Raw genomic sequence first — 56,346 nt, forward strand, 5'->3', positions numbered from 1 at the left:
TTTCATCTCACTTCACATACTTGCCAGACGCGGGGGGGAAAAAATTTTACCTCTCCAGGCGCCAGTAGCGGCGAAAAACGCCGTACTTCATCCACTTTTTCCGCTTGTTTTGCGCTGAACGAGCGGATCGAGATCGCAATCCCGTCGTTTCATATGAATTCATGTTTCAATATGAAACGATAAAATGTGCACCCTGTTTCATATCGGGACAAAAAGGGGAAACATTTTTTTGCCTGCGGCTCGCTCTACAGTGATGACATCGCTCAGGTAGCGCTTTTGTTCCCGCTTTTAATACCAGGCCGGACGGGGAAATACCGGGGCACATCGTGTCAAAACATGCACTTATTTGAGGGTGAACGGAATGCTAAAAGTTATTCAATCTCCAGCCAAATATCTCCAGGGACCGGATGCATCCACGTTGTTTGGCGAATACGCTAAAAACCTGGCGGGCAGCTTTTTCGTGATTGCCGATGACTTCGTGATGAAGCTGGCGGGTGAGAAAGTGTTGAACGGTTTGCATAGCCACAATATCAGCTGCCATGCGGAGCGCTTCAACGGCGAGTGCAGCCACGTTGAGATCAATCGCCTGATCGCCATTCTGAAGCAGCACGGCTGCCGCGGCGTGGTGGGCATCGGCGGCGGCAAGACGCTCGATACGGCGAAAGCGATAGGCTATTACCAGAAGCTGCCGGTGGTGGTGATCCCGACGATTGCCTCCACCGATGCGCCAACCAGCGCGTTGTCGGTTATTTATACCGAAGCCGGTGAATTTGAAGAGTATCTTATTTACCCGAAAAATCCGGACATGGTGGTGATGGATACGGCGATTATCGCTAAAGCCCCGGTACGCCTGCTGGTGGCCGGGATGGGCGATGCGCTTTCAACCTGGTTTGAAGCCAGGGCCTGCTATGACGCCAGAGCCACCAGCATGGCCGGCGGCCAGTCGACGGCGGCGGCGCTGAGCCTGGCGCGCCTGTGCTATGATACGCTGCTGGCGGAAGGCGAAAAGGCCCGCCTTGCCGCTCAGGCCGGAGTGGTGACCGATGCGCTCGAACGCATCGTTGAAGCGAATACCTACCTTAGCGGAATCGGCTTTGAAAGCAGCGGCCTGGCCGCCGCGCACGCCATTCACAATGGTTTCACCATCCTCGAAGAGTGCCACCACCTGTACCATGGCGAGAAAGTCGCGTTTGGTACCCTGGCGCAGCTGGTGCTACAAAATAGCCCGATGGAAGAGATCGAAACGGTGCTGAACTTCTGCCATACCGTCGGCCTGCCGGTCACGCTGGCGCAAATGGGCGTTAAAGAGGGCATCGACGAGAAAATTCAGGCGGTAGCAAAAGCGACCTGTGCGGAAGGCGAAACCATCCATAACATGCCGTTCCCGGTCAGCGCGCAGAGCGTGCATGCGGCAATTCTGACCGCCGACCTGCTTGGACAGCAGTGGCTGGCGCGTTAATTTAGCGTCGTCCTGTCCCGCCTCGTTAATGAGAAGGGGCGTTTTATCCCCCTCTGGCGGTTACCGCCGGAGGGGTTGTCGTTTAAGTAACAGCGGAAATGGATATGACTGCGCAGACTCAGAGCTTTCCCCTGGTGATAACCCAGTCGTGGCATCGTTGCAGTAAGTTTATGCAGCGGGAAACCTGGCAGACGCCGCATCAGGCGCAGGGGCTGACCTTCGAATCGATTTGTCGGCGTAAGACCGCGCTGCTGACGATTGGCCAGGCGGCGCTGGAAGATGCCTGGGAGTATATGGATAACCGCCCCTGCGCATTGTTTATCCTTGATGAGTCCGCCTGTATTCTCAGCCGCTGCGGCGATCCGCAGACCCTTGACCAGCTGGCGGCGCTGGGGTTTCGTGACGGTAGCTATTGCGCGGAAAGCATCATCGGCAGCTGCGCGCTCTCGCTGGCCTCCATGCTCGGGCAGCCGGTCAAAACGACGGGCGAGCAGCATTTTAAACATGCGCTGCACGGATGGTCGTTTAGCTCTACGCCGGTGTTTGATAACCACGGGCGCCTGTTCGGTTCCATTTCTTTGTGCTGCCTGACGGAAGAACAGGCTTCGCCGGACCTCTCCCTGACCCTGGCTATCGCCAGGGAAGTGGGCAACTCGCTGCTCACCGATAGCCTGCTGGCCGAGTCGAATCGCCACCTTAACCAGATGTACGGTCTGCTGGAGAGCATGGATGACGGGGTGATGGCGTGGAACGAGCAGGGCATTTTGCAGTTTCTGAACGTGCAGGCCGCGACGCTGCTACACCTTGATGCCCAGGCCAGCCAGGGGAAAAACATCAATGAACTGGTGACGCTGCCGGCTCTGTTGCGCCGGGCGATCAAGCACGCGCGCGGGCTGAACCATGTGGAAGTCACCTTCGAGAGCCAGCATCAGTTCGTTGATGCCGTTATCACGCTCAAGCCGATCGTCGAAGAGCAGGGCAACAGTTTCATCTTGCTGCTGCATCCGGTCGAGCAGATGCGTCAGCTGATGACCAGCCAGCTTGGCAAAGTGAGCCATACCTTTGAGCAGATGTCGGCTGACGATCCTGAAACCCGGCGGTTAATTCACTTTGGCCGTCAGGCGGCGCGCGGCGCTTTTCCAGTGCTGCTGTGCGGTGAGGAAGGGGTGGGTAAAGAGCTGCTCAGCCAGGCGATTCACAATGAGAGCGAGCGGGGTGGCGGACCGTATATCGCGGTTAACTGCCAGCTGTATGCCGACAGCGTCCTTGGGCAGGATTTTATGGGCAGCGCGCCGACGGACGAGGAAAACGGGCGTCTTAGCCGTCTCGAGCTGGCCAACGGCGGGACGCTGTTTCTGGAAAAAATCGAATATCTGGCGCCGGAGCTGCAGTCCGCGCTGTTGCAGGTGATCAAGCAGGGGGTATTAACCCGTCTGGATGCCCGGCGTTTGATCCCGGTGGACGTTAAAGTCATCGCCACCACTACCGTCGATCTTGCCAACCTGGTGGAACAAAACCGCTTTAGTCGCCAGCTTTACTACGCGCTGCACTCTTTTGAAATCGTTATTCCGCCGCTGCGGGCGCGGCGTAACAGTATTCCTTCGCTGGTCCACAATCGTCTTAAGAGTCTGGAGAAGCGTTTTTCCTCGCGGTTGAAGATGGATGACGATGCGCTGGCGCAGCTGGTGGCCTACTCCTGGCCGGGTAATGATTTTGAGCTGAACAGCGTGATTGAAAATATCGCCATTAGCAGCGAGAACGGCCATATCCGTTTGAGTAATCTGCCGGAATATCTCTTTGCCGAGCGGCCCGGCGCCGACGCGGGTTCCTCGCTGCTGCCCGCCAGCCTGACCTTCAGCGCCATTGAAAAAGAGGCCATCATCCATGCCGCCCGCGTGACCAGCGGACGGGTACAAGAGATGGCGCAGCTGCTGAATATTGGCCGCACCACGCTGTGGCGAAAAATGAAACAGTACGATATCGATGCCGGCCAGTTTAAGCATAAAAATCAGGAGTAACCGGGCACCCAGCCTGACGCCGCGATGGTACTTGTTCGCGGCGTTAGCGATCGCTCTATCAGAAAGCCTGGCGGAAGATAGCGACAATCTCTTTCTCGTTACCCTTGCGCGGATTTGAGAAGGCGTTGCCGTCTTTCAAGGCCATCTCCGCCATATAGGGGAAGTCAGCCTCTTTAACTCCCAGCTCGCTCAGATGCTGCGGAATGCCGATATCGGAAGAGAGGCGGGCGATGGCGCAAATGGCCGACTCGGCGGCGTCCATGGTTGAAAGTCCGTGGATGTTTTCTCCCATAAATTCGGCGATGTCGGCAAACTTTTCCGGATTGGCGATCAGGTTGTAGCGCGCAACGTGCGGCAACAGAACCGCGTTCGCCACGCCGTGCGGCATATCGTACAGGCCGCCAAGCTGATGGGCCATGGCGTGAACGTAACCGAGGTTGGCGTTATTGAAAGCCATTCCCGCCAGCAGGGAAGCGTAGGCCATGTTTTCGCGGGCTTGCAGGTTGCTGCCCAGCGCGACGGCCTGGCGCAAGTTCCGGGCGATCAGGCGGATGGCCTGGATCGCGGCGGCATCGGTGACCGGGTTGGCATCTTTGGAAATATAGGCCTCCACGGCGTGGGTTAACGCATCCATGCCGGTTGCGGCGGTCAGCGGGGCCGGTTTGCCAAGCATGAGCAGCGGGTCATTGATGGAGACCGAGGGCAGGTTACGCCAGCTGACGATAACGAACTTCACTTTTGTTTGGGTGTTGGTCAGTACGCAGTGGCGGGTCACTTCGCTGGCGGTACCGGCGGTGGTATTCACCGCGACGATCGGCGGCAGTGGGTTAGTCAGGGTGTCTATGCCGGCATAGCGGTAAAGATCCCCTTCGTGGGTAGCCGCGATACCAATCCCTTTACCGCAGTCATGAGGGCTACCGCCGCCGACGGTGACGATAATATCGCACTGTTCTTGACGAAAGACCGCCAGGCCATCGCGCACGTTGGTGTCTTTTGGATTTGGCTCGACGCCATCAAAAACCACCACCTCAATACCGGCTTCCTGCAGATAGCCGAGAGTTTTATCCACCGCGCCGTCTTTGATGGCCCGCAGACCTTTATCGGTGACCAGCAGCGCTTTTTTACCGCCCAGCAGCTTACAGCGTTCGCCGACGACAGAAACAGCATTGGGACCAAAAAAGTTCACGTTTGGCACCAGATAATCAAACATACGATAGCTCATAATATATCTTCCTGGTTGGATTTATTATTTAGAGAAACCCTTCAGAGCCGTTTCGGCTAATAACATGTCCTGTTCGACGGTACCGCCGCTCACGCCAACGGCGCCGATGACTTCCTCGTTAAAAATAACTGGCAGGCCGCCGCCAAAAGGAATGATTCGCTGCTGGTTGGTGAGTTGTAATCCATATAGCGGTGCGCCCGGTTGGACTAACGCTGTAATTTGATGAGTGCCTTTTTGCAGGCCGCATGCCGTATAGGCTTTATTGAGCGCAATATCGCAGCTGGTTATAAATGCCTCATCCATACGCTGCATCAGGAGCATATTTCCGCCGCGGTCAACAACGGCAAAGACCACCGGCACGTTCATTTCAAAGGCTTTCGCCTCAACGGCAGTAGCCATTTCTTTTGCAGCCGCCAGCGTGATAGTGGCGATGTGTTTGATCTTATCCATAATCTCTCCTGTTAATATCCAGGGCTGGAACGCGATAATTATCGCAGGCACATATTTCAACTGCTGTTTGCGGGCTTATTCTCTCGCCGCAGGTTATTAAGTCAATAGCGAGAAAAATACTATCTAATTGAGTTTTTTATTACCGCAGGCTGTTTTTTGATAACGATCGTTTAGCTGTATCACAGTTTGTTATTAATCTTCTTTTGCATGTTTCATCATGGAACTTCTTTTTTTTAATCTGTGCCAGACTGGAACGAAATTAATTTGCTTAACTTACGGCTTTACATCTCTTTTTGCTGATTAACGGCGAGAAGAAGGCGAGTTTATCGATAAGCCGTCGCGCAGGGTGAAGTTTTTCTGCCTTTTTACTCAGCGGGCATCGCACCGTGATGCGAGCGCGCGGCGTGGAGGGGAGCAAAACGCCGCATTAGTCGAGCAGAAAAGCGCCACGCAAGCGTTTAGCTGGGGCCTGAATCAAAGAAAGGCAACGATCTCTTTGATATCCCGACGGAGTTGGGTCCATATTATAAACATGTTCATTACGTGGTTAATTTTAAGGATAAGAGCATGCCAACAGCAATCGATAAAGCCCTGGATTTTATTGGTGGTATGAACACATCGTTACCGGTGCCGAATACTATGGATGAAAGTACCGCTAAGGGGATCCTGAAGTATTTGCATGAACTAGGCGTACCGGCCAGCGCTGCGCAGGTCACGGCCCGTGGTGAGAAGGAGGGGTGGAGTGCCGGGTTCACGCAAAAAGTAGCCGGATGGGCGGACAAAATTGCCTCTGGCAACCGCATTATTATCAAAAACCCAGAATACTTTACTGCTTATATGCGCGAACAGCTGCAGGCGCTGGCGTAAGCCGCCTGTCGCCATATTCACCATAAGACGTGGCGCTATACAGGAGCCGCAAAACGCAAAAAGGGCTGACGATTTCTCGCCAGCCCTTGCTGTATCTGGTGGCCCCTGCTGGACTTGAACCAGCGACCAAGCGATTATGAGTCGCCTGCTCTAACCACTGAGCTAAGGGGCCGTGGCGAAGGATTATAAAGTAACTGTTGCCCGCAATCCAGCCTAAAACGCACGCCTGCTGTTTTTATAAACAACGCATTTTCAATCCTTTATAATTACCTTTTAGGTATTGAGCTGGGGAAAACATGATCAACGATATTCTGGCGCCGGACCTGCGGGTGGTCTTTTGCGGTATCAATCCGGGGAAGTCTTCCGCCCATACCGGTTTTCATTTCGCCCATCCGGGAAATCGCTTCTGGAAGGTGATTCATCAGGCCGGGTTTACCGACCGTCTTCTGAAACCCGAAGAGGAGCTGCAGCTGCTGGATACCCGCTGCGGGATTACCATGCTAGTCGAGCGCCCGACGGTACAGGCCAGCGAGGTCGCGCTGCTGGAGCTCCGCGATGGCGGAAGAGAGCTGGTGAGGAAAATGGAAGAGTATCAGCCGCGCGCGCTGGCGATCCTCGGTAAACAGGCTTTCGAGAAAGCGTTTCAGGTACGCGGCGTAAAATGGGGCAAACAGCAGGTGACCATAGGCGCGACGGAAGTATGGGTGTTGCCAAATCCCAGCGGGCTCAACCGGGCGACGCTGGATAAGCTGGTGGAGGCCTACCGGGAGCTTGACGAGGCGCTGGCAACGCGAGGGCTTTAATTCGCCCCGGGCGGTTCCAGGCGGGTAAATTCGCCGATAGGACGGCGAATTCTATTATTTTCGCCATAGTCGTCAACGTAGCCTGCGCGAAGGATCATTTGCGGCGGCTGGCTTAAGCCTAAGGTTTCCGCCAGCTGTTTACGGAACGCTTTATCCTCCAGCATCTGGCTCACCGGCTGAACAGAGATGCCGTAGCGGACGGCATCCAGCCAGAAGGCCTGCAGATTCATGCCGCTGCGCAACATCAGCGGAAAGGTTTCTTCTCCGCCGATGATAAAAAATCCGGCGCTTTGCGCTACGCTGCTGGCCGTTTTACTGATGCTTTCCGCGGCGAAGGATTCTCCCTGGGCTTTTTGCCGATCGAAAAATGAGTAATAGAGCAGTTTTTTTATCCCGGTGATGCCTAACTGTTCTGCGGGCAGGCCGTCTTTCAACCGGCGGGCCTCTTCGTTGGAAAAGCGCAGCCAGTGAGCGAACTCCGCTCTTTTGGCCGCATCGAGCGCCTGAGCCTTTGCTGCCTGGATGGCAAAACTCTCAAGCTTATTAAACCCGGCGCTGCCGCGTGGATAATAATTTAAATACGGCTGGTGCTGTTTGAGCAGGGCAGCGAGATCGCGGGGCGCAAGGGCAATATCCTGAAACGGACGTTTGTCGGTGTGCCGGCGCTCAATTAACTTCAGCACGGCGGGCTGTTTGAGAGAAGAGGCGCGGTGGAGGGGGCTTAACGTCATGCGGGCAACATCACCATTGCGCGCCATCGCCGGTAAAATGTCTATTTCCGCCCGCATGCCAAATGCGGCGGCTGCCTGGCGGAAGTTCTCCAGGAACGCGCCCAGAGAAATACTGGCTTCTCGCCCCGCCGGGTCGATATGCGGGAGGGCTTTACTGCGGTCGAACGCCAGGGTGAATCGCCGTGCGTCCGGGTTATAGCGAATCTGCCAGGGCTGAGTATTATGCGCATTTGGCGCCAGCGAGGCGTAATACACTATATGGCGCTGTTCGGTTGGCAGCGCAAATGGTAGTGAAAGATCTTTGGTCAGGCGCAGGGGCTTCGCTTTATGATAGGCACAGGCGCAAACCACTATCATACCTATTAGTAAGGACAGAAATATTTTCTTTATCATCGACTCGCGCCTTTTTCTATCATTAATAATAAAGCGTCAAAAGCGAAGTTAAGAAAGGATTTTCGGTCCTTCTCAAGATGCCGCAAAATATAGGCTTCTTTACTTGCTGATTTCTCTATCAGCCCGGTCAGGCAGAGCCAGAACAGCATCATGACGTCTGCCATTGGAGCATTTAACTGAAGCTCTTTGTTTGCTGCCGCGCGGGAAATTTCTCCGGCGATAATATGATTAATCTCCTCGCCGAGCATATAGATATTAGTCAGTACTTTATTATTTTTCATCTCTTTTTCTGAGCAACCTATTTTCCCGGTAATGCCGGGGAAATAGACGATGCCGGAGTCGTGGATAGCAACCAACGACTGGCAAAGCTCATGATAAAACTCGCGGAAGGGGGCCTGCCGGCTGACTATTTTAACCACCTCCTGGTGAAAGCGCTCCATTCCATCGAGAATAAGGTGATCGACAATATCCTGTTTACTGTCAAAGTAGGTATAAAGCGTGGTTTTACTGAATCCGGCTTCGTGCGCAATCTCATCCATGGTCGTTCCTTCTATACCATGGTTAAGAAATAACGTATTAGCGGTGGCCAGAATAACCGTTCTATTAAAATCAGCCAGCTGAATCTTTCGTTTGCTATTCATTGAATATCCCTATTATTTAGATTCGCGTTGTCCATTAAGTGCGATTTATGAACTAATAGTACAAATATAAAACTATGAGTCCAGTTGTTTGGCTTTATGGTATTAAATAATAAGAATATGACCCGGATATATATTGATAATTTCTGGATGCAGGTATTAATATTTATTAAAGGAATGATTTGCGATTAGCCATAAAAAAAGCCAGTCAGTTGACTGGCTTTTTTGCGCTAAGCGGCGATGATTAATCGTCGAGGAAGCTACGCAGCACTTCAGAACGGCTCGGATGGCGCAATTTACGCAGCGCCTTCGCTTCGATCTGACGGATACGTTCGCGGGTTACGTCGAACTGTTTACCCACTTCTTCCAGCGTGTGATCGGTATTCATGTCAATACCAAAGCGCATACGCAGGACTTTTGCTTCACGGGCGGTCAGGCCAGCCAGAACGTCATGGGTGGCGGCGCGCAGGCTCTCAGTGGTGGCAGAGTCCAGCGGCAGCTCGAGGGTGTTATCCTCGATGAAATCTCCCAGATGCGAATCTTCATCGTCGCCAATCGGCGTTTCCATGGAGATCGGCTCTTTGGCGATTTTCAGCACCTTACGGATTTTATCTTCCGGCATCAGCATACGCTCGGCCAGCTCTTCCGGTGTCGGTTCGCGGCCCATCTCCTGCAGCATCTGGCGGGAAATACGGTTGAGCTTGTTGATAGTCTCAATCATATGCACCGGAATACGGATGGTGCGCGCCTGGTCTGCGATAGAGCGGGTGATCGCCTGACGGATCCACCAGGTTGCGTAGGTGGAGAACTTGTAGCCGCGACGGTATTCAAACTTATCTACCGCTTTCATCAGACCGATGTTACCTTCCTGGATCAGATCGAGGAACTGCAGACCGCGGTTGGTGTATTTCTTGGCGATCGAGATAACCAGACGCAGGTTCGCTTCAACCATCTCTTTCTTCGCGCGGCGCGCTTTCGCTTCACCGATGGACATGCGACGGTTGATATCTTTTACCTGCTCAATGGTCAGGCCGGTCTCTTGTTCAATCTGCTGCAGTTTCATCAGGCCGCGCTGAACGTCTTCTTTCACGTCAAGCAGCTTTTCTGACCACGGCTTATTCATCGCGATGGCCGCATTGAACCAGGTTTCGCTGGTTTCGTTGCCGGTAAACAGAGTGATGAAGTTTTTCTTCGGCATTTTGCACTGCTCAACGCACAGCTTCATGATGATACGTTCTTGAGTACGAACGCGATCCATCATGATGCGCATGCTGTTAACCAGGTAATCGAACTGCTTCGGCACCAGGCGGAACTGTTTGAACACTTCAGACAGCTTGAGAATCTCTTCCTGCGCTGCGGCGTGGCTACGACCTTTCGCTTTGATGGTATCGCGGGTCAGTTCGTACTGCGTGCGCAGCTCGGCGAATTTCTCGCGCGCCAGCTCAGGATCGATGCTGTTGTCATCATCGCTGCTGTCGTCGTCTTCTTCTTCATCTTCGTCTTCGTCGTCATCCATCTCTTCCTGAGAGAGTTCAGAACCGACGTGCGTCGCCGTTGGCGCCATGTCTTCTTCGGCGTTCGGGTCAACAAAACCGGTGATCAGATCGGACAGACGCGCCTCTTCCGCCTCAACGCGATCGTACTGCTCCAGCAGATAGGTGATGGCTTCCGGGTATTCAGCAACCGAGCACTGCACCTGGTTAATACCGTCTTCGATACGTTTAGCGATGTCGATTTCGCCTTCGCGCGTCAGCAGTTCGACGGTACCCATTTCACGCATGTACATGCGCACCGGGTCGGTAGTGCGTCCGATTTCAGACTCAACGCTGGAGAGAACCTGCGCCGCAGCTTCTTCCGCATCTTCGTCAGTATTGTTGTTAGTTTCAGCAAGCAAAAGATCATCGGCATCCGGTGCTTCTTCCATCACCTGAATGCCCATGTCGTTGATCATTTGGATGATGTCTTCGATCTGATCGGAGTCGACGATATCTTCCGGCAGATGGTCATTGACCTCGGCATAGGTCAGATAGCCTTGCTCCTTACCACGTTGGACAAGAAGCTTCAGCTGTGACTGCGGGTTTTGCTCCATAAGACGGTATCCACACTTAATTCGTTTGATTGGTGTAAGCAGATGAACTGCCAACATTTAAAGCGAGGGCGTACTTATATTTTTGCCGCTGCGCCTCGCGCGGCTGTCGGGGTCTTCCCGAACGATATTCGGCACTTAAGCCGTTAAATTCATTTTTTTTCCAGGGCTTGTCTGATTTCCCAGAACTCCCGGCGTTCTTCACTGCTTAAACCGTGAGTGCGGTCGCGAGCTATCAACTCTTCTTGCCGCTGTTCAAGCATTGCATCAAAAATTCGGTTTAGCGTGTCGGTGAACATTTTTTCAACATTCTCATCCCTTATATCGTTCCAGGCTGAGAGTTTTTCAAGTGTTGAGTATTCACTAGTCCCGCGATAGTTCTCTAATAGCTGCCCCGTGGTCAGGCCCGGCTGCGCAACACAGAGGTTCACCAGCTCGGAGAAGAGGCTGAGTCCCGGTAATTTGCTCTGCGCCAGCCCCTGCAAAGGGGGCACCAGCGGCGCCAGATTGGGATTCTGCACCAGCAGTCCTATAAGTATACGCATAGGCGTCTGTTTTATCTGCTGAGCCGGGCGTACGACGCCACTTTCTGCCTGTTTCGGCATTAAACGATCAAGCTGGGTATCATCAAAAATGCCCAGCTTCAGGCCCAGCATCTGGCGCAGCTGAATACGATGCGCATCGCCAGGCACCTGGCTAATGAGCGGTAGCGCTAGTGCGGCCAGCTGCGTACTGCCATCCGGCGAACTCAGATCGACCTGCGGTAAGAGACTGTTAAATAAAAACATGGAGAGCGGCTGAGCCTGCTCCATCCGTGCTTCAAAAGCCTCTTTACCCTCTTTACGTACCAGCGTATCCGGATCTTCACCATCGGGCAGGAACATAAAGCGTAGCTGACGACCATCGGTCATGTACGGCATTGCCGTTTCCAGCGCACGCCATGCGGCATCTCGACCGGCGCGGTCGCCGTCGTAACAGCAAATTACGTTGTTCGTCGCACGGAATAATATATGCATGTGGTCGGCCGTGGTCGATGTACCCAGCGATGCAACGGCATAGTTAATACCGTACTGCGCCAGAGCGACGACATCCATATACCCTTCGACAACCAGCAACCGCGGTGGTTCTGCCTGGTGCTGCTGCGCTTCATAAAGGCCGTAAAGCTGGCGGCCCTTATGGAAAATATCGGTCTCCGGGGAGTTGAGGTATTTCGGCGTATCGTTACCCAGTACGCGACCACCAAATCCAATCACCCGGCCTCGTTTGTCGCGAATCGGAAACATCACGCGATTGCGGAAACGGTCGTAAGTTCTTCCCTGGTCATTGTTGACCAGCATTCCGGCATCGAGCAGCAGTTTCCTGTTGTCGACATTACCGCCGAAACGTTTTAATGCGTTATCCCAGCCTGGCGGCGCAAAACCAATAGCAAACTGCTGGACAACTTCGGCACTCAGGCCGCGTTGCTCCAGGTACTGGCGCGCAGGTTCGGCATTAGGTTGGTTGAAGGATTGCTGATAAAAGTCATTTAACCCTTCCATTAGCTGATAGAGATTTTGCCGCTGATGGCGCTCTATCTGACTCAGGCCCGTTCCGGCTTCATACGGCACTTCAAGATTATGCATAGCAGCCAGCTCTTCGACGGTTTCCACGAACTCGAGCTTGTCGTAGTTCATCAGGAAGTCGATAGCGTTGCCGTGCGCACCGCAGCCAAAGCAGTGGTAAAACTGTTTTTCACCGTTGACGGTGAAAGAGGGGGTTTTTTCGTTATGGAACGGACAACACGCGTGATAATTCTTGCCCTGCTTTTTCAGCTTCACCCGCGCGTCGATCAGATCGACGATATCGGTGCGCGCCAGCAGGTCATTGATAAATACTCGTGGAATTCGTCCAGCCATATGCCCCGTTTTATACACTTCCCCTTCAAACTGCCTCTGCGTTGGCTTCGCTCGTTCACCCCTGTCGCTTACTTCAGTAAGCTCCGGGGACTTACTCCCTTGCCGCCTTGATGCATCTTGAATGATTGGGTGTATATGCTAATGCATAAACGAAAATAAGCCGCGCATTCCTTTCGGAAGCACGGCCTTACAACTACAACTCGGTCTGAATTGAGAGCCTGGCTCCCAACAGATTAGTACAGACGAGTGCGGCGTGCGTTTTCGCGAGCCAGTTTCTTCGCGTGACGTTTCACTGCGGAAGCTTTAGCGCGTTTACGTTCGGTAGTCGGTTTTTCATAGAACTCACGACGACGAACTTCCGCCAGAACACCTGCTTTTTCGCATGAACGTTTGAAGCGACGCAGCGCTACGTCGAACGGCTCGTTTTCACGTACTTTAATTACCGGCATGTAACTCTCACCTTTGATAAATTCGGTTTGCCGCTGGCATCAACGCCAGCTTATTTCAAAATGGTGCGGAATTTTACTGCAATTGCTGCTGCTTTGTAAAGCACCGACGCGATTTTTGAAAGGGACTTTTATAAGGACAGGGAGTATACACGAAGTGAGCGCCAGGGGTGAGGAAAGTTTTACATCAACCCGCATTGGTCCTACACTGCGCGGTATTGAAACGAGGTAAAACTAGCCATGCGTGTACTGGGAATTGAAACATCCTGCGATGAAACCGGCATCGCCATTTATGACGACGAAAAAGGTCTGTTAGCCAACCAGCTGTATAGTCAGGTGAAATTGCATGCTGACTACGGCGGCGTGGTGCCTGAACTGGCCTCGCGCGACCACGTGCGTAAAACCGTCCCTCTGATTCAGGCGGCGCTAAAAGAGGCCGGGATGACGGCAAAAGATATTGATGCCGTTGCGTATACGGCGGGCCCAGGCCTGGTTGGCGCGCTGCTGGTCGGCGCGACGGTAGGCCGCTCGCTGGCCTTCGCCTGGAACGTGCCGGCGATCCCGGTGCACCATATGGAAGGGCATCTGTTGGCGCCGATGCTGGAAGATAATCCGCCGCAGTATCCGTTTGTCGCGCTACTGGTTTCCGGCGGCCATACCCAGCTGATTAGCGTCACCGGTATTGGCCAGTATGAGCTGTTAGGCGAGTCGATTGACGACGCGGCAGGGGAAGCCTTCGATAAGACGGCTAAACTGCTCGGCCTGGATTACCCTGGCGGCCCGATGCTGTCGAAGATGGCCTCCCAGGGCACCGAAGGGCGTTTTGTCTTTCCGCGCCCGATGACCGACCGTCCCGGGCTGGATTTTAGCTTCTCAGGCCTGAAAACCTTTGCTGCCAACACCATCCGTAGCAACGGCGATGACGACCAGACGCGCGCCGATATCGCCCGCGCTTTCGAAGACGCGGTCGTGGATACGCTGATGATCAAGTGCCGCCGGGCGCTGGAGCAAACCGGTTTTAAACGGCTGGTGATGGCTGGCGGCGTCAGCGCTAACCGTACGCTGCGCGCGAAGCTGGCGGAAATGATGAAAAAGCGCGGCGGGGAAGTCTTCTATGCCCGTCCTGAATTCTGTACCGATAACGGTGCGATGATTGCCTATGCGGGTATGGTTCGTCTGCGTTCCGGGGCAAAAGCGGAGCTGGGCGTCACCGTTCGTCCGCGCTGGCCGCTGGCTGAACTTCCGGCGGCATAATTTCTGCTGTTTTACAGGCCGACGTCCTGTCGGCCTGCCTTCTCGACTTATTCCATACTCTTACACAGCGAGCAAATCGCCCCCTGATGTTTATGCGAATGCATCACGTCAGGACGTTCGTACTCTTCCCGGCAGCTCAGGCAGCGGTAAACGGTGATCGACGCATTACCCTGCGCATCGTAGCGCGGCTCGGCGATACCGTCATCGCGCTGTTTAATGTAATAGCGCCCGCGGGTGGCGATTCCCATGACCGGCGTCATCACGAACGCTACCGCCAGCGCGATCAGCGGCGAGAACGGTGCCAGGGTGTCGCCTAACAGGCCGAAGAAGGCGCTAATCGAAAGGCCTGCCGCGAGGGCAAAAGAGACTACGCCTACCGGGTTGACGTTGTAGATCATCCCGCGGCGATACTCCGGCTGCGCCGGCGCCAGCTTCATCACCCCTTTATTGACGGTGATATCGGTGGCGACCACCACCACCCAGGCGATGGCAAAGTTAGAGTAGAAGCCGAGGATCCACGCCAGAGCGCTAAACATGTCGCCCTCCATCAGGGCGAGAGCAATCGTCAGGTTGACGATGACGAAAATAATTCTCCCCGGATAACGTTTGGTGGTGCGCGTCCAGGCGCTGGTCCACGCCAGCGAGCCGGAATAGGCGTTAGTGACGTTTATTTTTATCTGCGAGATAACCACCAGCACCACCGCGAGGGTGAGCGCCAGCCAGCCGGGGACCAGGTTATCGAAGACGCTGACGAACTGCTGTACCGGTTCGGTGTTGTGCACCGCCGGGAAGCGGGTCAGCAGATAGAACCCGAGAAAAGCGCCGATAATCTGTTTAATCGCACCTAACACGACCCAGCCCGGACCGGCGGAGAACACCGCCAGCCACCAGCTTTTGCTGTTTTCTGCGGTCTTCGGCGGCATAAAGCGCAGGTAGTCGATCTGCTCGCCAATCTGCATGATCAGCGACAGGCATACCCCCGCGCCGAGCATAATGGCGGTTAAATCTACCGTTGCGGCGTGGTTTTTACCGGCGAAGTTCATAAAACCATCCACCAGATCCGGGTCTTTGGCGATAAGCCAGGCCACCGGAACCACCATCAGGACCAGCCACAGCGGCGTCGTCCAGACCTGAAGGCGAGTCAGCGCCTTCATGCCGTAGACCACCAGCGGCAATACCATCAGGGTGGCGATGAGGTAGCCCATCCACAGCGGGATCCCTAAGCCCACCAGCAGCCCCTGCGCCATAATCGAGCCTTCGAGGGCGAAAAAGATAAAGGTAAATCCGGCAAAGATAATGCTGGTGATCACCGAGCCAAAGTAGCCGAAACCGGCGCTGCGGGTGATTAAGTCGAGGTCGATGTTATAGCGCGCGGCGGTAATCGCCAGCGGAATACCGGTAAGAAAAATAACCAGTGCCGCTAGCAGGATCGCGTAAATCGCATTGGTGGTGCCCCAGGCCATGCCGATGCTGGCGCCGATAGAAAAGTCGGCCAGGTAGGCGATACCGCCTAATGCCGTCACCGCGACAACCCCTGGTCCCCAGCGGCGAAAGCTCAGCGGGGCATAGCGAAGCGTATAGTCTTCCAGCGTTTCTTTGGAGCCGGAGGCACTGGTTTGCGCAGGTAAATCAGTTTTTATATCCAGTGATGACATAGTCATTCCTTAATGGTTGGGCATGACTGGAATTAGCAAACCTTATGCCACATCGCAGGGCAGGCGCTGTCAGGGCTTCATGAAGGGGATGGCTAAAGAGAGGGCAGGGTATGCACCATCCCGACATCTTTGCGTCGGGATGGTGCAGAGGTTATTTGCCAAGAATGCCTTTGTCTTCGATAAAGGCGATGATATTTTGCAGGCCGTCGCCGCTTTTCAGGTTGGTGAAGCTCCACGGACGTTCGCCGCGCATGCGCAGGGTATCGCGCTCCATCACTTCAAGAGACGCGCCCACGTACGGTGCAAGATCGGTTTTGTTGATCACCAGGAAGTCGGATTTGGTGATCCCCGGCCCGCCTTTGCGCGGGATCTTTTCCCCTTCCGCCACGTCGATGACGTAGATGGTGAGATCCGCCAGCTCCGGGCTGAAGGTCGCGCTCAAGTTATCGCCGCCGCTTTCTACAAAGATCAGATCGAGATTGCCGAATTTCTCGCTTAGCGCTTCCACTGCGGCCAGGTTCATCGATGCGTCTTCGCGAATGGCGGTATGCGGGCAGCCGCCGGTTTCGACGCCGACAATTCGCTCTGGCTCCAGGGCGCCGGCTTCGGTGAGAATGCGCTGATCTTCTTTGGTGTAGATATCGTTGGTCACCACCGCCAGCTGCCAGGTGTCGCGCATGGCTTTGCAGAGGGCTTCCAGCAGCGCGGTTTTTCCGGAGCCGACCGGGCCGCCGACGCCGACGCGCAGCGGTTGCTTAATCATGTTCATATCTTCTCCTAAGAACGGAATAGTCGGGAATACTGGGTTTCGTGTCGCGCGGAAGCGATAGCCGCAAGCGGCGTCGCCGAACCGATTGCGCAATCCGGGGCCGCAAGGGCGCTGTCCATGTCCGCCGCATAGCGGTCGCACAGGCGCAGAATCAACTGCTGGGCCGCCTGCTGGCCGAAGGGCACCAGCTTGACGCCCGCCATCACCGCGCTTTCAATCCAGCTATAGCCAAGGCTCAGGGCCAGATCAGGAATGGCTATTTGCCAGCGTACGCCAAGCCACGCCATACCGGTTAACTGGCTTTGCTGACACAGCTTGCGCCACTCGGGCGGGCAGTCCGGCTGCCAGTCGGCCAGCAGCCGGGTGAAGGCTGCGCCGCGGTTGCGCTCTTCATCGCGCAGCTCGCGGGTTTCCCGGCAGGCGAGCAGATAAGCGGTCCAGCGCCGGGCACAGTCCAGATCGCCCGCTTCGCAGGCCCGGTAGAGCCGGGCAAACAGCGGCAGGTCGACGGTAAAAAAGCTCTGCTCCATCTGCCGCAGCTGCCAGCGCTCAAAGGCGGCGGTATCCGCTACCCAGCCCGCTTCCACCGCCCACTCCAGCCCCTGGGACCAGCTGTAGCCGCCAACCGGGAGGCTGCTGCTGGCAAGCTGCATCAGCCGCAGACGTTTTTCCGGCGTCGGCATTTAGTGGCTGTGCTCGTGATTGTGATGATGATGATGGCCGTGCGACTCGCTGGCGTAGGCGCCGGCTTCCGGTTCAAACGGCAGATGCGCGAAATCCACGGCCAGGCCAAACTGGCGCAGCATATCGTCCAGGACGTGGTCGTGATGGTAGCGCAGCTCGCCGGGCATAATCTGCAGCGGGACATGGCGATTGCCGAGGTGATAGCAGGCTTTCGCCAGCATAAAAGGATCCTCGCAGCGCACGACCGAAACGGCTTCATCGGCGGCAATCACTTCAATGAATTCGCTGCCGTTTTCGTTACTGAGAATATCGCCGCCGCGCAGCAGCAGACCGCGCGGCAGCAGCAGGCCCGCCTGACGGCCATCGTTGAGGGTGACTTTAATACGGCTTTTTACCCGCACGTCAATCGGCAGGGTAACGCTGGCCGTGGCCTGCGCCGGGGTCTCTACCCGCTGGGTCAAATAAAGCATTTGCGCTCCTTAAAACAGGAAATAACGTTGCGCCATGGGTAACACGTCCGCCGGTTCGCTGGTTATCAGTTCGCCGTCGATGCGCACCTCGTAGGTTTGTGAATCCACGGTAATATTGGGCAACAGGCCGTTGTGGTGCATATCGGCTTTTTGTACCGTGCGGCAGCCTTTAACCACCGCCGTCGCGCTGTGCAGGTTCAGCCGTTCAGCGACGCCGTTTTCCGCCGCCGCCTGCGACAGGAAGGTCAAACGGCAGCGGTGACGAGCGCTGCCCAGCGCGCCGAACATCGGGCGATAGTGCACCGGCTGCGGCGTCGGGATAGATGCGTTGATGTCGCCCATCGGCGCCATGGCGATCATGCCGCCTTTGACGATCGTCGCCGGTTTTACGCCGAAGAATGCCGGGGACCACAGCACCAGATCCGCCAGTTTCCCCACTTCAATCGAACCGACTTCATGGGCGATACCGTGGGTTAACGCCGGATTAATGGTGTATTTGGCGATATAGCGCTTCACGCGGAAGTTATCGTTATCGCCGCTCTCTTCCGCCAGCGGGCCGCGCTGAACTTTCATCCGGTGCGCCACCTGCCAGGTACGTAACACCACTTCGCCGACGCGACCCATGGCCTGCGAATCGGACGAGGTAAGGGAGAAGGCGCCCAGGTCGTGCAGGACGTCTTCCGCGGCGATGGTTTCCCGCCGAATGCGCGATTCGGCAAACGCCACGTCCTCGGCGATATCCGGGTCGAGATGATGGCAAACCATCAGCATGTCCAGATGCTCGTCAATGGTGTTGACGGTGTAGGGCAGCGTCGGATTAGTCGACGAGGGCAGAATATTGGGGTGTGCGCAGGCGGTAATAATATCTGGCGCATGGCCGCCGCCCGCGCCTTCGGTATGGAAAGTATGGATAGTACGCCCGCCGATGGCCGCCAGGGTATCCTCAACGAATCCCGACTCGTTAAGGGTATCGCTGTGCAGCGCAACCTGAACGTCCATTTCGTCGGCTACGGTCAGCGCGCAGTTGATTGCCGCTGGCGTCGCGCCCCAGTCTTCGTGAATTTTCAGGCCGATAACCCCGGCCGCGACCTGCTCACGCAGCGCATCCGGATTCGAGCCATTGCCTTTACCCAGCAGGCCGACATTGACCGGCAGGCTGTCCGCAGCCTGCAGCATCCGCGAGATGTACCACGGACCCGGGGTGCAGGTCGTGGCGTGGGTACCCGCCGCCGGGCCGGTCCCGCCGCCGATCATGGTGGTGACGCCGGAGACCAGCGCTTCTTCCGCCTGCTGCGGGCAGATCCAGTGAATATGCGTATCGACGCCGCCGGCGGTGACGATCTTGCCTTCTGCGGCAATAATTTCCGTGGCCGCGCCGATCGGGATCGTGACGTTGGGTTGAATATCCGGGTTGCCGGCTTTGCCGATGGCGAAGATCCTTCCATCTTTGACGCCGATATCGGCTTTAACGATCCCCCAGTAATCGACGATCAGGGCATTGGTCAGCACCAGATCCGCGCACCCGGCGGAAAGCATCTGCCCCTGTCCCATACCGTCGCGGATCACTTTACCGCCGCCGAATTTGACCTCTTCGCCGTAGGTGGTCAAATCATCTTCAACCTCGATCCACAGCTCGGTGTCCGCCAGGCGAACTTTATCGCCGGTGGTGGGGCCGAACATGTCGGCATAGGCCTGACGTGAAATCTCACTCATCATTTGCCTCCAGCTCACCCATTATTTCGCCGCGAAAACCGTGCACGACGCGGGCTCCGGCCAGCGCTACCAGCTCCACCTCGCGCTTTTGGCCCGGCTCGAAGCGCACTGCGGTTCCGGCCGCGATATTGAGACGGTAGCCCGTTGCCTGCTGGCGATCGAACTTCAGCGCCGGGTTGACCTCGGCGAAGTGATAATGGGAGCCGACCTGAATCGGCCGGTCACCGTGATTTTCAACGATAATGCAGCAGGTAGCCCGGCCGACGTTAAGCGCTATCTGGCCCGGTTTAACCTGATATTCTCCTGGGATCATCGCGCTACCTCAGATTATCGGGTTATGGACGGTAACCAACTTCGAGCCGTCCGGAAAGGTGGCTTCGACCTGGATATCGGGGATCATTTCCGGTACGCCTTCCATGACCTGCTCGCGGCTCAGGACGTGGCGCCCTTCTTCCATTAGCTCTGCGACGCTTCTGCCGTCGCGCGCGCCCTCCATAATAAAGGCGCTAATCAGGGCCACGGATTCGGGATAGTTGAGCTTCAGGCCGCGGGCCAGGCGACGCTCCGCCACCAGCGCAGCGGTAAACAGCAACAGTTTGTCTTTTTCTCTGGGTGTCAGTTCCATAGCGTTCTCTTAAGTCAGCCAGATTCGGGGGAGTACCGGAGATTTGCCGGTCAGGTGCGGGCGCATAAACTGCCAGATATCGCGCATCGCCCGCTGGCAACGCAGATTATCGTCACTTAAAAAGCGTACCGTCAGCAGGCCGTCGGTGAGCGTCGCGCCGGCATAGTTTGCCAGCGGCGTAAGTTTTTCGCGTACGCCTTCCAGCAGCGTCTCGTTCGCCGGGTAGAACAGCATTGTTCCCACCCATGGCTGCTGCGCGATACAGGCCAGCTCTCCATCGGCCAGGTTCAGGCGCTCAATCAGCAGCGGAGAGCCGTCGACCCACACCTCCAGCCGGTTGGCGAGCGCGCCGTGGCTAAAGGTTTCGCCGATGACCGGACGGCCAAGACATAGCAGGTCCCAGGCCAGCAGCGTGCTGGAGGAGGAGAGGTGAAACGCAGTATGCAAAGCGGCGTGAGCGCCGGGAAAGAAAATGGCATCCTGCGGCAACCACTCGAGCGTTGCGTTATCGCCCAGCGTCAGGGTTTGCAGAAGCCGCGCCTGCGCGCCGCTGCTGCGATAAAACTTGCTGGCGCCGGGCATGGTGATCAGCGTATGGCAATCGGACTCAATCGTGGCGCTGATGGTGAGTTCATCGCCGCCGACGATACCGCCGGGCGGATGAAGCAGATAGAGGTGGCAGGTCTCTTCTTCGGGATAAAACGGACGCTGAACGGTGAGTGGACCGACATGACGACGGGAGGCGAGCGTTGTTTTCCCGCCAAGAAGCTGAAAGCGGAGGTCCAGCGTGGCCTGCCAGCCTTTTTTATTCTGTGGTAACACCGTGCCGTGCAATGTCGCGCCCCTGCAAAATCAAGATAAAACAGCAGCGAAGAGTATTGATCGGGGGCCAACCATCCCGGTCATATGAAAAGCTTATGTCCGTCATACTTCGAGCCGCAGCCGCGTTGGCTACGGGCTACTCGGCCCATCCATGGGCCTCGCCCTGGCGGGCCGTCGCAAGCGACGTTCAAATCTGATCCCGGCAGATTTGTCGTTCGCCCGAATCACTGACTGGAGTAAGCTCATCGGGACTCACTCACCGCCTTGCCGCGAAGTTGCGTCGAAGCAAAGGTTATTTCTGCTCCGGCGTTTTTTTCTTCTTTTTGAACCGGGTCCAGATGCGGGTTTCCTGACGCCGCCACAGACGCTGAATGTTGTCGTGATGGCGCAGCAGAATCAGGCATGAGAGCATCGAAACCGGGAAAGTATACTGCGGTTTGAACCACCAGACATAGAACGGCGCGATCAGCGCGCTGACGATCGCCCCCAGCGAGGAGTAGCCGCTGAGCAGAATCGTAAGCAGCCAGGTTCCGGCCATCACGCCGGTGAGATCCCAGCCGATAGGGGCGATGGCTCCGAAAGCGGTCGCCACGCCTTTACCGCCGCGAAAGTTAAAAAATACCGGCCAGATATGGCCTACGCAGGCGGCAATGGCCACCAGACCGAGCCAGAACGGCGTCAGGCCTAGCGCCCACGCTCCCCAGACCGGCAGCATGCCTTTCAGTACGTCAAAAATAAGCACCGCTACGGCTGCGCCCTTGCCGCCAATTCGCAGGACGTTAGTCGCCCCTGGATTGCCGGAGCCGCTGTCGCGAGGGTCGGGAAGGCCAGCGAGGCGGCAAACGAGAATGGCGCTGGAGATTGAGCCGCAGAGGTAGGCGAGGATAACCAGTCCAGGCGCGATTGCACTCATCAGCTGTTCCATTTTGAAAGTGTCGTTTTATCCCCGGTGCGCTGCGCGTTATCCGCGCATTGGCTCGCAGAGACCCATAGCGATGCTATGCTCCTGGGGCCTTGCCGCGTCGCTCTCTTCCTGCAACGCAAATTATTTAGGGGATGTCTTTGCATCTGTGGATAATACGCATAATTGGCCGGAAGTGGTATCCGGTTTAGCCAAAAAGCAGGCAGGTCGTGATGGATATTGTATTTATAGAGCAACTTTCGGTAATCACCACTATTGGTGTTTATGACTGGGAACAAACCATTGAACAGAAGCTGGTGTTCGATATCGAAATGGCGTGGGATAACCGCAAAGCGGCGGCCAGCGATGATGTCAGCGATTGTCTCAGCTATGCTGATATCAGCGAGGCGGTCATCAACCACGTTGAAGGCGGGCGCTTTGCGCTGGTCGAGCGCGTGGCGGAAGAGATTGCTGACCTGCTGCTGGAAAAGTTTCAATCTCCATGGGTGCGTATTAAAGTCAGCAAGCCTGGCGCGGTAGCCCGGGCGGCCAACGTTGGCGTCGTGATTGAACGTGGCCTTAATCTGAAACAAAACTTTTCAGGTCATACTCGTTAAACAAATTGTGTTTATACCGGTCATAGAATCCGACCATCAGGCTATTTTATTTGCCGTTTTGTCCCCGGGAAGCGCCCGAAAGCCGCGCGTACAACCTGTACGCTCCCGTTTCTGCGCGCTGTCCGTGGCCAATATTGAAGCCTGATAGCCTGGTTATTCGTTTCTGGTTTTTTTCATATTACTTTTTAAAGGGTTTAATTGGATGAGCGATATACACTCGCTGCTGGTGGCGGCAATATTGGGTGTGGTTGAAGGTTTGACCGAGTTTTTACCTGTTTCCAGTACTGGTCATATGATTATTGTCGGTCATCTGCTGGGTTTTGAAGGCGATACCGCAAATACGTTTGAAGTAGTGATTCAGCTTGGTTCCATTCTTGCCGTTGTTGTGATGTTCTGGCGTCGTCTGTTCGGCCTTATCGGTATTCATTTCGGCAAAAAGCCCGAGCATGAAGGCCAGGGCAGCGGTCGCCTGTCGCTTATCCATATTCTCTTGGGGATGATCCCGGCGGTAGTGCTGGGGCTGATTTTCCACGATACCATCAAGTCTCTGTTTAACCCGATAAACGTGATGTACGCGCTGATTGTCGGCGGCGTGCTGCTGATCGCAGCGGAAGTGCTGAAGCCAAAACAGCCCCGCGCGGTGGGCATTGATGATATGACCTATCGTCAGGCGTTCGTGATCGGCTGTTTCCAGTGTCTGGCGCTGTGGCCGGGCTTCTCGCGTTCCGGGGCGACAATTTCCGGCGGGATGCTGATGGGCGTAAGCCGCTATGCGGCCTCTGAGTTCTCATTCCTGCTGGCGGTGCCGATGATGATGGGCGCGACCGTACTGGATATGTACAAAAGTATTGGTTTCCTCAACGCCAGCGATATTCCGATGTTTGCCGTCGGTTTTATCACGGCGTTTATCGTCGCGCTGATTGCGATTAAAACCTTCCTGCAGCTGATTAAACGTATTTCGTTTATCCCGTTCGCCATCTATCGCTTTATCGTCGCGGCAGCGGTGTACGTGGTCTTCTTCTAAGCGCCAGCCCTCAGTCCTGCGGCTGGGGGCAACGCTTTTCTTTCCAGCGGGCGACGGCCTGAATCCGCCGACGCGTCAGCTCTTCACGAATCTCAATTCCCTGAAACCCTTCCGCAACGACCTCTTTTGTTGAGACCGCTCGGGCAACGTCCCAGGCTTCCAGCAGCAGGCGACCCTGAGGGTAATCGCAGGCCTCAAAACCGGTGCGCCCGCGCACGTCGGCTTCACTGGTCAAGGCGATTTGCCTGACCCGCTGCGGCTTGCGCCAGGCATCAATATTATCGAACAGCTTGACCAGCGTTTTTGGCTGCAGCATGGGCAGGGTGTGAATCAGATCGTGAAATTCGGCGACCAGCTTTGCCAGATCGCGCAGCTCGTTGGGTACCCGCAGACGGGCGCAGAGCTGTTCGACCAGCTTTACGCCAGCCGGGCCGTGACCATGATGACGCGGCCAGAGCTCTTTTGGCGTCAGTCCTTTCCCGAGGTCGTGGCACAGGGTAGCGAAACGCACGTCGACTTCGGGTGACAGCATCGCCGCCATGGTGACGGTCATCAGGGTGTGCAGGCCGGTGTCGATTTCCGGGTGCCATTTAGCCGGAGCCGGTACGCCGTAAAGGGCGTCGACTTCCGGGAACAGCACCTTGAGCGCGCGGCAGTCGCGTAAGGTCTGGAAGAAGACCTGCGGGTTGCGGGTGGTAAGGGCGCTTTCCGTCTCTTTCCATACCCGCTCCGGCGTGAGATGTGCAAGCTCACCGGCATCGGCCATTGCGCGCATCAGCGCCATGGTTTCATCGGCGATACGAAACCCCAGATGCGCGTAGCGGGCGGCAAAACGCGCCACGCGCAGAACGCGTAGCGGATCCTCGCTAAAGGCGGGCGAGACGTGGCGCAGCAGGCGCTGGCGTAAATCAGACTGGCCGCCGTAGGGATCGATAATCTGACCGTCGGCGTCCTGGGCCAGCGCATTGATCGTCAGATCGCGGCGCAGCAGGTCTTGCTCAAGGGTAACGTCAGCGGCGGCATAGCAGGTAAAACCGGTGTAACCGGAACCGGACTTGCGCTCGGTGCGCGCCAGGGCATACTCTTCACGGCTTTGCGGATGAAGGAACACGGGAAAATCACGGCCTACCTGCTGGTAGCCCGCGTCGAGGAGTTGCTGAGGCGTGGCGCCAACCACGACCCAATCTTTGTCTTTAACCGGTAGCCTTAATAACGCATCTCGTACTGCACCACCGACCAGATAAACCTTCACGCCTTACTCTCCCGTCTTCATTTTCTTACGATGATACGTAAGTCTGGCAGAGAAGACGAATTAGTTCATCCAACGGTCTTTGCGCTTGCGGCTCGGTACCAGGTGCGGCAACACCAGTCCCAGAATCAGGCCGACGCCCAGCACGCCGCCGCCGTACATAAACCACTGCATGATAATGGTGCGCTGTTTGTCATCAAGCTGCAGATTTGCGGCGTTCACCTTCTTCTGCGCGACAACCAGCTCATTTTTCAGCTTTTGATTCTCTTCTTTCAGGCCGTTGATGACGGCATCGCTACCGGCGACTTTCTTCTGCATGTCCGCCGTGCGCTGGTTCCAGGTGGTATCAATGTTATTCAGTTTATCGGTCAGGGTTTTTACCTGGTTTTCCAGATCCGGCACGCGAGTGCGCAGGCTGGGCTCGTTGCTCAGCTCTTTCAAGGGGATCCAGGCGGTACGGCCGCTGCTGTCGCGCACCTGAGCATAGTTAGTGCTGTCGTTAGTTTGCAGCACTGCGACTTCTTCGCCGGCGTTGATGGTGCCCACAAGGCGATAGTTATCGCCCGGACCGCTGCGCACCCAGGTATTCAGTTCATCTGAAACGTAACGTTTTTCTTCCGCGTGAACCGCCGTGGCGGCGCTCAGCGCCAGCAAAGTCAATGTAATAAGGCGTAATTTTGGCATCAGGTCATCGTTTGGTCATAAAAAGTTGAACGATAGTAGTGGCATCGCCGAAGCGACGCAAAGTTTTCCGCCACAATCGGAATCATCCATCAGGTGGCCCGGCAAAATGCGCATTGCATGGCGATTCGCCGCAAAATACTATTTACTGACAAGAAATATCGTTGTTAGTTCGCCGCAATTTCCCGGCACAGCATATAAGCGGAAGAATTCAGTCATGGCTCAAGAAATCGAATTAAAGTTTATCGTTGATCAGAATGGCGTTGACGCGCTGCGTCAGCACCTCAATACGCTGGAGGCAAAGCACACGCCCGCGGGTCAATTACTGAATATTTACTATGAAACGGCGGATAACTGGCTGCGCCGCCACGACATGGGGCTGCGCGTTCGCGGCGACCAGGGGCGCTATGAGATGACGCTGAAAATCGCCGGGCGCGTCGTCGGCGGTCTGCATCAGCGTCCGGAATATAACATTCCGCTGGAAAGCCCTGAGCTGGCGCTGGAAAAGCTTCCGGCTGAAGTCTGGCCGCAGGGTGAACTGCCGGCGGAGCTTGCTGAGAACGTACAGCCGCTTTTCAGCACCGATTTTGAGCGTGAGCGATGGGTGGTCAAAGAAGGCGACAGCGAAATTGAAATCGCACTCGATCGCGGCGAAGTCAAAGCCGGCGAGCATCAGGAACCCATTTGCGAGCTGGAGCTGGAGCTTCTGTCCGGTAATACGCAGGATATTCTGACCCTTGCCCGCGGCCTGCTGGATACCGGCGTACTGCGTCAGGGAAGCCTGAGCAAAGCGGCGCGAGGTTATCATCTGGCGCAGGGCAACGAAGAACGCCCGCTGACCGCGTTAACGATCCTTCGCGTCGCGCCGAAAGCCAGCGTCGAACAGGGGCTGGAGGCGGCGCTGGAAAGCGCGCTGGCGCACTGGCTATATCATGATGAAGTCCTCAATCGCGGCAATGCGAAAGCGAAAGCGGAGATTTTGCACGCTATCGCCCGCGTGCGGCACGCGCTGGTACTGTTTGGCGGTATTGTCCCGCGCAAGGCCACCACGCTGCTGCGTGAACGTTTGAGCGAAGCCGAGGCGGCGCTGGCGGAAGCCGAAACGACCCAGGCGGCGCTTTTCAGCGTGGCGACCGTCAGAGCGAAGCTGGCGCTCACCGATCTGCTGGTTAACCGCGGCTGGCGTCCTTTCCTGAACGCAGCCGGAGAGCAGAAAATTGCCGGATCGTTTAAACGCTTTGCGGATATTCAGCTCTCCAGGGCGGCGGCGGAGCTGAAAAACGCTTTTCGTCAGCCGTCCGCTGACGGTTATGCCGATCAGCTTCCGCGTCTGACCCGCGAAATTGACACCGTTCAGCTGTTATCCGGCGCCTATGCCGATGCTGCCGCGCCGTGGCTGGAAAACTGGCAAGAAACCCGCCGGGCGATTGCGCATAATGACAGCAGCGTTATCGAATATTTTCGTCGCCAGGCGCTGGCCGCAGAGCCGTTCTGGCTGCATAGTGGAAAACGATAATTTCAGGCCAGGGAGCCCCTAAGATGCCGCTTTCTTCGCAATTACAGCAGCACTGGCAGACGGTCGCTGGCCGGCTGCCAGCGGATTTTCCCGTATCGACGTTGAGCGATCGGGCGCAATCAGTTATGGCATTCAGCGATTTCGTCGAACAGAGTCTGATCGCGCAGCCGCAGTGGCTGGCGGAGCTTGAAAGTGCGCCCCCCGAGGCGCAGGAGTGGCATCACTACGCCGAATGGCTGCAGGTGCGCCTGGCCGAGGTCAATGATGAAGCCGCGCTGATGCGCGAGCTGCGCCAGTTTCGCCGTCGGATCATGGTGCGTATCGCCTGGGCCCAGGCGCTATCGCTGGTCAGCGAAGAGAGCAGCCTGCAGCAGCTAAGCGCGCTGGCGGAGACCTTAATCGTCGCCGCGCGCGACTGGCTATACGCTGCCTGCTGTCGCGAATGGGGCACTCCATGTAATGCTGAAGGTTCGCCGCAGCCGCTACTCATCCTCGGGATGGGCAAGCTCGGCGGCGGCGAGCTGAACTTCTCCTCCGACATCGATCTGATTTTCGCCTGGCCGGAACATGGCGCCACGCGCGGCGGGCGTCGCGAACTGGATAACGCCCAGTTTTTTACCCGCCTCGGGCAGCGCCTGATTAAGGTACTGGATCAACCCACCCAGGATGGTTTTGTCTACCGCGTGGATATGCGCCTGCGCCCGTTTGGCGATAGCGGTCCGCTGGTGTTGAGCTTTGCCGCGCTGGAAGATTATTACCAGGAGCAGGGACGCGATTGGGAGCGCTACGCGATGGTGAAAGCGCGAATTATGGGCGATAACGATGGCGTCTATGCCAACGAGCTGCGCGCCATGCTGCGGCCGTTTGTCTTCCGCCGCTATATCGATTTCAGCGTGATTCAGTCTTTGCGCAACATGAAGGGCATGATTGCCCGGGAAGTGCGCCGCCGGGGATTAAAAGACAATATCAAGCTCGGCGCGGGCGGCATCCGAGAAGTGGAGTTTATCGTCCAGGTCTTCCAGTTGATTCGCGGCGGCCGTGAGCCAATGCTGCAGCAGCGGGCGCTGCTGCCGACGCTGGCCGCCATCGAAGAGCTACATCTGCTGCCGGAAGGGGATGCGCAGAGGCTGCGCGAAGCCTATCTGTTTTTGCGTCGCCTGGAAAACCTGCTGCAAAGCATCAACGACGAGCAGACGCAAACCTTGCCGCAGGATGAACTTAATCGCGCCCGGCTGGCCTGGGGGATGGGCGTTGCCGACTGGGAGACACTCAGCGCGCGGCTGGCGGAACAGATGGCTAACGTGCGGCGCGTGTTTAATGAACTGATCGGCGACGATGAAACGCAGTCGCCGGATGAGCAGCTTGAAGAGTACTGGCGCGAGCTGTGGCAGGACGCGCTGCAGGAAGATGATACCAGCCCGGCGCTGGCGCATCTTGTAGACAGCGATCGCCGCAGCGTGCTGGCGCTGATCGCCGATTTTCGCAAAGAGCTGGACCGGCGCACGATTGGTCCGCGCGGTCGTCAGGTGCTTGACCAGCTCATGCCGCATCTGCTTAGCGAAATTTGTTCGCGCGCCGATGCTCCGGTACCGCTGGCGCGTATTACGCCGCTGCTCACCGGAATTGTCACCCGCACCACTTACCTGGAGCTGCTGAGCGAATTCCCCGGCGCGTTAAAGCACCTGATTAGCCTGTGCGCGGCGTCGCCGATGGTCGCCAGTCAGCTGGCCCGCCATCCGCTGCTGCTGGACGAACTGCTGGACCCGAATACGCTTTATCAGCCAACGGCCACCGATGCCTATCGCGATGAACTGCGCCAGTATCTGCTGCGCGTACCGGAAGATGATGAAGAGCAGCAGCTGGAGGCGCTACGCCAGTTTAAGCAGGCGCAGCTGCTGCACATCGCTGCGGCCGATATCGCCGGAACGCTGCCAGTGATGAAAGTGAGCGATCACTTAACATGGCTGGCGGAGGTGATGATTGACGCAGTCGTCCAGCAGGCATGGCTGCAGATGGTGGCCCGTTACGGGCAGCCGACGCACCTGCACGATCGCCAGGGGCGCGGTTTTGCGGTGGTCGGCTACGGCAAGCTGGGGGGCTGGGAGCTGGGCTACAGTTCCGATCTCGATTTGGTGTTCCTCCACGATTGCCCGATGGAGGTGATGACCGACGGCGAACGCGAAATCGACGGCCGTCAGTTTTATCTGCGCCTGGCGCAGCGCATCATGCATCTTTTCAGTACCCGCACCTCGTCAGGCATTCTGTACGAAGTGGATGCTCGCTTACGCCCCTCTGGCGCAGCGGGGATGCTGGTCACTACCGCCGATTCCTTTGCTGATTATCAGCAGAATGAGGCATGGACATGGGAACACCAGGCGCTGGTTCGCGCCCGCGTAGTGTATGGCGATCCTGAGCTACAGGCGCGCTTTGACGCCATTCGTCGGGATATTCTTACTACCCCGCGAGAAGGCGAAAAACTGCAGACCGAAGTGCGGGAAATGCGCGAAAAAATGCGCGCTCACCTGGGGAATAAGCATCACGATCGCTTTGATATTAAAGCCGATGCCGGTGGGATCACCGATATTGAATTTATTACTCAGTATCTGGTCCTACGCTATGCCAGTGATAAACCGAAGCTCACGCGCTGGTCCGATAACGTTCGTATCCTGGAACTGCTGGCGCAGAACGACATTATGGACGAGGCAGAGGCGAGGGCGTTAACTCACGCTTACACTACGCTGCGCGATGCGCTACATCACCTGGCGCTGCAGGAACAGCCGGGGCACGTGGCGCCAGATGCGTTTAGCCAGGAGCGTGAACAGGTCAGCGCCAGCTGGCAGAAGTGGTTGATGGCTTAACTAAAAAACCGGGTGTGCTATTATCGCGCGCAAAGTTTGCGTCTCGCAGGAGAGAGTAATGAAAGTAACGCTGCCAGAGTTTGAACGTGCAGGAGTGTTGGTGGTTGGCGATGTGATGCTGGACCGCTACTGGTATGGTCCCACCAGCCGTATTTCGCCGGAAGCGCCGGTACCGGTGGTGAAGGTGGAAAATATCGAAGAACGTCCTGGCGGCGCGGCAAACGTGGCGATGAACATTGCGTCGCTCGGCGCGACCTCCCGCCTCGTTGGTCTGACCGGGATTGACGATGCCGCCCGTGCGTTAAGTAAGGCGCTGGCTGACGTCAACGTGAAGTGCGACTTCGTATCCGTCCCGACGCATCCGACGATTACCAAACTGCGCGTGCTGTCGCGCAACCAGCAGCTGATTCGTCTCGATTTTGAAGAAGGGTTCTCCGGCGTCGATCCGCAGCCGATGCACGAACGTATTCAGCAGGCGCTGGGCTCTATTGGCGCCCTGGTGCTCTCTGATTACGCCAAAGGCGCGCTGACCAGCGTCCAGACCATGATCAAGCTGGCGCGCGATGCGGGCGTTCCGGTGCTTATCGATCCGAAAGGCACGGATTTTGAACGCTATCGCGGCGCTACCCTGCTGACGCCTAACCTCTCAGAATTTGAGGCGGTAGCGGGTAAATGTAAGGATGAAGAAGAGATCGTTGAACGCGGCATGAAAATCATCGCCGATTTCGACCTCTCTGCGCTGCTGGTGACCCGTTCCGAGCAGGGGATGACGCTGCTGCAGCCGGGGCGACCGCCGCTGCATATGCCCACGCAGGCCCAGGAAGTCTATGACGTTACCGGCGCGGGCGACACGGTCATCGGCGTGCTGGCGGCGACGCTGGCTTCCGGCAATACTCTGGAAGAAGCTTGCTACTTTGCCAACGCGGCGGCTGGCGTCGTGGTGGGTAAACTCGGTACCTCTACCGTTTCGCCTATCGAACTGGAGAACGCGGTACGCGGGCGCTCCGAGACCGGTTTTGGCGTGATGAGCGAAGAAGAACTCAAGCTGGCGGTAGCCGCGGCGCGCAAGCGCGGCGAGAAAGTTGTGATGACCAACGGCGTGTTCGATATTTTACACGCGGGCCACGTTTCCTACCTGGCGAACGCTCGCAAACTGGGTGACAGGCTGATTGTCGCGGTGAACAGCGATGCTTCAACCCGGCGTCTGAAAGGCGAGTCTCGTCCGGTCAACCCGCTGGATCAGCGAATGATCGTGCTGGGCGCGCTGGAGGCCGTCGACTGGGTGGTTTCTTTTGAAGAAGATACTCCGCAGCGGCTGATTGCCGGAATTCTGCCGGATCTGCTGGTGAAAGGTGGGGACTATAAGCCGGAGCAGATTGCCGGCAGCGAAGAGGTGTGGGCAAACGGCGGCGAGGTGCTGGTGCTCAACTTCGAAGATGGCTGCTCAACGACCAATATCATCAGGAAGATCCAGAAAGATAACAATCAGTAATGTTTTCTCTCTTCACTGGAGCGGCTGCTAATCCGGATCTGGTAAGCGAAAATAAGCGTAACCAGCGATAACGCTGCAAATTCGTACAACAGAGGCCCGCGATCGTCTAATCGTGGGCCTCTTTCTATTTAATGACGGCATAAATGATTTGGCTCAATAAATAGCCATTTCAGGCGCATTTTTCGTACAAAAAAAGTTAAGGTAAGGATAAATACTGAAGTCAGTAAAAAGCATATGACCAATCAGAACACCAACGGCTGAAGGAGTATGCGTATGAAGAATAAAGACATGTATTTAATGAAGAATTTTGATTTTCTGGCCCAGAGTTTCGCCAGAATGAACGCACAAGGTCAGCCCGTCGATCTTCAGGCCATTGTCGGCAATATGGATGAAGAGCATCGTGAATGGTTTTGTCAACGCTATGAACTTTACTGCCAGCAGGCGAATAAAGCCATGACCCCTGAAGCGGAGCTGGAGCACTAATCTACTTACCCTCAACCGATACGACAACGGGCCTGACGGCCCGTTGCTTATTTTTAGAGCTTCTCTTCGGCGTCCGGCGTCGCCGGCGCGTTTAGAGGACGATTTTCCAGCTCGCTCAGACGTTGCTCCAGAAGCGCCAGCTTTTCACGCGTGCGCAGCAGCACCTGCGTCTGCACGTCGAACTCTTCGCGGCTTACCAGGTCCAGGCGAGTTAACTGCGACTGGAGCACCTGACGAATTTTTTTCTCCACGTCTTCCCCCAGATCGCGGAGCCCCTTCGGCATCGATTCATGAACCTGGCGGGCGATTTGTTCAATTTTTTTCGGGTCAATCATGGTGGTTTCCTGCTCTGGTCGGTTATTCGCTCATTGTAGTGCGATCGGCGGTACCTATAAACCATAAATGTTTGAAGCTTATGCATTGCCGACGATAGTCAATAGCGTTATAGTTACTTCGCTTATTCTCAGGGCGGGGCGAAATTCCCCACCGGCGGTAAATCAACCATAGCGTTGAAAGCCCGCGAGCGCTTTCTGTAAATGCAGAAAGGTCAGCAGATCCGGTGTAATTCCGGGGCCGACGGTTAGAGTCCGGATGGGAGAGAGTAACGGCTCAGTCGGGTTTTCGCCCGCTTGCGTTGACTTTTGCCGCTAAACCGGCGCTCCTAAGACTGCCCTGATTCTGGTAACCATACAATTAATGAGGTTTATTTACCATGAATCAGACGCTACTTTCCTCTTTTGGTACCGCTTTTGAACGTGTGGAACGTGCTTTAGATGCACTGCGCGAAGGCCGCGGTGTGATGGTACTTGACGATGAAGACCGTGAAAACGAAGGCGATATGATTTTCGCCGCAGAAACCATGACCGTTGAGCAGATGGCGTTGACCATTCGCCACGGTAGCGGCATTGTCTGCCTGTGCCTGACGGAAGATCGTCGTAAACAGCTCGACCTGCCAATGATGGTAGAGAACAACACCAGCGCCTACGGTACCGGTTTTACCGTCACCATCGAAGCTGCTGAAGGCGTGACTACCGGCGTTTCCGCCGCTGACCGCGTAACGACCGTACGTGCGGCAATTGCCGATGGCGCGAAGCCGTCAGACCTGAACCGTCCTGGCCACGTTTTCCCGCTGCGCGCTCAGCCGGGCGGCGTTCTGACCCGCGGCGGCCACACCGAAGCTACAATCGATCTGGTCACCCTGGCTGGCCTCAAACCGGCGGGCGTACTGTGCGAACTGACTAACGACGACGGCTCTATGGCGCGTGCGCCGCAGTGCATTGAGTTTGCTAAACAGCACAATATGGAAGTAGTCACCATTGAAGATTTAGTGGCTTACCGTCGCGAACACGAGCGTAAAGCCAGCTAATTGCCGCTGGTTGCTGAATAAAGCCCGCCTTATGGTGGGCTTTATTGTTTTTAGCTTTTGTTTAGCCAATCCCTACCGTTTGCAAAACCACCAGGCTTAATCCCATTACCGACATTCCGCACAACACGCCATAGCTCGGGTTGCTTTGCGGATCGAGTTCTTTCGCCAGCGGCATGAGCTCATCAACCGATAGCGCAATCATAATACCGGCAACCGCGGCCATGACCGCGCCCATCATCACCGGAGAGATCACGCTGCCCAGTACCAGCCAGGCCAGCACGCCGCCGAAGATTTCCGCCATCCCGGAAAGCCCTGCCCAGAATACCGCTTTACTCCTGGAACCCGTGGCGGCATAGACCGGCCCTGCTACTGCCAGCCCTTCCGGGATGTTATGCAGCGCGACGGCTAACGCGACCCCCATGCCCAGCTCAAGGTTATTGCTGGCCGTCACAAAAGTGGCAATACCTTCAGGAAAGTTATGTAGGCTAATGCCTAACGTCAGCAATATCGCCGTACGTCGCAGATTTCGCGGGCGGGAGATGCCGGGGTTCATCAGATCTTGCGCATGGGCGTGAGGCAGCATGCGGTCAAGCGCAAAGTAGCCGAGAAGGCCGATGATAAACATGCCGTAGCCGAGCAGCGGCGACATGCCTTCAGTCGCCAGCGCAGCGGGCAGCATCTCCATTAAGGAAATGAGTAGCATGATCCCGGCGGCGAAACCCAGAGAGAAACCCAATAAGCGGTTCGAGGGTTTCTGGCCGAGCACGCCGAATATTGCCCCAATAAAGGTGGCGCTCCCTGCCAGCAGAGTCAAAATGATGGGTGAGGACAACATTCACCTCCTTATGAAAATGATTCTTATTGAGAATATCGCTATTCATAGACGATCGCGAGTGCACGGATTCACTCTTTACCGCCCCTTACATTCAAATTTTCTGACGATCATCATCATGCTTATCTGAGTTTATCCTGAATCAAAAGCGCGTAATGTAAATACATCAACTCTCTCTCAATCAAGGATATCACTATGTCCCGTATCCGCATGCCCGCGCTATTTTTAGGCCATGGCAGCCCGATGAACGTGCTGGAAGATAACATCTATACTCGCGCCTGGCGGCATCTGGGCGAGACTTTACCGCGGCCGAAAGCCATCGTGGTTATCTCCGCTCACTGGTTCACTCGCGGTACGGGAGTGACGGCGATGGAAGCGCCGAAAACGATTCATGATTTTGGCGGTTTTCCACAGGCGCTATACGATATGCATTATCCGGCTCCGGGTTCACCTGAACTGGCCCAGCGCCTGGTTGAGCTGCTGGCGCCGGTGCCGGTGACGCTGGATAAAGAAGCCTGGGGCTTTGACCATGGTTCATGGGGCGTGTTGATTAAAATGTATCCCGACGCCGATATTCCGATGGTGCAGCTAAGTATTGATAGCACGAAACCCGCCGCATGGCATTTCGAAATGGGGCGTAAGCTGGCTCAGCTGCGCGATGAAGGCATTATGCTGGTGGCAAGCGGCAACGTGGTGCATAACCTGCGCACCGCACGCTGGCACGGCGAGAATACGGCCTATCCCTGGGCGGAGTCGTTTAATAACTACGTGAAGGCGAACCTGGCATGGAAAGGCCCCGTGGCGGAACATCCGCTGGTGAATTACCTGACGCATGAAGGCGGATCGTTATCTAACCCAACGGCCGATCACTTCCTGCCGCTGCTGTACGTACTGGGGGCCTGGGACGGCGAGGAGCCGATTACGATCCCGGTAGAAGGAATGGAAATGGGATCCCTGAGCATGCTGTCAGTGGTGATTGGCGCTTGAGAACAGATAAACCCCGGCCGTACGCGATACTGCCGGGGTTAGAGGTTACTCAACGAAAATGTGCGGATAAAAACGCGACAGATCCTGGGTGATCATCGCCCGGTCTTCGCGAATGCCAATACCCGCCGGCTGGTCGTTAATCAGCCAGCTGCCGATGAGCGTGTAGCTGTCGCCAAACTTCGGCAACGGATAGAACTCCTGCACGATGGTGCCTTCTTCACCGTACGGACCTTCTACCGCCTCCAGCACTTTGCCGTTTTCAACAATAGAAATGTTAGCGCCTTCGCGGGAGAAAATGGGCTTGATAACGTACTTGTCCATTTCCGGGTGCGCATCTTCGCTGAAATAAGCGGCCAGCAGGTTCGGATGGTTGGGGAACATCTCCCACAGCAGCGGCAGCAGCGCTTTGTTGGAGATGATGCTCTTCCAGGCCGGCTCCAGCCAGCGCACGCCTGCATCTTCCAGCTTAGTGGAGAACACCTCGCGCAGCATGTATTCCCACGGATAGAGCTTGAACAGATTACCAATCACCTGATCCTGCAGGTCGGTAAACTGGCCTTTTTCACCCAGTCCAATATCTTCGATGTAGAGAAACTCAGTAGCCACGCCCGCTTCTGCGGCGCAGTCCTGTAAATACTGCACGGTGCCACGGTCTTCAACGGTATCGCGGCAGCAGGCCATGTGGAGCAACTGGAAGCCGAACTGCTCGCGAAGCTCGCTGAAGCGATCGATCAGCTTCTCCTGCAGGCTGTTAAACTGATCGCTGCCCGCAGGCAGCTGACCGGCGTTCAGCTGATCTTCCATCCAGATCCACTGGAAGAATGCCGCTTCGTACAGCGAGGTCGGCGTATCGGCATTGTTCTCCAGCAGTTTCGGCTCACCGACGCCGTCCCACGCCAGATCGAGACGCGAATACAGCGAGGGCTGATGGGTTTTCCACGACTGACGCACGAATCCCCAGGTATGTTTGGGGATGCGGAATTTGGTCATTAAATCATCGCTGGCGATGACTTTTTCAACCGCCTGCAGACACATCTGGTGCAGTTCTGCCGTGACGTCTTCGAGCTTCTCAACCTGCGCCAGCGTCAGTTTGTAATAAGCTTCTTCGCTCCAGTACGGCTCGCCGTACATAGTGTGAAAGTTAAAACCATATTCTGTCGCTTTTTCACGCCAGTCCGGGCGCTCGGTAATGCTGATTCTTTCCATGTCGCTTAGCCGCCCATCGAGCGTGATGAAGAGGAGCTCGCCGAGCTGCGCTGCATTGTTGACTGCTTGGCGACCGAGTCGCCAAATCCGCCGCGCGTCACGGTGCTGGTGGTGGCCGGTTTTGGCGCCATTGCGGTTTTCGGCACGTTCATGGTACGGCCCGGCTGCGCTGCGCCGTAGCTCTTACCGCCAGCGTCGGTATATTTACCATAGGCCGGGCTGGCCGGGTTTTTTGAGCTGAACAGCGGCTGCTGAGCGCCCATTCCGCCGCCCATCATCCGGCCCATCATGTAGCCAGCCATCAGCGGCATCCAGAAGCTGCCGCTGCTTTGCGCCTGAGCCTGGTTTTCCGGAGCCATACCGGCCTGAGCCGGCGCCTGCTGGCACTGACCTTCACCGAACTCGGCGACGCAGTCTTCGCGGGAGGCGTATTTAGGGGCTGTACGTTCCGCTTCTTTAAGCGCGTTATTGTAGGCAGTGGTGCACTCTGCGGCTTTGCTCGGGTTGGCGGCAGAGCAGTCATCGGCGTTTTGATAAAGAGAAACCGTTTCATCGCTTTGTTCACAACCGGCGAGCATAAACACGGCCGTAACGGCAAGCGCAACGGGAGTTAAATGGCGCGCGCTCCAGCTTTTGCGAAAGGAGGCGTGATTAATATTTTTTGTCCGTTTCATGATTGTCTTCCTGGACCCAGTGGTATGCGTTTTGTTAACGCTCAGGATAGAGGATGAGTGGTGGAAAATGAAGCGAATAGGGGCGGAAAGCGGGAGATCTTTACGTTGCCTTACGTTTAACGCTTCGCTTACCCGTGTGGGTAAGCGAAGCGCGGACAACGCAAGCGGACTACTGGCGGAACGGATTGCTGCCGCTGGTGCTGCGTGCTGATGCTGGTTTTGCCGCGGCGGTGTTGCTGTAGCCGTCGGCGCTGGCATCCTGCTGAGGATTTTCCGGCGCGACGCTATCCGGTGAAGTCGGAATAGCCTTGCCCAGCGTATTGTTCAGCGCAACCAGATCCTGCTCGTTCAGCGTACCGAGTGCGGATTTGATGTTCAGCTCGTTAATCAGGTAGTTATAACGCGCGTTGGACAGTTGCTGTTTTGCGTTATACAGCGTAGTGGTCGCGTCCAGGACATCGACGATGGTACGCGTACCTACCGAATAACCTGCTTCCATAGCATCCAGGGAACTTTGCGCGGAAACCACGGCCTGTTTGTAGGCATTAATGCTGCTGATAGACGCGTTCACGTTGTTAAAGGATGAACGAACGGTCTGCACCACGCTGCGGTGGGCGCTTTCCAGCTGTTCGCTGGCGCCGACAAAGTTGTACTGCGCCTGTTTAACCTGAGAGTTTACCATTCCGCCCTGATACAACGGCAGGGAGAAGCTAAGGCCGATTTTGTTTTGACCGGCATCGTTATCTCGGTATTGCGCATTATCACGGGTTTTTGAGCCGTCGTAGCTGGTGTTTGACACGCCGCTTGAGGCGGACAAGCTTAACGTCGGCAGATGACCATCCTGCGCCTGGCGAATCTGCTCACGCGCCAGATCCTGGCTCAGACGCGCCTGCAGCAGCGACAGGTTACGGCTTTCCGCTTCTTTCAGCAGCGCGTTAACGGCTGACGGTTTGTTGGTTTTAAAACCATCCACGTTGAGCGACGCCAGTTCTGGATAGTAGTTGCCGGTCACCTGGCGCAGTTCTTCAACGGCGTTATCGAGATCGTTGCGCGCGGTGACTTCATTCGCCAGCACAGCATCGTACTGCGAGCGGGCGTTTTGTACGTCAGTGATGGCAACCAGGCCAACGTTAAAGCGCTGGGTGGTCTGATCTAACTGACGATAAATCGCCTGTTTCTGCGCTTCGGTATAGGAGAGCGTGTCGATCGCGGCCAGCACTTTAAAATAGGCGGTTGCGGTGTTCAGAATCAGCGATTGCTGATCCGTCTGGTAGGTGACGTCCTGAATACCCGCTTGTTTTTCCTGCAGCGTCAGCGCTCGCCATTTTGACATATCGAACAGGACCTGCGTGAGCTGCAGCGAGCCGCTGGTGACGTTGGAGTTAACGCCGTTGCTGTCGCGAAATCCGTTGGTATAGGAATAATCCGCACCCAGACCGAGCTGCGGCAGTAATGGGCTACGCGCTTCGTTGATCTTCTCGAATGCGGCATCACGATCGGCTGCTGATTTACGCAGATCAGGGTTACTGATACGCGCCTGCTGATAAACCTGCAGCAGGTTTTCTGCCTGGCTCATGGCGCTGAAGCCAGTCAGGCCCAGGCCGATAAGGATGGGAAAGAGTTTCTTCATTTGCATTCCTTGTTGTGAAGCATTTAGCGCTACTCAAATTCTAAAAATAATCGCTGATTGTATAGAGTCTGTTACCGTAAAAAGTTGGCGTTATGTGCCATGGGGCGGTAATTTGCACCAATCTAACATACGCGCCATAAAACGGTAGCCACACCGTCTATAAATTCATAACTTCATATTCTACAGGATATCGAAATGAGTAATGTCAATCAGCAGGAGATTACCTTCTCTAAAAACGATGTAGAAATTATTGCACGCGAAACGCTCTATCGTGGTTTTTTTTCGCTCGATTTATATCGTTTCCGCCACCGCCTGTTTAACGGTGAGATGAGCGGCGAAGTGACCCGCGAAATTTTTGAGCGCGGTCACGCAGCAGTCTTGCTACCCTTTGACCCGGTGCGTGATGAAGTGGTGCTCGTCGAGCAGATCCGTATTGCGGCGTATGATACCAGTGAGAGCCCGTGGCTGCTCGAAATGGTCGCCGGCATGATTGAAGAAGGCGAGTCGCCTGAAGATGTCGCCCGCCGTGAGGCGGTAGAAGAAGCCGGGCTTAATGTCGGCCGTATTAAGCCGGTCCTGAGTTACCTGGCCAGCCCCGGCGGCACCAGCGAAAGGCTGTCTATTATGGTGGGTGAAGTCGATGCAACGACGGCAAAGGGGATTCACGGACTGGCCGATGAAAATGAGGATATTCGTGTCCATGTGGTAAGCCGGGAACAGGCTTATCGGTGGGTAGAAGAGGGGAAAATCGACAACGCAGCCTCTGTCATTGCGCTGCAATGGCTGCAACTGCATTATCACAATTTACGAAACGAGTGGACAAAATGAAGCGTTATACACCTGACTTCCCTGAAATGATGCGCCTGTGTGAAACCAATTTTGCTCAGCTGCGCCGCCTGTTGCCGCGAACGGATACAGCGGGAGAAAAGGTGAGTTACCAGGTGGGCAATGCGCAATACCGATTAACGATCGTCGAATCGACCCGCTACACTACCTTAGTGGCGATTGAACAGACTCTGCCAGCGGTGAGCTACTGGAGTCTGCCGTCAATGACGGTACGGCTCTATCACGATGCAATGGTCGCTGAAGTGTGTTCAAGCCAGCAGATCTTTCGCTTCAAAGCGCGGTATGATTATCCTAATAAAAAGTTGCATCAACGCGACGAAAAGCATCAAATTAATCAGTTTCTGGCCGATTGGCTGCGATACTGTTTAGCACATGGAGCGATGGCGATTCCGGTTTGTTAGCGTCGTGAAACCTAAGGACACCATTTGGAAAGCCTGTTAAACCTACCTTTGGCTGGTGAGGCCAGAGTCAGGATATTACAAATTACTGATACTCACCTGTTTGCTGAAAAACACGAAACGCTGTTAGGTATCAATACCTGGGAAAGCTATCAGGCTGTACTGGATGCTATCCACGCCTCTCAGCGAGAATGCGACCTGATTGTTGCCACAGGCGATCTGGCGCAAGATCACTCCGCCGCGGCCTATCAGCATTTTGCTGAAGGCATCGCGAGTTTTGCTGCACCCTGCGTCTGGCTACCGGGCAATCATGATTTTCAACCGGCGATGTACAGCACGCTGCAGGAATCAGGCATCTCCCCCGCTAAACGCGTATTGCTGGGCGACCACTGGCAGATATTGCTGATGGACAGTCAGGTGTTCGGTGTGCCGCACGGCGAGCTGAGCGATTTCCAGCTGGAGTGGCTTGAGCAGAAGCTGGCGGAGGTTCCTGAGCGTTACACGCTGCTGCTGTTACACCATCATCCTCTGCCGTCAGGCTGTAGCTGGCTGGATCAGCATAGCCTGCGCAATGCCGGGGCGCTTGATTGCGCGCTGGCTGCTTTTCCTCGCGTTAAGCATCTGCTGTGCGGTCATATTCACCAGGAGCTGGACCTTGACTGGAACGGGCGGCGAATGATGGCCACGCCATCCACCTGCGTGCAGTTTAAGCCGCACTGCGCTAACTTCACGCTCGATACCGTCTCCCCAGGCTGGCGCTGGCTGGAACTGCATCCTGACGGCACCTTGACCACTGAAGTTTGCCGCCTTGAAGGCGTGAAATTTCACCCGGATATCGCTTCAGAAGGATACTGATGTCTACGCTTCTCTACCTGCATGGTTTTAACAGCTCACCGCGGTCGGCAAAAGCGACTGCGCTGAAAGAGTGGCTGGCTCGGACTTATCCCCACATCTCTATGGTGATACCGGAGCTCCCGGTTTATCCCGCGCAAGCGGCAGAATATCTGGAGGCCCTCGTGCTGGAACACGGCGGCGAACCGCTGGGCGTTGTCGGCTCCTCGTTAGGGGGATATTATGCGACCTGGCTATCGCAGTGTTTTATGCTGCCCGCGGTGGTAGTGAACCCTGCGGTGCGCCCGTTCGAGCTGCTGAACAATTTCCTGGGCCCCAATGAGAATCCATACACGGGGCAGCAATATGTGCTAGAGTCACGCCATATTTACGATCTCAAAGTCATGCAAATTGACCCGCTGGAAGCGCCGGATTTAATCTGGTTATTACAGCAAACGGGCGATGAAGTGCTTGATTACCGCCAGGCCGTTGATTATTTCGCCTCCTGCCGACAAACGGTAGAGGAGGGCGGTAATCACGCATTTGTTGGCTTTGAAGATCATTTCACTCAGATTATCGATTTTCTGGGCCTGCGCTAAGCGGTTCGGAACGACCTACGAATACACACCATGACGCAATCTTCATATAACGCTGATGCCATTGAGGTACTCACCGGGCTAGAGCCGGTTCGCCGCCGTCCGGGAATGTACACGGATACCACACGACCAAACCATCTTGGTCAGGAAGTTATTGATAACAGCGTGGATGAGGCTCTGGCCGGTCACGCGAAACGCGTGGAGGTCATTCTCCATGCCGATCAGTCGCTGGAAGTTATCGATGATGGACGCGGAATGCCGGTGGATATCCACCCTGAAGAGGGGGTGCCGGCAGTTGAACTGATTCTTTGCCGCCTGCACGCGGGAGGGAAGTTCTCCAATAAGAACTACCAGTTCTCCGGCGGCCTGCACGGCGTCGGGATTTCAGTGGTCAACGCCTTATCGAAACGCGTTGAAGTGAATGTGCGCCGCGACGGTCAGGTCTATAGCATCGCCTTTGAAAACGGCGACAAAGTGGAAGATCTCCACGTGACCGGCACCTGCGGTAAGCGCAATACCGGGACCAGCGTTCATTTCTGGCCGGATGAAAGCTTTTTTGATAGCCCACGTTTTTCCGTCTCGCGCCTTTCGCATTTGTTAAAAGCCAAGGCCGTTCTTTGCCCGGGCGTAGAGATTGTTTTCCGCGATTTGGTCAACGACAGCGAGCAGCGCTGGTGCTACGCCGATGGCCTGACCGACTATCTTAGCGAAGCGGTTAACGGCCTGCCTCTGCTGCCGGAAAAACCGTTCGTCGGCACCTTCTCTGGCGATACCGAAGCGGTCGACTGGGCGCTGCTGTGGCTGCCGGAAGGCGGCGAGCTGCTGACCGAAAGCTACGTCAACCTGATTCCTACCATGCAGGGCGGAACCCACGTTAACGGCCTGCGCCAGGGCTTACTGGACGCCATGCGCGAGTTTTGCGAATACCGGAACATCCTGCCGCGCGGCGTGAAGCTGTCGGCGGAAGATATCTGGGAGCGCTGCGCCTACGTACTCTCTGTGAAGATGCAGGATCCGCAGTTTGCCGGGCAAACCAAAGAGCGCCTCTCTTCGCGCCAGTGCGCCGCGTTTGTTTCCGGGGTAGTCAAAGATGCCTTCAGCCTGTGGCTAAACCAGAACGTCCAGTCGGCAGAGCTGCTGGCGGAAATGGCGATCTCCAGCGCCCAGCGTCGCCTGCGCGCGGCGAAAAAAGTGGTGCGCAAAAAGCTAACCAGCGGTCCGGCGCTGCCCGGCAAGCTGGCGGACTGCACCGCCCAGGATTTGAACCGAACCGAACTGTTCCTTGTGGAAGGGGATTCGGCGGGCGGTTCTGCCAAGCAGGCGCGCGATCGCGAATATCAGGCGATCATGCCGCTGAAAGGTAAAATCCTTAACACCTGGGAAGTCTCTTCCGATGAAGTACTGGCTTCACAGGAAGTGCATGACATTTCTGTCGCCATCGGTATCGACCCGGATAGCGACGACCTGAGCCAGCTGCGCTACGGCAAGATTTGTATTCTGGCGGATGCCGACTCCGACGGTCTGCATATCGCAACCCTGCTGTGCGCGCTGTTCGTCAGACACTTCCGTAATCTGGTTAAACACGGCCATGTTTACGTGGCGCTGCCGCCGCTATACCGTATCGACCTCGGTAAAGAGGTGTATTACGCGCTGACGGAAGAAGAGAAAACCGGCGTGCTGGAACAGCTTAAGCGGAAGAAGGGTAAGCCAAACGTACAGCGCTTTAAAGGGCTGGGCGAGATGAACCCGATGCAGCTGCGTGAGACGACGCTGGATCCGAATACCCGCCGTCTGGTGCAGCTGATTATCAACGATGAGGACGAACAGCAGACGACTGCCATGATGGACATGCTGTTAGCGAAGAAGCGTTCTGAAGATCGGCGTAACTGGCTACAAGAGAAGGGCGATCTGGCTGAGCTGGACGGGTAATAAAAAAATCGGCCAGGGAACTGGCCGATTTTTTTTGTGCGCTTAAATACCGGATTCCAGAATACGGATATTCATCTCCAGCACGTCGCCTTTAACGGCTTCACCGTAGGCTTTCATGTGCGGAGTCTGCAGGTGCGCTTCAAGATGCGCGACGCTTTCCCACTGCTCGACCATGACGATGGAGTCCGGCGAGGTGGTCTGAAAACTGACGCCAGCGGCGTGATCCACCAGCGGCGCATAGCCGTGACAGCCCTCTTCCTGGAGAACGGTCGGGGTAATTTTTGCGAACTGATCCAGCACCGCCTGACGATGGTGTTGCCCCGGACGAGTGCGAATTTCAGCAATCACTGTCAACATGGTTAACTCAACTCCTTCTGTGTATTCTCATCATACTTCAAGCCGCCGCCAGAGTAGCCGCGCTTGTCGTCTTTTCATAACTCAGTACAGTTAACCAAAAATTTCCGCCAGATGCTTGCGATATTCTGCCGTATAACGCGGAACATCGGGCATTTTGATCACATCGTTGGCGATGAAGGTCGGCAGGGCGCTCATCCCAAGGAACTGGTTAGCCTTATGGAACGGCAGGTAAACGCCGTCGACGCCGACGCCGTGGAAAAACTGATCTTTCTCGGTGAAGGCTTCCATCGGCGCATTCCAGGTCAGGGACAGCATATATTTTTTGCCCTGAATCAGGCCGCCGGAACCATATTTCTTACTGGCATCGGAGCGGGTGCGGCCATCGCTGGAGTACAGCGCTCCGTGACCTTCGGTAAAGACATCGTCGATGTACTTTTTCACCGTCCAGGGCGCGCCCATCCACCAGCCCGGCATCTGCCAGATAACCACGTCAGCCCAGAGAAAATTCTGCACCTCTTCTTTTACATCGTATTCGCTCTCGGCGCGGACGACCTTAACATCATGCCCGGCGTCGCGCAGATAACCATCCGCGACCTCGGTCAGGGTGTCGTTCAGTTGGCCGTTAGAGTGGGCGAATTTTTTCGCACCGTTGATAATCAGAATGTTGCTCATTTTTTATCCTCAACCTTTCAATTTTGTGAGTCATGTTACCCCGTCGGGCAGAGCGGTAAAATGAGCAAAATGTGCAAAGTCTTTTGCTTTTTTAGCAATAATAGCGCTACCAGCGAATGCGCGCTTCGAATCCGCCGTCCCGGGCGTTGCCGAAACTGGCCGTCATTCCGTGCAGCGCGGCGATACGTTTGACGATGGATAACCCAAGACCGCTGCCGGGTTGTTCCTGTCCCGGCGGGCGATAAAAGCGCTCGCCGATACGCGCCAGGGCTTCGGCGCTAATGCCCGGGCCGTTATCGCGCACGCGAAATTCACCAGCTTCAAGCGTGATATCGACCTGGCTTCCGGCGGCGCTATAGCGTACGGCGTTATCTAAAAGATTGCGCACCAGAAGGCTCAGCAGCAGCGGCTGGCCGGTGCGTGCGACGTTATCCGCATTCAGATGCAGACGCAGCTCAACGCCGGCCTGCTGAGCGGGGTGGTACATCTCCATCACCGCCGACTGCAGCAGGTCGTCCAGGGCGACGCGCTGGATATCGTCCAGCTGCGCCAGCGAATCCAGGCGCGACAAAGTCAGAAGCTGATCGACCAGGCGGGTTGCGCGATCGATACCCTGGTGAAGCTGCGCCAGTGCTTTATCCAGCCCCTGCGGATCGTCCTTCGAAAGCTGGGCTACTTCAGTTTGCACCTTCAGGGCCGCCAGCGGACTGCGCAGTTCGTGGGCCGCATCGGATGTGAAGCGACGCTCGCGGATCATGGCATCATGCGTGCGGATAAACAGCTGATTTAGCGCGTCGACCAGCGGGCGAACTTCATTGGGCACGTTTTTATTATTCAGCGTTTCGGCGGAATCCGGCGCCCGGGCGCGCAGCGTGTTGGCCAGCTTTTTCAGCGGCGCCAGTTCCCGGCTTAACAGCACGATGAGTAGCAAAAACATAAGCGGCAGCGCAATCAGCCAGGGCGTGAGCTGGCTGGTGACGATATCCAGCGCCATCTCGCGACGGTAATCCCACTCCTGGCCGACAACGATACGATGGCGGCCGTCGCGGGTGGTGAGCCACAGAAAACGCCACTCGTCGTCATCGCCGCGCAGATAGCCGTCGCTGAATCCCTCCCGATTGCGGCCCCACGGGATATCCTGGCCATTCTCGCCATCGTTAAGCACCATCTTGCCATCGGTGGTAAAGATAGCGAAAGCCAGCGCGTCGTCGTCGAGATGACCGTGCTTGACCTTCTTCTTCTCTCGCACCTGCGAAGAGAGGGTGTGAAGCTCGTCAAAATTCATTGCGCTAAGGCGGCGGGCGAATAGCAGCTGCTGGGTATCGAAGAGCTTATCCAGCTTATCGGTCGTTTGTTGCCAGGCCACAAAGCTGGCGATGCCCCATGCGGCGCTGGTCAGCAGCAGGAAAAGGAGCGTCAGGCGAACGCGCAGGCTCAGTTTGCCCAGTCGTTTCATGCGTCCCCCAGGGTGTAGCCGATACCGTGAACGGTGCGAATGAAACCGCTGCCGAGTTTACGGCGTAGATGGTGGACGTGCACCTCTATCGCATTGCTGGAAACGTCGTCATCCCAGCTGTAGAGTTTTTCTTCGATCAGCTTACGCGGCAGCACGCGTCCGGCGTTACGCATCATCAGCTCCAGCAGAGCAAACTCCTTTGGCTTGAGCGCCAGGCTTTTGCCGTTCAGGGTGGCCGTGAGCCGGCCCGGGTCGAGAACCACGCTGCCGTGCCGCAGCTCGCTGCTGCTCTGGCCGTGGGCGCGGCGCATCAGCGCTTCCAGACGGGCGGCGACTTCAATCAGCGCAAAGGGTTTGCATAGATAGTCATCGGCGCCGAGCCGAAGCCCTTCAACCCGCTGGCTGAGCGCGTCGCGGGCGGTAAGGATCAGTACCGGTTCATGGCGGCCTTTGTCGCGCCATTCGCGCAGGATATCCAGCCCATCAATGCCGGGAAGGGTCAGGTCCAGAATAATGGCGTCATAGGGGGCGTTGTACAATGCGGCTTTTCCTTCCTCACCGCGGGTAAACCAGTCGACGCTGAATCCCATTTTTGTCAGCCCTGCCTTGAGGCCGTCACCGATCAGTTTATCGTCTTCCACCAATAAAATACGCATTCTCCTGCTCCTGTATCCCTCGGCTATTCCAGCAGTAAAGCGCGTTGCGGCGCGCCCTGTACAGGAATAAAATTTATTTTTTCCGCTTAAGAAGTTGTTAAGTTTTGCCCGGTGTAATAGTGACGATATAAACACAAAGGGAGAACACATCATGAAGAAAATCGCCGCAATGACCGCCATCATCGCTTTAGTTTCCATGCCGGTACTGGCTGCTGAACAGGGCGGATTTTCCGGCCCTGGCTCCACGCAAACCAGCCAGACAACCTCGCAAAATGGCGGGTTTATTGGCCCGAACGGGAGCGTAACGACGGTTGCGAATGCGAAAAGCCTGCGTGACGATACCTGGGTGACCCTGCGCGGTAAAATCGTGGAGCGTATTTCCGATGATCTGTATAAATTCCAGGACAGCTCCGGCACCGTCAACGTCGATATCGATCACAAGCGCTGGAACGGCGTGACCGTTACCCCGCAGGATACGGTAGAGATCCAGGGCGAAGTCGATAAAGACTGGAACTCAGTGGAGATCGATGTAAAGCAGATTCGTAAAATCACCCCCTAATTTGCGAATCGCCTTCAGCCATAACTGAAGGATGCTCACGGAATTCCTCAACCGGCCTAACGCCCTGTGACTCAGGGCGTCAGATAGGGTATTATCGCCGGTAGTTTTGCCGTCCGAACGGCCGGTACGCAGATTGAGGATTCACGATTAATGAGCGATATGGCAGAGCGCCTTGCGCTGCATGAATTTACGGAAAACGCCTACCTTAACTACTCCATGTACGTCATCATGGACAGGGCGCTGCCGTTTATTGGCGATGGCCTGAAGCCGGTCCAGCGTCGCATCGTCTATGCGATGTCTGAACTGGGTCTGAACGCCAGCGCGAAGTTCAAAAAGTCCGCCCGCACCGTCGGTGACGTGCTGGGTAAATACCATCCCCACGGCGACAGCGCGTGCTATGAAGCCATGGTGCTGATGGCTCAGCCCTTCTCCTACCGCTATCCGCTGGTTGACGGTCAGGGAAACTGGGGGGCGCCGGACGATCCTAAATCCTTCGCCGCAATGCGTTATACCGAATCCCGTTTGTCGAAGTATGCTGAACTGCTGCTGAGCGAACTGGGGCAAGGCACCGTTGACTGGGTACCAAACTTCGACGGCACTTTGCAGGAGCCGAAGATGCTGCCTGCGCGCCTGCCCAATATTCTGCTAAACGGTACTACCGGCATTGCCGTTGGGATGGCGACGGACATTCCGCCGCACAACCTGCGTGAAGTGGCCCGGGCGGCCATTACCCTGATTGAAAAGCCGCAAACTTCGCTGGATGACCTGCTGGATATCGTGCAGGGGCCGGATTACCCGACCGAAGCGGAAATCATTACCCCCCGTGCCGAAATCCGCAAAATCTACCAGAATGGCCGCGGTTCGGTGCGGATGCGCGCGGTATGGGCCAAAGAAGACGGCGCGGTGGTGATTAGCGCGCTGCCGCATCAGGTTTCCGGCGCCCGCGTGCTCGAGCAGATCGCCGCCCAGATGCGCAACAAAAAGCTGCCGATGGTGGATGATCTGCGCGACGAGTCGGATCACGAAAACCCGACTCGCCTGGTGATCGTCCCGCGCTCTAACCGCGTCGATATGGAGCAGGTGATGAACCACCTGTTCGCGACGACCGACCTGGAAAAGAGCTATCGTATCAACCTGAATATGATCGGGCTCGATAACCGTCCAGCGGTTAAAAACCTGCTGGAAATCCTCTCGGAATGGCTGACCTTCCGTCGCGATACCGTGCGCCGTCGTCTCAGCTACCGTCTGGAAAAGGTCCTCAAGCGCCTGCATATTCTTGAAGGTTTGCTGGTGGCGTTCCTGAATATTGATGAAGTTATCGAGATCATTCGTCACGAAGATGAGCCGAAACCGGCGCTGATGTCACGCTTCGGCCTCAGCGAGACCCAGGCGGAAGCGATTCTGGAGTTAAAACTGCGCCATCTCGCCAAACTGGAAGAGATGAAGATTCGCGGCGAGCAGAACGAGCTGGAAAAAGAGCGCGACAACCTGCAGGCCATCCTGGCCTCTGAACGCAAGATGAATAACCTGCTGAAGAAAGAGCTGCAGGCCGACGCCGACGCCTTTGGCGACGATCGCCGTTCGCCGCTGCGCGAGCGCGAAGAAGCCAAGGCGATGAGCGAGCACGATATGCTGCCGTCTGAGCCGGTGACTATCGTTCTGTCGCAGAGCGGCTGGGTACGCAGCGCCAAAGGTCACGATATTGACGCGCCGGGGCTGAACTATAAAGCGGGCGACAGTTTTAAATCGGCCGTGAAAGGGAAGAGCAATCAGCCGGTGGTCTTTATTGACACTACCGGGCGCAGCTACGCGATTGACCCGATTACCCTGCCGTCCGCGCGCGGTCAGGGCGAGCCGCTCACCGGTAAGCTGACGCTGCCTCCGGGGGCGACGGTTGAACATATGCTGATGGAAGCCGATGATCAAAAACTGCTGCTGGCTTCCGACGCAGGCTACGGATTTATCTGTACTTTCAACGATCTGGTGGCGCGCAACCGCGCCGGTAAGACGCTGATTAGCCTTCCGGATAACGCGCACGTGATGCCGCCGCTGGTAATAGAGGACGAATCTGACATGCTGCTGGCCATTACCGCTGCCGGCCGCATGCTGATGTTCCCGGTCAGTGACTTGCCGCAGCTGTCGAAAGGTAAGGGCAACAAGATTATTAATATTCCGTCGGCGGAAGCGGCTGCGGGCCAGGATGGCCTGGCGCATCTGTTTGTCCTGCCGCCGCAAAGTACGCTGACGATTCATGTCGGTAAGCGGAAAATTAAACTCCGTCCGGAAGAGCTGCAAAAAGTGACCGGCGAGCGCGGCCGCCGCGGCTCTCTGATGCGCGGATTGCAGAAAATCGATCGGATAGAGATTGATTCTCCGCGTCGCGCCTCTGCGGGCGGTAGCGAAGAGTAAGATGCACCTCCCTCGCGGTGAGGCGGGGGAGGTGAATATTTACCGCAAAAACGTTGTTTATTCAGGCATTGCGATTAACAATGTGCTCCCAGGGAACCTGTGCCCGGCCTGAATTGCGCTATGGCGTCAATCATTTGCTAAACAGCGAGTATAATTCTAAGCGGTTTGGGTTTTAGAGGTAGCTATGCTATTTATTTTTCGACTAATTATCGTTGTCATTTACTGTATTCTGGTGTGCATCTTCGGCTGTATCTATTGTCTGTTCAGTCCGCGTAATCCTAAGCACGTCGCCACCTTCGGTCACCTTTTTGGCAAGCTGTCGCCGGTCTTCGGTCTGAAGGTTGAACTCCGCAAGCCTGACGATGCCGAAAGCTACGGCAACGCTATCTATATCGCTAACCACCAGAATAACTATGATATGGTGACGGCATCGAATATCGTACAGCCGCCGACCGTTACGGTAGGTAAAAAAAGCCTGGCGTGGATCCCTTTTTTCGGCCAGCTCTATTGGTTGACGGGGAATCTACTGATTGACCGCAATAACCGGACAAAAGCGCACGGCACCATTGCAGAAGTCGTGAACGCATTTAAAAAGCGCAAAATCTCTTTTTGGATGTTTCCGGAAGGGACTCGCAGCCGCGGTCGCGGTTTGCTGCCTTTTAAAACCGGTGCCTTTCATGCGGCTATCGCGGCGGGCGTACCCATTATTCCGGTATGCGTGTCTAATACTTCGAATAAAATTAAGCTCAATCGCCTGAATAACGGTCTGGTGATTGTCGAAATGCTGCCGCCGGTCGACACCAGCCAGTACGGGAAAGAGGGCGTACGCGCGCTGGCGACGCACTGTCGCGAGCTGATGTCCGCGAAAATTGCCGAGCTGGATAAAGAAGTTGCCGAACGCGAAGCGGCCGGCAAGAAATAACACCGGAAACGCCGCAAACGGCGCGCGTATTGCTGGCGGGAAACGAATTCCCTTATTCATTAGTCAGTGTCTCATGGAGTTAATATGTCACTCAGTCGGCGTCAGTTCATTAAGGCTACAGGCGTAGCGCTGTGCGCAGGCGCCGCGCCGCTGAAGGCACAGGCTGCTGGTCAGCAGCCCGCGCTGCCGATTCCTCCTTTGCTTGAGTCCCGCCGCGGGCAGCCGCTATTTTTGACGCTACAGCGTGCGCACTGGTCGTTTACGCCGGGCACCCGCGCATCGGTGTGGGGGATTAACGGCCGCTACATGGGGCCAACCATCCGCGTCTGGAACGGCGACGATGTGAAGCTGATCTACAGCAACCGCCTGACGGAAAACGTCGCGATGACGATACGCGGTCTGCAGGTTCCCGGTCCGCTGATTGGCGGCGCGGCGCGTATGATGTCCGCCAACGCCGACTGGGCTCCGGTGCTGCCGATCCGCCAAAGCGCGGCGACGCTGTGGTATCAGGCCAACACGCCAAACCATATGGCGAAACAGGTTTATAACGGTCTTGCCGGGATGTGGCTGGTAGAAGATGAGGTTAGCAAGAATTTGCCGATCCCTAACCACTACGGTGTGGATGATTTCCCGGTGATTATTCAGGACAAGCGCCTGGATAACTTCGGTACGCCTGAATATAGCGAACCCGGCAGCGGCGGCTTCGTTGGCGATACGCTGCTGGTGAACGGCGTGCAGGGGCCTTTTGTTGAAGTGTCGCGCGGCTGGGTGCGCCTGCGTCTGCTGAATGCGTCTAACTCCCGGCGCTACCAGCTGCAGATGAGCGATGGTCGGTTGCTGCACGTCATCTCCGGTGACCAGGGGCTGCTTCCGGCGCCGGTTTCGCTAAAGCAGCTGTCGTTGGCTCCGGGCGAACGGCGCGAAATCCTGGTCGACATGACCAACGGCGATGAGGTGTCGATAACCTGCGGGGAAGCGGCGAGTATCGTCGATCGTATTCGCGGTTTCTTCGAACCGTCGAGCATCCTGATTTCAACGCTGATTCTGACTTTGCGCCCGACGGGCCTGCTGCCGCTGGTGACCGATAGCCTGCCTGTGCGCTTGCTGCCTACGGAAATGCTGGCCGGCGCGCCGATCCGCAGCCGCGATATTACGCTTGGCGACGATCCGGGAATCAACGGCCAGCTGTGGGATCCGCAGCGTATTGATATTACGGCGCAGCAGGGAACCTGGGAGCGCTGGACGGTGCGCGCCGACCGGCCGCAGTCGTTCCATATTGAAGGCGTCATGTTCCAGGTGCGTAATGTGAACGGTTCTGCGCCGTTCCCGGAAGACCGCGGCTGGAAGGATACCGTCTGGATCGACGGGCAGGTTGAGCTGTTGGTCTATTACAACCAGCCCTCCTGGCCGCACTTTCCGTTCCAGTACTTAAGCCAGACGCTGGAGCTTGCCGACCGCGGCTCCATTGGCCAGATTCTGGTGAATCCGGCGCCGTAATTTATTTTGTCCCGGCCTGCTGCTGGCCGGGATTGGAAAAACCTCCTTCATTTCTCCCATCGTTCCGGCTTATAATCGCCGCCCTTTTTGATTATTTTTTTATCATTTTCCCCGGAAGCAATATGAGCGCAATATCCCTGATCCAACCGGATCGTGACCTTTTCTCCTGGCCGCAGTACTGGGCCGCCTGTTTTGGCCCCGCGCCTTTTCTGCCAATGTCGCGAGAAGAGATGGATCAACTTGGCTGGGATAGCTGCGACATCATCCTGGTGACCGGCGATGCTTATGTCGATCACCCGAGCTTCGGGATGGCGATTTGCGGACGCATGCTGGAATCCCAGGGATTCCGCGTGGGGATTATTTCCCAGCCGGACTGGAACAACAAAGATGACTTTATGCGTCTGGGTAAACCGAACCTGTTCTTCGGCGTGACTGCCGGTAACATGGACTCGATGATCAACCGCTACACTGCCGACCGTAAGCTGCGCCATGACGATGCCTACACGGCGGGTAACGTGGCCGGTAAACGCCCGGATCGCGCTACGCTGGTCTACACTCAGCGCTGCAAAGAGGCATGGAAAGATGTCCCGGTGATCCTCGGGGGTATCGAAGCCAGCCTGCGCCGTACCGCGCACTATGACTACTGGTCCGATACCGTGCGCCGTTCGGTGCTGGTGGACTCTAAGGCCGATATGCTGATGTTCGGCAACGGCGAGCGTCCGCTGGTGGAAGTGGCGCACCGTCTGGCCGCCGGCGAGCCTATCGGGCAAATTCGCGATGTACGCAACACCGCCATCATGGTGAAGGAAGCGCTGCCTGGCTGGAGCGGGGTGGACTCCACGCGTCTGGACACGCCGGGCAAAATCGACCCGATCCCGCATCCGTACGGTGAAGATCTACCGTGCGCGGATAACAAAACCGTCGCGCCGCCAAAGCAGGAAGCGAAGCGCGTTACCGTCCAGCCGCCGCGTCCGAAGCCGTGGGAGAAGACCTACGTTCTGCTGCCCTCGTTTGAGAAAGTAAAAGGCGATAAAGTTCTCTACGCGCATGCCTCGCGCATTCTGCACCATGAAACTAACCCCGGCTGCGCCCGGGCGCTGATGCAGAAGCACGGCGAGCGCTATATCTGGATTAACCCGCCCGCCATTCCGCTCTCAACCGAAGAGATGGATAGCGTGTTTGCGCTGCCCTATAAGCGCGTTCCGCATCCTTCTTACGGCGATGCCCGCATTCCGGCCTATGAGATGATTCGCTTCTCCATTAACATCATGCGCGGCTGTTTTGGCGGCTGTTCGTTCTGCTCGATTACCGAGCATGAAGGTCGGATCATTCAGAGCCGTTCCGAAGATTCGATCATCAATGAAATCGAAGCGATTCGCGATACGGTGCCCGGCTTTACCGGTATTATTTCCGATCTTGGCGGCCCGACGGCCAACATGTATATGCTGCGCTGCAAGTCGCCGCGCGCCGAGCAGACCTGCCGCCGCCTGTCATGCGTTTATCCGGATATCTGCCCGCATATGGACACCAACCATGAGCCGACGATAAACCTTTACCGTCGCGCCCGCGATCTTAAAGGCATCAAAAAGATCCTCATCGCATCCGGTGTTCGTTACGACATTGCCGTTGAAGATCCGCGCTACATCAAAGAGCTGGCCACCCACCACGTCGGCGGTTATCTGAAGATTGCTCCTGAACATACCGAAGAGGGGCCGCTGTCGAAGATGATGAAGCCGGGTATGGGCAGCTACGATCGCTTTAAGCAGTTGTTCGATACTTATTCGAAGCAGGCGGGTAAAGAGCAATATCTGATTCCATACTTTATTTCCGCCCACCCGGGGACGCGAGATGAAGATATGGTGAATCTCGCGCTGTGGCTGAAGCAGCATCGTTTCCGCCTGGATCAGGTGCAGAACTTCTATCCGTCGCCGCTGGCGAACTCCACCACCATGTATTACACCGGCAAGAACCCGCTCGGTAAGATTGGCTATAAGAGTGAGGATGTGGTGGTGCCGAAGGGCGACAAACAGCGCCGCCTGCACAAGGCGCTGCTGCGCTATCACGATCCGGCCAACTGGCCGCTGATCCGTCAGGCGCTGGAAACGATGGGTAAAAAGCACCTGATCGGCAGCCGTCGCGATTGCCTGGTACCGGCGCCGACGCTGGAAGAAATGCGCGAGGCGCGTCGCCAGAACCGCCATACCCGACCGGCGCTGACGAAGCATACGCCGATTGTGCACCAGCGTTCGAACGGCGGGGCGACGGCGAAGAAGCCCGTAAAACGCGGCAAGGTTGCCGGTCGTTAAGCCTGCAGTATTGCCCGGTGGTGCCTCGCTGACCGGACCTGATCATCCCGGGCCCGGTCAGCCGCTTGCCAAACGGCAAAGCAAATTCTATGGCTATGCTTCTCTGATTCTGGCCGCCAGCGCTGCCAGCTTTTCATCATCCGCCCGCTCGTGATCGTGGGAGGAGAGATAGCCTTCATATTGCGCAAAAAACTTAGTCTGACGCGACTCGATCGGCCGCCATTGGGACATATCCCCGGTGCCGTGCATCGGACTGAGTTTGCTGTGGACATGGTCAACGCCATAGCCTTCAAAAAACATCCCCGTACGTCCCACGTCATCGAAGGATTTATCCAGAAGCTTTGCCACCTTCTGCGTCGCCAGCACCAGGTCGGCCAGCGCCTGCGGCGGCATATCAAACGCATAGCTGGGATAGTGCTTCTTCGGGATCACGACCGTAAAACCGTCGGTATTTGGATAAATGGAGAGAAAGGCGAGGTGGTGCTCATCTTCCCACACCTTGTGGCAGGGGGCTTTCCCCTCAACAATTTGACAGAAAATACAGCTCATCAGCACGCATCCATTTGATTGCAATAAGCCATAAATGTACGTGGTTTTAGCCGGACTGAAAAGCGATGCTCCGCCGGGATCCGACGGAGCAGGAAGGATTAGCCGCCGAACTGATCCGGGTCAGGCCCGAGGCGTTTGTTTTTGTCCAGCTTAGTGATTTCACTCAATTCATCTTTATCAAGACGGAAGTCCCAGACGTTAAAATTCTCGGCGATGCGCGACGGCGTTACGGATTTCGGGATCACCACCAGGCCGCTATCGAGGTGCCAGCGGATGACGATTTGCGCCGGCGTTTTGCCGTATTTGTCCGCCAGTTGGTGAATAATTTTCTGATCGAATACCCCTTCACCGCCCTGTGCCAGCGGGCTCCAGGACTCGGTCTGAATTTTATGCGTCGCATTCCAGGCATGAAGCTGACGCTGCTGCAGCAGAGGATGCAGTTCAATCTGGTTTATCACCGGGGCGACGCCGGTTTCATCAATGATTTTTTGCAGATGGTGGACCTGGAAATTACAGACGCCGATGCTTTTTGCCAGCCCTTGCTGCTGTAGCTCAATTAGGCTTTTCCAGGCATCAACGTAATGGTTCGTAACCGGCACCGGCCAGTGAATGAGGTATAAGTCGACGTAGTCGAGTTTGAGTTTTTTAAGGCTTTCCTGCAGCGCTTCACGGGGCTGCTTTTGATCGTCATTCCACAGCTTCGTGGTGACGAACAGCTCATCGCGGGCGACGCCTGCGCTGCTCAGTGCATTGCCGACGCCGGTTTCATTCTGGTATACGGCGGCGGTGTCAAATGAGCGATAACCGACTTCCAGCGCCTTATGAATGGCGGAGACGACTTCCTCGTTGCCTGCTTTCCACACGCCGAGCCCCAGCTGCGGCATCAGGTTGCCGTCGTGTAGTTTTATAACGGTTGGATGTGTCATGCCTTCCTCCTGTTAATGAACTCAGCGGAATAGAATCCGCTGAGGGGTAGCATTAAGTCTGGACGAAATAGCTAAAAACGGTAGTTAAACTCCTCTCCTTTGCGCGAGTTTACGCGTCGGAGAGGGCGTTGATTAGCGTGCAGCCTCGTAAATACGGCGGCTGACGTCCAGAGTAATATCCTGATTTTCACCCAGTTGGGTCATACCGTGCTCTTCCAGTTTCGCCAGCAGCGCCGGGATGGAGTTACCATCCAGACCGTAGGCGGAAAGGCGAGTCGGGACGCCCATGCGTTCGAAGAAATCACGCGTTGCGGCGATGGCGGCGTCAATGCGCTCTTCCTCGGAACCTTCGGTGATGTTCCAGACGCGAGCGGCGTACTGCAGCAGTTTAGCGCGTTTAGCCTCGCGTTTTTCATTCCACAGCGCCGGCAGAACGATGGCCAGCGTCTGCGCGTGATCGAGCCCGTGCATGGCGGTCAGTTCGTGGCCCAGCATGTGCGTCGCCCAGTCCTGCGGTACGCCTGCGCCGATCAGGCCGTTCAGCGCCTGGGTGGCGGCCCACATAATATTGGCGCGAACGTCGTAGTTTTCCGGCTCTTTCAGCGCCTTCGGACCGTCTTCCACCAGGGTCAGGAGAATGCCTTCGGCGAAACGGTCCTGGATTTTACCGTCGACCGGATAGGTGACGTACTGCTCAACGGTATGGACGAATGCGTCAACGACGCCGTTAGCCACCTGGCGCGGCGGCAGGGTGTAGGTGTAAACCGGATCCAGAATAGCGAACACCGGCTGGACGTGGGTGGACATAAACGCGCGTTTGTCGCCGGTGGTTTTACGCGAGATCACCGCGCCTTTATTAGATTCGGAACCGGTCGCAGGCAGCGTCAGCACGGAGCCCATCGGGATAGCGCTGGCCACTTT

The 56,346-nt window shown here is 56.2% G+C and carries 52 protein-coding genes, 1 tRNA gene, 2 pseudogenes and 1 riboswitch (1 of these 56 running past the window's edge); of the genes and pseudogenes, 24 read left to right on the forward strand and 31 right to left on the reverse strand.

Annotated features, from left to right (window positions below; all coding sequences use genetic code 11):
• Window positions 1–361: 361 nt before the first annotated feature.
• The gene (locus tag ACSIPU_RS16500) at window positions 362–1,459 is read left to right on the forward strand and encodes a glycerol dehydrogenase (RefSeq protein WP_196550875.1); all 1,098 of its coding nucleotides are present in this window, start codon (window positions 362–364) and stop codon (window positions 1,457–1,459) included.
• A gap of 104 nt (window positions 1,460–1,563) precedes the next feature.
• A complete protein-coding gene (dhaR, locus tag ACSIPU_RS16505; protein WP_026055885.1) occupies window positions 1,564–3,477 on the forward strand; it encodes a dihydroxyacetone kinase operon transcriptional regulator DhaR in 1,914 nt (637 codons plus the stop codon).
• A gap of 58 nt (window positions 3,478–3,535) precedes the next feature.
• On the opposite strand, the gene dhaT is transcribed toward dhaR, so the two are convergent.
• Both dhaT and ACSIPU_RS16515 read right to left on the reverse strand, forming a co-directional pair.
• Window positions 3,536–4,699 carry a 1,3-propanediol dehydrogenase gene (dhaT, locus tag ACSIPU_RS16510; RefSeq protein WP_196090360.1) on the reverse strand — a complete coding sequence of 388 codons (1,164 nt, stop codon included), beginning with the start codon at window positions 4,697–4,699 and terminating at the stop codon, window positions 3,536–3,538.
• A 24-nt stretch (window positions 4,700–4,723) separates the two neighbouring features.
• Window positions 4,724–5,149 carry a GlcG/HbpS family heme-binding protein gene (locus ACSIPU_RS16515; RefSeq protein ID WP_064370345.1) on the reverse strand — a complete coding sequence of 142 codons (426 nt, stop codon included), beginning with the start codon at window positions 5,147–5,149 and terminating at the stop codon, window positions 4,724–4,726.
• 543 nt (window positions 5,150–5,692) lie between these two features.
• On the opposite strand from ACSIPU_RS16515, the gene ACSIPU_RS16520 reads away from it, so the two are divergent.
• Window positions 5,693–6,016 carry a DUF1889 family protein gene (locus ACSIPU_RS16520; protein WP_071530277.1) on the forward strand — a complete coding sequence of 108 codons (324 nt, stop codon included), beginning with the start codon at window positions 5,693–5,695 and terminating at the stop codon, window positions 6,014–6,016.
• A 96-nt stretch (window positions 6,017–6,112) separates the two neighbouring features.
• Here ACSIPU_RS16520 and ACSIPU_RS16525 read toward each other — a convergent pair.
• Window positions 6,113–6,188, reverse strand: a tRNA-Ile gene (locus tag ACSIPU_RS16525).
• Window positions 6,189–6,312: 124 nt separating this feature from the next.
• Between ACSIPU_RS16525 and mug the strand changes: the two genes are divergently transcribed.
• Window positions 6,313–6,819 (forward strand): G/U mismatch-specific DNA glycosylase, encoded by a 507-nt coding sequence (mug, locus tag ACSIPU_RS16530; protein WP_004105914.1) that lies wholly within the window; start codon window positions 6,313–6,315, stop codon window positions 6,817–6,819.
• Here the strand turns inward: mug and ACSIPU_RS16535 are convergent.
• The 5 genes from ACSIPU_RS16535 to rpsU all read right to left on the reverse strand — a co-directional run bounded on the left by ACSIPU_RS16535 (window position 6,816) and on the right by rpsU (window position 13,011).
• The gene (locus ACSIPU_RS16535; protein WP_032745322.1) at window positions 6,816–7,943 is read right to left on the reverse strand and encodes an Acg family FMN-binding oxidoreductase; all 1,128 of its coding nucleotides are present in this window, start codon (window positions 7,941–7,943) and stop codon (window positions 6,816–6,818) included. The two genes, mug and ACSIPU_RS16535, sit on opposite strands and share 4 nt — an antisense overlap.
• Window positions 7,940–8,584, reverse strand: coding sequence for a TetR/AcrR family transcriptional regulator (locus ACSIPU_RS16540; RefSeq protein WP_064356504.1), 645 nt, complete (start codon window positions 8,582–8,584; stop codon window positions 7,940–7,942). Before ACSIPU_RS16540 ends, ACSIPU_RS16535 begins: the two co-directional genes overlap by 4 nt.
• A gap of 241 nt (window positions 8,585–8,825) precedes the next feature.
• Complete coding sequence (gene rpoD, locus ACSIPU_RS16545; protein WP_004105908.1) at window positions 8,826–10,670, reverse strand: RNA polymerase sigma factor RpoD; 1,845 nt, start codon at window positions 10,668–10,670, stop codon at window positions 8,826–8,828.
• A 149-nt stretch (window positions 10,671–10,819) separates the two neighbouring features.
• Complete coding sequence (dnaG, locus tag ACSIPU_RS16550) at window positions 10,820–12,562, reverse strand: DNA primase (protein ID WP_016808010.1); 1,743 nt, start codon at window positions 12,560–12,562, stop codon at window positions 10,820–10,822.
• A 233-nt stretch (window positions 12,563–12,795) separates the two neighbouring features.
• Window positions 12,796–13,011, reverse strand: coding sequence for a 30S ribosomal protein S21 (gene rpsU, locus ACSIPU_RS16555; protein WP_001144069.1), 216 nt, complete (start codon window positions 13,009–13,011; stop codon window positions 12,796–12,798).
• Window positions 13,012–13,248: 237 nt separating this feature from the next.
• Here rpsU and tsaD point away from each other — a divergent pair, with 237 nt between their 5' ends.
• On the forward strand, window positions 13,249–14,262 hold the full coding sequence (tsaD, locus tag ACSIPU_RS16560) for a tRNA (adenosine(37)-N6)-threonylcarbamoyltransferase complex transferase subunit TsaD (RefSeq protein WP_004105903.1): 1,014 nt from the start codon (window positions 13,249–13,251) through the stop codon (window positions 14,260–14,262).
• Window positions 14,263–14,309: 47 nt separating this feature from the next.
• Here the strand turns inward: tsaD and ACSIPU_RS16565 are convergent, their stop codons facing one another.
• From ACSIPU_RS16565 to ACSIPU_RS16600, 8 genes are all read right to left on the reverse strand, one after another.
• Window positions 14,310–15,917, reverse strand: coding sequence for a purine-cytosine permease family protein (locus ACSIPU_RS16565; protein WP_032729228.1), 1,608 nt, complete (start codon window positions 15,915–15,917; stop codon window positions 14,310–14,312).
• A gap of 151 nt (window positions 15,918–16,068) precedes the next feature.
• Window positions 16,069–16,686, reverse strand: coding sequence for an urease accessory protein UreG (gene ureG / locus ACSIPU_RS16570; protein ID WP_064356505.1), 618 nt, complete (start codon window positions 16,684–16,686; stop codon window positions 16,069–16,071).
• Between the two features lie 8 nt (window positions 16,687–16,694).
• Window positions 16,695–17,369, reverse strand: coding sequence for an urease accessory protein UreF (locus tag ACSIPU_RS16575; RefSeq protein WP_064356506.1), 675 nt, complete (start codon window positions 17,367–17,369; stop codon window positions 16,695–16,697).
• On the reverse strand, window positions 17,370–17,840 hold the full coding sequence (gene ureE, locus ACSIPU_RS16580) for an urease accessory protein UreE (protein WP_004105893.1): 471 nt from the start codon (window positions 17,838–17,840) through the stop codon (window positions 17,370–17,372).
• A gap of 9 nt (window positions 17,841–17,849) precedes the next feature.
• Entirely contained in the window at window positions 17,850–19,553 is a 1,704-nt protein-coding gene (gene ureC, locus ACSIPU_RS16585; RefSeq protein ID WP_016808009.1) for an urease subunit alpha, read from the reverse strand.
• Window positions 19,546–19,866 (reverse strand): urease subunit beta, encoded by a 321-nt coding sequence (locus ACSIPU_RS16590; RefSeq protein WP_004105889.1) that lies wholly within the window; start codon window positions 19,864–19,866, stop codon window positions 19,546–19,548. The genes ureC and ACSIPU_RS16590 overlap by 8 nt, the downstream gene beginning before the upstream one ends.
• A 9-nt stretch (window positions 19,867–19,875) precedes the next feature.
• Window positions 19,876–20,178, reverse strand: a complete 303-nt coding sequence (locus ACSIPU_RS16595; RefSeq protein WP_004105887.1) for an urease subunit gamma — start codon at window positions 20,176–20,178, stop codon at window positions 19,876–19,878.
• A gap of 9 nt (window positions 20,179–20,187) precedes the next feature.
• Window positions 20,188–21,012 (reverse strand): urease accessory protein UreD, encoded by an 825-nt coding sequence (locus ACSIPU_RS16600; RefSeq protein WP_004115638.1) that lies wholly within the window; start codon window positions 21,010–21,012, stop codon window positions 20,188–20,190.
• Between ACSIPU_RS16600 and ACSIPU_RS16605 the strand changes: the two are divergent.
• Window positions 21,002–21,085: pseudogene (locus tag ACSIPU_RS16605) on the forward strand (short-chain dehydrogenase); the annotation flags it as partial. The gene ACSIPU_RS16600 and the pseudogene ACSIPU_RS16605 sit on opposite strands and share 11 nt — an antisense overlap.
• A 207-nt stretch (window positions 21,086–21,292) precedes the next feature.
• Here ACSIPU_RS16605 and plsY read toward each other — a convergent pair.
• Window positions 21,293–21,913 carry a glycerol-3-phosphate 1-O-acyltransferase PlsY gene (gene plsY, locus ACSIPU_RS16610; protein ID WP_004105883.1) on the reverse strand — a complete coding sequence of 207 codons (621 nt, stop codon included), beginning with the start codon at window positions 21,911–21,913 and terminating at the stop codon, window positions 21,293–21,295.
• 221 nt (window positions 21,914–22,134) lie between these two features.
• Between plsY and folB the strand changes: the two genes are divergently transcribed.
• Window positions 22,135–22,518, forward strand: coding sequence for a bifunctional dihydroneopterin aldolase/7,8-dihydroneopterin epimerase (gene folB / locus ACSIPU_RS16615; protein WP_004105881.1), 384 nt, complete (start codon window positions 22,135–22,137; stop codon window positions 22,516–22,518).
• Window positions 22,519–22,720: 202 nt separating this feature from the next.
• Window positions 22,721–23,542, forward strand: a complete 822-nt coding sequence (gene bacA, locus ACSIPU_RS16620) for an undecaprenyl-diphosphate phosphatase (RefSeq protein ID WP_004105879.1) — start codon at window positions 22,721–22,723, stop codon at window positions 23,540–23,542.
• A gap of 10 nt (window positions 23,543–23,552) precedes the next feature.
• On the opposite strand, the gene ACSIPU_RS16625 is transcribed toward bacA, so the two are convergent.
• Complete coding sequence (locus tag ACSIPU_RS16625; protein ID WP_016808007.1) at window positions 23,553–24,794, reverse strand: multifunctional CCA addition/repair protein; 1,242 nt, start codon at window positions 24,792–24,794, stop codon at window positions 23,553–23,555.
• Window positions 24,795–24,854: 60 nt separating this feature from the next.
• The gene (locus ACSIPU_RS16630; RefSeq protein ID WP_004105876.1) at window positions 24,855–25,475 is read right to left on the reverse strand and encodes a TIGR04211 family SH3 domain-containing protein; all 621 of its coding nucleotides are present in this window, start codon (window positions 25,473–25,475) and stop codon (window positions 24,855–24,857) included.
• Between the two features lie 214 nt (window positions 25,476–25,689).
• Between ACSIPU_RS16630 and ACSIPU_RS16635 the strand changes: the two genes are divergently transcribed.
• From ACSIPU_RS16635 to glgS, 4 genes are all read left to right on the forward strand, one after another.
• Complete coding sequence (locus ACSIPU_RS16635; protein ID WP_049593629.1) at window positions 25,690–26,988, forward strand: CYTH domain-containing protein; 1,299 nt, start codon at window positions 25,690–25,692, stop codon at window positions 26,986–26,988.
• Window positions 26,989–27,011: 23 nt separating this feature from the next.
• Window positions 27,012–29,846, forward strand: coding sequence for a bifunctional [glutamate--ammonia ligase]-adenylyl-L-tyrosine phosphorylase/[glutamate--ammonia-ligase] adenylyltransferase (gene glnE, locus ACSIPU_RS16640; protein WP_435322250.1), 2,835 nt, complete (start codon window positions 27,012–27,014; stop codon window positions 29,844–29,846).
• A 58-nt stretch (window positions 29,847–29,904) separates the two neighbouring features.
• A complete protein-coding gene (gene hldE, locus ACSIPU_RS16645) occupies window positions 29,905–31,338 on the forward strand; it encodes a bifunctional D-glycero-beta-D-manno-heptose-7-phosphate kinase/D-glycero-beta-D-manno-heptose 1-phosphate adenylyltransferase HldE (protein ID WP_004115631.1) in 1,434 nt (477 codons plus the stop codon).
• A gap of 273 nt (window positions 31,339–31,611) precedes the next feature.
• Window positions 31,612–31,821, forward strand: a complete 210-nt coding sequence (glgS, locus tag ACSIPU_RS16650) for a cell surface composition regulator GlgS (RefSeq protein ID WP_004115630.1) — start codon at window positions 31,612–31,614, stop codon at window positions 31,819–31,821.
• A 53-nt stretch (window positions 31,822–31,874) separates the two neighbouring features.
• Here glgS and ubiK read toward each other — a convergent pair whose 3' ends face one another.
• Window positions 31,875–32,156: a ubiquinone biosynthesis accessory factor UbiK gene (gene ubiK, locus ACSIPU_RS16655; protein WP_017145410.1), complete on the reverse strand. Its 282-nt coding sequence runs from the start codon at window positions 32,154–32,156 to the stop codon at window positions 31,875–31,877.
• 120 nt (window positions 32,157–32,276) lie between these two features.
• Window positions 32,277–32,428: riboswitch (FMN riboswitch) on the forward strand.
• A 105-nt stretch (window positions 32,429–32,533) separates the two neighbouring features.
• Here ubiK and ribB point away from each other — a divergent pair.
• Window positions 32,534–33,187 (forward strand): 3,4-dihydroxy-2-butanone-4-phosphate synthase, encoded by a 654-nt coding sequence (ribB, locus tag ACSIPU_RS16660; protein ID WP_004105870.1) that lies wholly within the window; start codon window positions 32,534–32,536, stop codon window positions 33,185–33,187.
• Window positions 33,188–33,248: 61 nt separating this feature from the next.
• On the opposite strand, the gene zupT is transcribed toward ribB, so the two are convergent.
• The gene (gene zupT, locus ACSIPU_RS16665; RefSeq protein WP_024274733.1) at window positions 33,249–34,019 is read right to left on the reverse strand and encodes a zinc transporter ZupT; all 771 of its coding nucleotides are present in this window, start codon (window positions 34,017–34,019) and stop codon (window positions 33,249–33,251) included.
• Window positions 34,020–34,214: 195 nt separating this feature from the next.
• Here zupT and ygiD point away from each other — a divergent pair, with 195 nt between their 5' ends.
• Window positions 34,215–35,006: a 4,5-DOPA dioxygenase extradiol gene (gene ygiD, locus ACSIPU_RS16670; protein ID WP_004105868.1), complete on the forward strand. Its 792-nt coding sequence runs from the start codon at window positions 34,215–34,217 to the stop codon at window positions 35,004–35,006.
• A gap of 45 nt (window positions 35,007–35,051) precedes the next feature.
• Here ygiD and ACSIPU_RS16675 read toward each other — a convergent pair whose 3' ends face one another.
• From ACSIPU_RS16675 to tolC, 3 genes are all read right to left on the reverse strand, one after another.
• On the reverse strand, window positions 35,052–36,212 hold the full coding sequence (locus tag ACSIPU_RS16675) for a glutathionylspermidine synthase family protein (protein WP_004105865.1): 1,161 nt from the start codon (window positions 36,210–36,212) through the stop codon (window positions 35,052–35,054).
• Window positions 36,213–36,217: 5 nt separating this feature from the next.
• Window positions 36,218–36,886 carry a DUF1190 family protein gene (locus ACSIPU_RS16680; RefSeq protein WP_004105863.1) on the reverse strand — a complete coding sequence of 223 codons (669 nt, stop codon included), beginning with the start codon at window positions 36,884–36,886 and terminating at the stop codon, window positions 36,218–36,220.
• A gap of 169 nt (window positions 36,887–37,055) precedes the next feature.
• Window positions 37,056–38,516 (reverse strand): outer membrane channel protein TolC, encoded by a 1,461-nt coding sequence (gene tolC, locus ACSIPU_RS16685; protein WP_064343841.1) that lies wholly within the window; start codon window positions 38,514–38,516, stop codon window positions 37,056–37,058.
• Between the two features lie 195 nt (window positions 38,517–38,711).
• On the opposite strand from tolC, the gene nudF reads away from it, so the two are divergent.
• From nudF to parE, 5 genes are read left to right on the forward strand one after another with little or no spacing between them, the layout of a single operon-like run.
• Window positions 38,712–39,344 carry an ADP-ribose diphosphatase gene (gene nudF / locus ACSIPU_RS16690; RefSeq protein ID WP_004105859.1) on the forward strand — a complete coding sequence of 211 codons (633 nt, stop codon included), beginning with the start codon at window positions 38,712–38,714 and terminating at the stop codon, window positions 39,342–39,344.
• Window positions 39,341–39,763: a DUF1249 family protein gene (locus ACSIPU_RS16695; protein ID WP_196558163.1), complete on the forward strand. Its 423-nt coding sequence runs from the start codon at window positions 39,341–39,343 to the stop codon at window positions 39,761–39,763. Before nudF ends, ACSIPU_RS16695 begins: the two co-directional genes overlap by 4 nt.
• Before the next feature lie 24 nt (window positions 39,764–39,787).
• Window positions 39,788–40,615, forward strand: coding sequence for a 3',5'-cyclic-AMP phosphodiesterase (cpdA, locus tag ACSIPU_RS16700; protein ID WP_023321648.1), 828 nt, complete (start codon window positions 39,788–39,790; stop codon window positions 40,613–40,615).
• On the forward strand, window positions 40,615–41,190 hold the full coding sequence (gene yqiA, locus ACSIPU_RS16705) for an esterase YqiA (protein WP_004115623.1): 576 nt from the start codon (window positions 40,615–40,617) through the stop codon (window positions 41,188–41,190). The genes cpdA and yqiA overlap by 1 nt, the downstream gene beginning before the upstream one ends.
• 30 nt (window positions 41,191–41,220) lie before the next feature.
• Window positions 41,221–43,116, forward strand: coding sequence for a DNA topoisomerase IV subunit B (gene parE, locus ACSIPU_RS16710; protein WP_004105850.1), 1,896 nt, complete (start codon window positions 41,221–41,223; stop codon window positions 43,114–43,116).
• Window positions 43,117–43,158: 42 nt separating this feature from the next.
• Here the strand turns inward: parE and ACSIPU_RS16715 are convergent, their stop codons facing one another.
• The 4 genes from ACSIPU_RS16715 to qseB form a co-directional block, all read right to left on the reverse strand.
• Window positions 43,159–43,473, reverse strand: a complete 315-nt coding sequence (locus tag ACSIPU_RS16715; protein WP_004105848.1) for a putative quinol monooxygenase — start codon at window positions 43,471–43,473, stop codon at window positions 43,159–43,161.
• Window positions 43,474–43,563: 90 nt separating this feature from the next.
• Entirely contained in the window at window positions 43,564–44,145 is a 582-nt protein-coding gene (locus ACSIPU_RS16720) for an NAD(P)H-dependent oxidoreductase (RefSeq protein ID WP_196558164.1), read from the reverse strand.
• Window positions 44,146–44,251: 106 nt separating this feature from the next.
• Window positions 44,252–45,601 (reverse strand): quorum sensing histidine kinase QseC, encoded by a 1,350-nt coding sequence (gene qseC, locus ACSIPU_RS16725; RefSeq protein ID WP_017145413.1) that lies wholly within the window; start codon window positions 45,599–45,601, stop codon window positions 44,252–44,254.
• Window positions 45,598–46,257 (reverse strand): quorum sensing response regulator transcription factor QseB, encoded by a 660-nt coding sequence (gene qseB / locus ACSIPU_RS16730; RefSeq protein ID WP_196558165.1) that lies wholly within the window; start codon window positions 46,255–46,257, stop codon window positions 45,598–45,600. The genes qseC and qseB overlap by 4 nt, the downstream gene beginning before the upstream one ends.
• A 151-nt stretch (window positions 46,258–46,408) precedes the next feature.
• Here qseB and ACSIPU_RS16735 point away from each other — a divergent pair, with 151 nt between their 5' ends.
• The 5 genes and pseudogenes from ACSIPU_RS16735 to ACSIPU_RS16755 all read left to right on the forward strand — a co-directional run.
• Window positions 46,409–46,816 carry a YgiW/YdeI family stress tolerance OB fold protein gene (locus ACSIPU_RS16735; RefSeq protein WP_004105835.1) on the forward strand — a complete coding sequence of 136 codons (408 nt, stop codon included), beginning with the start codon at window positions 46,409–46,411 and terminating at the stop codon, window positions 46,814–46,816.
• Window positions 46,817–46,966: 150 nt separating this feature from the next.
• Window positions 46,967–49,225: a DNA topoisomerase IV subunit A gene (gene parC, locus ACSIPU_RS16740; RefSeq protein WP_004105833.1), complete on the forward strand. Its 2,259-nt coding sequence runs from the start codon at window positions 46,967–46,969 to the stop codon at window positions 49,223–49,225.
• Window positions 49,226–49,409: 184 nt separating this feature from the next.
• Complete coding sequence (plsC, locus tag ACSIPU_RS16745) at window positions 49,410–50,147, forward strand: 1-acylglycerol-3-phosphate O-acyltransferase (protein WP_004105831.1); 738 nt, start codon at window positions 49,410–49,412, stop codon at window positions 50,145–50,147.
• 84 nt (window positions 50,148–50,231) lie between these two features.
• A complete protein-coding gene (gene ftsP / locus ACSIPU_RS16750; RefSeq protein WP_004105829.1) occupies window positions 50,232–51,644 on the forward strand; it encodes a cell division protein FtsP in 1,413 nt (470 codons plus the stop codon).
• A gap of 31 nt (window positions 51,645–51,675) precedes the next feature.
• A pseudogene (locus tag ACSIPU_RS16755) lies at window positions 51,676–53,917 on the forward strand (YgiQ family radical SAM protein); the annotation flags it as partial.
• A gap of 126 nt (window positions 53,918–54,043) precedes the next feature.
• Here the strand turns inward: ACSIPU_RS16755 and ACSIPU_RS16760 are convergent.
• From ACSIPU_RS16760 to yqhD, 3 genes are all read right to left on the reverse strand, one after another.
• On the reverse strand, window positions 54,044–54,499 hold the full coding sequence (locus ACSIPU_RS16760) for an HIT family protein (protein ID WP_004105825.1): 456 nt from the start codon (window positions 54,497–54,499) through the stop codon (window positions 54,044–54,046).
• Window positions 54,500–54,597: 98 nt separating this feature from the next.
• On the reverse strand, window positions 54,598–55,425 hold the full coding sequence (gene dkgA, locus ACSIPU_RS16765) for a 2,5-didehydrogluconate reductase DkgA (protein WP_196558166.1): 828 nt from the start codon (window positions 55,423–55,425) through the stop codon (window positions 54,598–54,600).
• A 132-nt stretch (window positions 55,426–55,557) separates the two neighbouring features.
• Window positions 55,558–56,346 carry the 3' portion of an alcohol dehydrogenase gene (gene yqhD / locus ACSIPU_RS16770; protein WP_196558167.1) on the reverse strand. 375 nt of this gene lie beyond the right edge of the window, so only the last 789 of its 1,164 coding nucleotides appear in the window; its start codon lies off the right edge, out of view; its stop codon occupies window positions 55,558–55,560.

Origin of the sequence: Klebsiella sp. HN106 (genome assembly GCF_051209435.1) — a bacterium.
GTDB classification, from domain to species: domain Bacteria; phylum Pseudomonadota; class Gammaproteobacteria; order Enterobacterales; family Enterobacteriaceae; genus Klebsiella; species Klebsiella oxytoca.

Coding starts and splice junctions, on each gene's coding strand:
- ygiD (WP_004105868.1), top strand. CDS start 34,215: ATGTCCCGTATCCGCATGCCCGCGCTATTTTTAGGCCATGGCAGCCCG.
- ACSIPU_RS16575 (WP_064356506.1), bottom strand. CDS start 17,369: ATGCCGACGCCGGAAAAACGTCTGCGGCTGATGCAGCTTGCCAGCAGC.
- ftsP (WP_004105829.1), top strand. CDS start 50,232: ATGTCACTCAGTCGGCGTCAGTTCATTAAGGCTACAGGCGTAGCGCTG.
- bacA (WP_004105879.1), top strand. CDS start 22,721: ATGAGCGATATACACTCGCTGCTGGTGGCGGCAATATTGGGTGTGGTT.
- glgS (WP_004115630.1), top strand. CDS start 31,612: ATGAAGAATAAAGACATGTATTTAATGAAGAATTTTGATTTTCTGGCC.
- ACSIPU_RS16515 (WP_064370345.1), bottom strand. CDS start 5,149: ATGGATAAGATCAAACACATCGCCACTATCACGCTGGCGGCTGCAAAA.
- qseB (WP_196558165.1), bottom strand. CDS start 46,257: ATGCGTATTTTATTGGTGGAAGACGATAAACTGATCGGTGACGGCCTC.
- ACSIPU_RS16675 (WP_004105865.1), bottom strand. CDS start 36,212: ATGGAAAGAATCAGCATTACCGAGCGCCCGGACTGGCGTGAAAAAGCG.
- rpoD (WP_004105908.1), bottom strand. CDS start 10,670: ATGGAGCAAAACCCGCAGTCACAGCTGAAGCTTCTTGTCCAACGTGGT.
- dhaT (WP_196090360.1), bottom strand. CDS start 4,699: ATGAGCTATCGTATGTTTGATTATCTGGTGCCAAACGTGAACTTTTTT.
- ACSIPU_RS16630 (WP_004105876.1), bottom strand. CDS start 25,475: ATGCCAAAATTACGCCTTATTACATTGACTTTGCTGGCGCTGAGCGCC.
- parE (WP_004105850.1), top strand. CDS start 41,221: ATGACGCAATCTTCATATAACGCTGATGCCATTGAGGTACTCACCGGG.
- ACSIPU_RS16595 (WP_004105887.1), bottom strand. CDS start 20,178: ATGGAACTGACACCCAGAGAAAAAGACAAACTGTTGCTGTTTACCGCT.
- qseC (WP_017145413.1), bottom strand. CDS start 45,601: ATGAAACGACTGGGCAAACTGAGCCTGCGCGTTCGCCTGACGCTCCTT.
- ACSIPU_RS16720 (WP_196558164.1), bottom strand. CDS start 44,145: ATGAGCAACATTCTGATTATCAACGGTGCGAAAAAATTCGCCCACTCT.
- tolC (WP_064343841.1), bottom strand. CDS start 38,516: ATGAAGAAACTCTTTCCCATCCTTATCGGCCTGGGCCTGACTGGCTTC.
- ACSIPU_RS16590 (WP_004105889.1), bottom strand. CDS start 19,866: ATGATCCCAGGAGAATATCAGGTTAAACCGGGCCAGATAGCGCTTAAC.
- dkgA (WP_196558166.1), bottom strand. CDS start 55,425: ATGACACATCCAACCGTTATAAAACTACACGACGGCAACCTGATGCCG.
- ACSIPU_RS16535 (WP_032745322.1), bottom strand. CDS start 7,943: ATGATAAAGAAAATATTTCTGTCCTTACTAATAGGTATGATAGTGGTT.
- ureC (WP_016808009.1), bottom strand. CDS start 19,553: ATGAGTGAGATTTCACGTCAGGCCTATGCCGACATGTTCGGCCCCACC.
- ACSIPU_RS16680 (WP_004105863.1), bottom strand. CDS start 36,886: ATGAAACGGACAAAAAATATTAATCACGCCTCCTTTCGCAAAAGCTGG.
- ACSIPU_RS16500 (WP_196550875.1), top strand. CDS start 362: ATGCTAAAAGTTATTCAATCTCCAGCCAAATATCTCCAGGGACCGGAT.
- yqiA (WP_004115623.1), top strand. CDS start 40,615: ATGTCTACGCTTCTCTACCTGCATGGTTTTAACAGCTCACCGCGGTCG.
- ACSIPU_RS16760 (WP_004105825.1), bottom strand. CDS start 54,499: ATGAGCTGTATTTTCTGTCAAATTGTTGAGGGGAAAGCCCCCTGCCAC.
- ureG (WP_064356505.1), bottom strand. CDS start 16,686: ATGAACATGATTAAGCAACCGCTGCGCGTCGGCGTCGGCGGCCCGGTC.
- plsY (WP_004105883.1), bottom strand. CDS start 21,913: ATGAGTGCAATCGCGCCTGGACTGGTTATCCTCGCCTACCTCTGCGGC.
- glnE (WP_435322250.1), top strand. CDS start 27,012: ATGCCGCTTTCTTCGCAATTACAGCAGCACTGGCAGACGGTCGCTGGC.
- ACSIPU_RS16540 (WP_064356504.1), bottom strand. CDS start 8,584: ATGAATAGCAAACGAAAGATTCAGCTGGCTGATTTTAATAGAACGGTT.
- ACSIPU_RS16715 (WP_004105848.1), bottom strand. CDS start 43,473: ATGTTGACAGTGATTGCTGAAATTCGCACTCGTCCGGGGCAACACCAT.
- plsC (WP_004105831.1), top strand. CDS start 49,410: ATGCTATTTATTTTTCGACTAATTATCGTTGTCATTTACTGTATTCTG.
- dhaR (WP_026055885.1), top strand. CDS start 1,564: ATGACTGCGCAGACTCAGAGCTTTCCCCTGGTGATAACCCAGTCGTGG.
- mug (WP_004105914.1), top strand. CDS start 6,313: ATGATCAACGATATTCTGGCGCCGGACCTGCGGGTGGTCTTTTGCGGT.
- ACSIPU_RS16635 (WP_049593629.1), top strand. CDS start 25,690: ATGGCTCAAGAAATCGAATTAAAGTTTATCGTTGATCAGAATGGCGTT.
- ACSIPU_RS16695 (WP_196558163.1), top strand. CDS start 39,341: ATGAAGCGTTATACACCTGACTTCCCTGAAATGATGCGCCTGTGTGAA.
- ACSIPU_RS16735 (WP_004105835.1), top strand. CDS start 46,409: ATGAAGAAAATCGCCGCAATGACCGCCATCATCGCTTTAGTTTCCATG.
- rpsU (WP_001144069.1), bottom strand. CDS start 13,011: ATGCCGGTAATTAAAGTACGTGAAAACGAGCCGTTCGACGTAGCGCTG.
- parC (WP_004105833.1), top strand. CDS start 46,967: ATGAGCGATATGGCAGAGCGCCTTGCGCTGCATGAATTTACGGAAAAC.
- nudF (WP_004105859.1), top strand. CDS start 38,712: ATGAGTAATGTCAATCAGCAGGAGATTACCTTCTCTAAAAACGATGTA.
- ureE (WP_004105893.1), bottom strand. CDS start 17,840: ATGCTTTATTTGACCCAGCGGGTAGAGACCCCGGCGCAGGCCACGGCC.
- dnaG (WP_016808010.1), bottom strand. CDS start 12,562: ATGGCTGGACGAATTCCACGAGTATTTATCAATGACCTGCTGGCGCGC.
- hldE (WP_004115631.1), top strand. CDS start 29,905: ATGAAAGTAACGCTGCCAGAGTTTGAACGTGCAGGAGTGTTGGTGGTT.
- ACSIPU_RS16565 (WP_032729228.1), bottom strand. CDS start 15,917: ATGTCATCACTGGATATAAAAACTGATTTACCTGCGCAAACCAGTGCC.
- ubiK (WP_017145410.1), bottom strand. CDS start 32,156: ATGATTGACCCGAAAAAAATTGAACAAATCGCCCGCCAGGTTCATGAA.
- folB (WP_004105881.1), top strand. CDS start 22,135: ATGGATATTGTATTTATAGAGCAACTTTCGGTAATCACCACTATTGGT.
- ribB (WP_004105870.1), top strand. CDS start 32,534: ATGAATCAGACGCTACTTTCCTCTTTTGGTACCGCTTTTGAACGTGTG.
- tsaD (WP_004105903.1), top strand. CDS start 13,249: ATGCGTGTACTGGGAATTGAAACATCCTGCGATGAAACCGGCATCGCC.